Below are 56,155 nucleotides of genomic sequence, written 5' to 3' on the forward strand. Positions count from 1 at the left end.
TCTTGGCTTTGATTTGACGCAAGCCCCCCGCAAACCGCACACCCCATGCCGTACACCCCCCAAGCTTCAGCCCGGCACAAGGCCACGCACCGGCTCGCCGCTAGCGTTCCTCACTGTCTGACCGCAAGGCCGCCCCCAGCGTCTTGCCTGACCGCAGGCTGCCCCGGAACGCCGCGATCTCGCGGTCGATCTCCAGCACCCGGGCGATCTTCATCTGGGCATAGGTGGCGAGCACCCGGTTGATCCGCTCCTGGTAGCCCTTGCCCATCGCGCGGAAATACCTCGCCACACTGGCGTCGAGCCGCAAGGTGATCTTCACCCGGGGCTCCTCGACGTCGATATCCTGCTCCAGCGTCGCCCATGCGGCGGGCACTTCCTCGCGCAGGTCATACACCCAGATCGGCGTGTCATCGAGCGCGAGGCTGCGCTTGCCGAGCCGTTCGAGGGCGAGGCGTTCGGTTTTCGTCGGGCTGTGGCGGGCGGTCATGGCGTCTCCGGGCGGCTTCGGCGTCACCCTGCCCGACAGCGGTTAACGCCGCGAAAGCGCGCCGTGCGCCATACGTTTTGCCGACACCTTGCCGACGCGCCGCCGCCGCCGCTTCACCGGCCCCGGGGTGGCTCAGGTTTCGTCTTCGAGCCGCAGCTTGATTTCTACCAGCACCTGCTGAAGCGCGAGGGTTTCGCGCAGTAGTCGCTTGGCCTCGTTCGCGGTGATCACGCCGTCCTCGATCGACTGCTGGTATTCCGACATCAGCATGGCGAAGCGCTGCGACAGCGCGATCACCTGCGTGTTGACACCGCCCGGCGGCGCGTTGCGGCCATCGCTCCCGGAGTTGATCGTATGGCCCGCGATCTCGGCCAGCGCCGAGGTAACATGCGGATAGCGCGCCGCGGCCTCGAGCGCGGCGACAGTGTCGATCGGCATGAAGCGGTCGGCGTGTTCATCCGAGTCGGAATAATAGCGCCCGATCGTGGCCTTCGACTTGCCCGCCAGCGCGCAGGCGGCTTCGATCCCGACATCCTTCACCAAGGCTTCCGTGTGTTTCTTGAGATAGCTGCCAACCACGGCCATACCATTTCCTCGTTTTTTTCCCGTCCCGGCACATGTTTGCGGGGAAATCGCCGATCCTTTTCCCATTTATTCATCTCGATGTGAATGACTTTATGAATGTGACCGCCCAGACGGTTCTGTAACGCGTATCCGGTGCCACCAGCGCCGGAGTGGGTGGGGCCCGCCGATTGTTTCTCGGCGGGGTCGGTTCGCCTTGGCGGGCCGGCAGCGGCGATGTGGCGCTTAACGGTGCGAGAGGCTTGTTCCATCCCCAGGGCGGCAACGCCCGCAGCCTCTGGTTTTCTCTGCCACCGCCGTTCCCCGTTCCCCCTGTCACGCCCCGGGCACGCCCCGGGCTTGATCCCGGCGCGGCGTGGCGCTACGGGATGCCATGGCCAAGCTCCATTTCCATTTCTCGACGATGAACGCGGGCAAGTCGACGCTGTTGTTGCAAGCGGCCTACAACTACCGTGAACGCGGTATGGTGCCCTACCTGATCACCGCCAAGCTCGACGAACGTGCCGGTGCCGGCAAGATCGGCTCGCGGATCGGCATCGAGGCCGAGGCCGATACCTTCGAGGCCGATACCGACATGTTCGCCCGGGTCGAGGTACGGCTCGCCGCGGGGCCGGTGGCTTGCGTCTTCGTCGATGAAGCGCAGTTTCTGACCCCGGATCAGGTCTGGCAGCTTGCCCGGGTCGTCGATGATCTGCGCGTCCCGGTGATGGCCTACGGGCTGCGCGTGGATTTTCAGGGTCACCTGTTTCCCGGCTCCGCTGCCCTGCTGGCGCTGGCCGACGAAATGCGCGAGGTGCGCACGATCTGCCATTGCGGCAAGAAGGCCACGATGGTGGTGCGCACCGACGGCGCGGGCAAGGTGCTGACCGACGGCGACCAGGTGCAGATCGGCGGCAATGAAGCCTATGTCAGCCTGTGCCGCAAGCACTGGCGCGAGGCGGTGGGCGACCGCATGGATCAAGGCCACAAGGCCGCCGAGTGATCCGCCACAAACCTGCGCGCGTAGACGGTCCATGAAACACGTCGCCCTGAAAGCCATTGCCTTCGCCATGACCCTCTCCACCCTCCCCGCACATGCCAGCGAGATCGAGGATTTCTCCGGGGCACCTGCCCAGCGCTGGGATTTCTTCTCCGATCGCGTGATGGGGGGCGTTTCGTCCGGCGAGGCGGACTTCACCGGCAACGCCTTGCGGCTCACCGGAACCGTCTCCACCGCCAACAATGGCGGCTTCATTCAAGCCCGGCTGAAACTGCCCGACCGGCTGCCCGAGGAGGCAACCGCCCTCGTGCTGCGGGTGCGCGGCAATGGCGACCGGTATTTCGTGCACCTGCGCACCGGGGGCACGCTGCTGCCGTGGCACTTCTACCAGGCCGCTTTCGCCACCGGCCCCGAATGGGCGCTGGTCCGCATTCCGCTCGACGCGTTCAAGCCGTCCACGAGGATGGTCCGCGCCACCCCGTCGGCCGCCTCGGTGCGCTCGGTGGCGGTGGCCGCCTTCGGGCACGACCATGAAGCGGACGTTTCGGTGGACTGGATCGGCTGGGAGTGAGGTCGCATCACCCCGGCGCGGTGCGCGTTTCCAGGATCGCGCGCAGCCTCAAACCGGGCTGATCGGTGCCTCACCGGCCAGGAAGGACAGGATGTTGTCGGCGGCGAGCAACCCCATCGCGGCGCGCGTTTCCAGCGTGGCCGAACCGAGATGCGGCAGGAGGGTGACGTTTTCCATGAGCCGCAGCGCCTCCGGCACCTCCGGCTCATTCTCGTACACGTCGAGCCCCGCGCCGGCGATCTCGCCCGCCTTCAGGGCGGCGATCAGCGCGGCCTCGTCCACCACGTCGCCCCGCGCGATATTGACGAAGATGCCGGTCGGTTTCATCGCGGCGAAAACCTCTGCGCCGATCAGGTGGTGCGTCGCGGCCCCACCCGGCACCGCGACGACGAGAAAATCGACCTCGGCGGCCAGCGCGGTCAACGTTTCGATCTGCCTTGCGGGAAAATCGAGCGCCTTTGGCGAGCGGTTCGTATAGGCCACCTCCATGCCGAAGCCGTAATGGCCCCGCCGCGCGATCGCCTGCCCGATCCGGCCCATCCCGACGATACCGAGCCGCGTGCCGGTAACCTGCTGGCCGAGAAGTTGTGTCGGGTGCCAGCCATGCCAGCGCCCCGCACGCACCAGCCGTTCCCCCTCGCCTGCCCGGCGAGCGGTGGCAAGGATCAGCGTGAGCGCGAGATCGGCGGTGGCATCGGTGAGCACACCGGGGGTATTGGTCACCTCGACGCCATGCGCGCGCGCGGCGGTCACGTCGATATGGTTGTAACCCACGCCGAAATTGGCCAGCAGCCCCGCGCGGATCTCGCTTGCAGCGGCAAAGATCTCCGCCGAGAAGGCATCGCCGATGGTGGGCAGGATCGCATCGAACCGTTGCAGCGCGGCGATCATCTCGACACGGCTCATCGGGCCGGTGTCGTCGCGCACCGCCACCTTGTGCGCGGCCGAAAGTGCGCCGATCACCGCATCGGGCATCGGCCGGGTGACCAGAACCTTCTTCATCAATACATCCGCGCGCCGTTCGGCACGTCCTTGTCGGGGGTGATCAGAACCACCTCGCCCGCTTCGTCGGGCAGGCCCAGGACCAGCGCCTCCGACATGAACTTGCCGATCTGGCGCGGCGGGAAGTTGACCACGCCGAGCACCGGCTTGCCGATCAGGCTTTCCGGCTCGTAGTGCACGGTGATCTGGGCCGAGGATTTCTTCACCCCGATCTCGGGTCCGTAATCCACCCAGAGCTTGAGCGCCGGCTTGCGCGCTTCGGGATAGGGTTGGGCATCGACGATGGTGCCCTTGCGGATATCGACCTTCAGGAAATCGTCAAAGCTGATCTCGGGGGTCATTTGCCCAGCTCCCGGCTGCGGTCGGCGGCGGCTTTCACGGCCCGGCGCAGGAGCGCGGGGAAGCCATCGTCTTCGCTCATCAAGACCTCAAGCGCGGCTTGGGTGGTCCCACCCGGGGAGGTGACGTTGACGCGCAGTTGGGTTGGGCTTTCCTCAGCCGCTTCGGCCAGCGCCCCGGCGCCCGCGACGGTGGCCTTGGCCAGCGCCATGGCAAGATCGGGCGCGAGCCCCTCCGCCTCGCCCGCCGCAGCCAGCGTTTCGATCAGGTGGAACACGTAAGCCGGTCCGGAGCCCGAGACGGCGGTGACCGCGTCCATCTGATCTTCGTGTTCAAGCCGCACCACCTGCCCGACAGCCTTGAGGAGCGCCTCGGCAAGGTCGAGATCGCCGACGCTCGCATGGGCATTGCCGATGATCGCGGTGATGCCCCGGCCCACGGCAGCGGGGGTGTTGGGCATCGCGCGCACCACCGGGGTGCCGGCACCCAGCGCCGTCTCGAAAGCCAAGATCGGCGTGCCTGCGGCGATCGACACGAAAAGCGTGCCGCCGCCGCCGAAGCCTGCGAGCACCGGAAGTGCCTCGCCCATCATCTGCGGTTTGACCGCGACGAGCACGATGGCCGGGGCCGCGGGCAGATCGCCGTTGATGGTGACGCCGGTGGACTTGAGCCAGTCCGAGGGGTTCGGGTCGATCACCCGGACCGAGGACGGCGGCAAGCCATCGGCCAGCCAGCCTTCCAGCATCGCCGAGCCCATCTTGCCGCACCCCAGAAGCACCAGCCCGCGCGCTTTCAAATCATCCATCGACATCGCGTCCCCCATGTTTTGCGCGGCAGCCTAACCTGCGAGTGGCGCGGGGAAAAGCCACGCCAAAAAAGAAACGCCCTCCGCGAGGGAGGGCGCAAGTTCGCGGCGGTTTCACCCGCCGTCGCATGAAAATTCAGGCCCGGCCGTAAGCCTCGGCAATGGCGATCTGCATGGCATTTTCCACGTCGCGGTCGCCCCAGGTGACAAGCTGGAAAGCCGGATAAAAGCGCTCGGAGTTCGACACCGCCGCGCTGATCAGCCGGTTGATCTGTTCCGGTCCCGCCATCAACCCGCCGGTCAGCACCAGCCCGTAACGATACACCATCAGCCGCTGTTCGTGCCAATAGGTGAAGGCCCCGGCCCAGCACATGTCGTTGGTCCGGTTGAGCGCCTCGTAGAGCTTCGGCAGCTTGTCTTCGGGAGGTTCCATCTCGAAGGTGCTGATCAACCGGAGCGTTTCATCCACCGCGCTCCAGGCCAGGGTGATGGAATAGGTCCGCCATTGCCCCTCGACGGCCATCGCGATCTGGTCGTCGGCAACCCGGTCGAAATCCCACGCATGATGCTCGGCGAGATGTTCGACGATGTCGATCGGGTGCAAGTCGTCATGTTCGAGGTAGTGCTCGGTCGCCGCCATGGCTGTCCCCTTCTGCTCGCATGAGGCCCAGCTATGCAGATTCCGCTAGGACTCGGTGCCTCTACCGGGTTTGGCGTCTCTCGCGCCGCATCCCTACGAAATATGGTGTGATATTCATTGACTCCTGTAAAGCAGAAATCGGAAAATTCGCGATTTCCGCATGATTCGAGTCGGTTGACGACTCGCCGGTTGCACAAATCCTGCACAGCCCCGGCCGAACGGGTCACCCGGCACCCATTCTATTTGTTGCAAATGAAACGACACTTGACTCCGGCGACCCTCCTGCGCATCCCTTGGGGCGGAATCCACAAGCGCGACAGTGTAAGCTGCGCCAGCGGCCGATCGGGCCCGGCGCCGAATCAGGGAGAAACGACATGGCCAAGGCTTTCGCCTCGCAAGGCGACATGAGCGAAAAACAGATCAGCTTCACCGAGATCGGCAAGGGGCTCTGGGCTTTCACCGCCGAGGGCGATCCGAACTCGGGCGTGATCATCGGCGACGACAGCGTGATGATCGTCGAGGCCCAGGCCACGCCGCGGCTCGCCAACAAGGTGATCGAGAAGGTGCGCGAAGTGACCGACAAGCCGATCACCCACGTCGTGCTCACGCATTACCACGCGGTGCGCGTGCTCGGCGCATCGGCCTTCGGGGCACAGCAGATCGTCATGTCGGACAAGGCGCGCGGCATGGTGGTGGAACGCGGGCAGGAAGACTGGGACAGCGAGTTCCAGCGCTTCCCGCGGCTGTTCGAGGGTCACGAGAGCATTCCCGGCCTGACCTGGCCGACGACCACCTTCACCGACAGGATGACGGTCTATCTCGGCAACCGGCGGGTTGATTTGATGCACCTCGGGCGCGGCCACACGGCGGGCGACATCGTGGTGCACGTGCCCGACGAGAACGTGATGTTCACCGGCGACCTCGTCGAATACCATTCCGCCTGCTACTGCGGCGACGGCCATTTCGCCGATTGGCCGCAAACGCTTGAAAACATCCGCAGCGCCGATCTCGCCGCCATCGCGCCGGGCCGCGGCGACGCGCTGATGGGCTCCGAAATGGTCAACAAGGCCATCGACCTCACCCGCGATTTCCTCGAAAGCACCTATCGCCCCGCCGTGCAGGTCGCCGCGCGAGGTGGCACGCTGAAGGAAGCCTGGGACGCGATCCGCGCCGAGTGCGATCCGAAGTTCGCCGATTATGCCATCTACGAGCATTGCCTGCCCTTCAACGCCGCGCGTGCCTTCGATGAAGCGCGCGGCATCGAAACCCCCCGGATCTGGACCGCCCAGCGCGACATCGAGATGTGGGAGGCCCTTCAGGGCTGAGCCAAGGCAAGGGAGACCGCCATGAACAAGATTTTCGAAGTGCCCCTTTATCCCTACGAACGCGCGCCCGACCAGGACGCGACCGTGGCGGTGCGCCACCCGGTGGTGATCGTTGGCGCGGGGCCCATCGGGCTTGGCGCGGCGATCGACCTTGCCCAGAGCGGCGTGCCGGTGGTGGTGCTCGACGACAACGACAAGGTGTCTTTCGGCTCCCGCGCGATCTGCTTCGCCAAGCGCCCGCTGGAAATCCTCGACCGGCTCGGCTGCGGCGAACGGATGGTCGAGAAGGGTGTCGAGTGGGAGCTTGGCAAGGTGTTCTTCGACGAGCGCGAGATCTTCGATTTCAACCTCTTGCCGGAGAAGGGCCACCGCCGCCCGGCCTTCATCAACCTCCAGCAATACTACTTCGAGGAATACCTGATCGACCGCCTGCGCGAGCTTCAGGCCGAGGGTGCCCCGATCGAGCTTCGGGGCGGCAACAAGGTGTCGGCCATCGGCAATCACGCCGACCACGTGAAGATCGAGATCGACACGCCCGATGGCCCCTACGAGCTGGAAGCCGACTGGCTGATCGCCTGCGACGGCGCCGGCTCGCCGATCCGCCGGATGCTGGGGCTGGAGTTTGTCGGACAGGTGTTCGAAGACAATTTTCTCATTGCCGACGTGATCATGGAAGCCGATTTCCCGACCGAACGCTGGTTCTGGTTCGACCCGCCGTTCAACCGGGGCCAGTCGGCGCTTCTGCACAAGCAGCCCGACAACGTCTGGCGGATCGACTTCCAGATCGGCTGGGACATCGACCGCGAGGCGGAATTGAAGCCTGAGAATATCGACAAGCGGCTCAAGGCAATGCTCGGCGAGGATGTGACATACGAGCTGGAATGGTCGTCGATCTACACGTTCCAGTGCCGCCGGATGGAAAAGTTCCACGACGGCCGGGTGATCTTCGCGGGCGACGCGGCGCACCAGGTGTCGCCTTTCGGTGCCCGCGGGGCGAACTCGGGGCTTCAGGACACCGACAACCTCGCGTGGAAGCTCAAGCTGGTGATCGAGGGCAAGGCACCCGAAAGCCTGCTCGACAGCTACGATGCCGAGCGGATTCACGGTGCTGACGAGAACATCCTCAATTCCACCCGCTCGACCGATTTCATCACCCCGAAATCCGAGACCAGCCGGATCTTCCGCGATGCCGTGCTCGATCTGGCCGAGCAGCACGAGTTTGCCCGGCCCTTCGTGAACTCGGGGCGGCTTTCGGTGCCCTGCACCTACGATGGCTCGCCGCTCAACACGCCCGACGCCCTCGATGGCCCGGCGCGCACGCGCCCCGGCGCGCCCTGCCCCGATGCGCCCTTGGGCGAAGGCTACCTGCTCGACCGTCTGGGCGGAGGCTTCACGCTCCTGACCATCGACGCCGATGCGCCGGACGAGATCGAGGAAGACGGCATCGCCGCCACCCGTCTCGCGCTTTCGGCCAAGGACGATCCCACCGGCGCGCTCGCAGACCGCTACCTCGGCGCGGCGAAATCGGCGGTCTACCTGATCCGCCCCGATCAACACGTCGCCGCGCGGTTCCCCGAGTACGACGAGGCACAGATTCGCGCCGCGCTGCGCCGCGCCACCGGAAAGGAGTAACCCGATGGGCAAGCTCACCCTCTCCCCCAACATCGCCGGGGCCGACGATTTCTATGCCGATCTGATCGACGCCCACGAGGGCCTTTCAAAAGATGCCAGCGATGCGCTGAACGCGCGGCTGATCCTCATCCTCGCCAACCATATCGGCGATCGCGAGGTGCTTGCCGAGGCGCTGCGCAGCGCGAAGGCCGCAGGCAAGCGCTGATCCGGGCCAGTGCGGCGACAAACCGGGTGGCCGTGCCCCGGCCGCCTGCGTTAATGTCGTGTGAAATTTCCAACGCAGGAGCCACCCGATGAGCCAGCCGCTCTGGACCCCGTCCCAAGACCGTATCGACGCCAGCGAGATCGCACGGTTCAACGCCGCGTTGATGGCGCTGGAAGGCGAGGTGTTTGAAAGCGGGGCCGAGTTGCGCGACTGGGCCGGGGCGAACCGCGAGGCCTTCTGGTCGGCGATCTGGGATGTCTACGGCGTGATTGGCGACAAGGGCGAGGCACCCTTCATCTCCGGCGAGGGCATGCTGGGCGAGCGGTTCTTTCCCGGCGCGCGGCTCAACTTCGCCGAGAACCTCCTGCGGATGGGGAGCGACCGCGATCCGGAGGCCGAGGCGCTGGTGTTTCGCGGCGAGGACAAGGCCGAGGCCCGCTGGACATGGGGCGCGTTGGAAGCCCATGTCTCAAGGCTGCAACAGGCGCTTGCCGCCGCCGGCGTGAAACCCGGCGACCGGGTGGCGGGATTGCTGCCAAATCGTCCCGAAGCGATCGCAGCCATGCTCGCCGCCGTTTCGCTGGGGGCCACCTGGTCGTCCGCCTCGCCCGATTTCGGCACCCGCGCCGTGCTCGACCGTTTCGCGCAGATCGAACCGAAGATCCTCTTCACCACCGATGGCTACTGGTACAACGGCAAGCGGATCGAGATCGCCGACAAACTCGGTGAAATCCAGTCCGGCTTGCCCAGCGTCACGCGCACCGTGGTGATCGACTATCTCGGCGCGGCCGAGGCGGTGGCCGCCGGTCTTGAGAACGCGCAAAGCCTTGCTGCCTTCGAATCCCCCTTCGACCCTGCGCCCCTTACCTTCGAGCGGCTGCCCTTCGATCATCCGCTCTATATCCTGTTTTCCTCCGGCACCACCGGCGCCCCCAAGTGCATCGTGCACCGTGCCGGCGGCGTGCTGCTCCAGCATGTCAAGGAACTGGCCCTGCACGGCGACATCAAGCCCGGCGACCGGGTGTTCTACTTCACCACGCTGGGCTGGATGATGTGGAACTGGCTGGCCTCCGTGCTCGCCCGCGGGGCCACGGCCATGCTCTTCGACGGCTCGCCCTTCGCGCCGGGCCCACGGGTGTTGTGGGATTACGCCGAGGCCGAGCGCTTCACCCATTTCGGCACCTCCGCCAAGTATATCGACAGCTTGCGCAAGACCGGCCTCGAACCGATGCAGAGCCACGACCTTTCCGCCCTGCGCACGGTCTTTTCCACCGGCTCGCCACTGCTTGAGCAGGGCTTTGCCTATGTCTACGGATCGGTGAAGGCGGATGTGCATCTCGCCTCGATCTCGGGCGGCACCGATATCGTTTCGTGCTTCGTCGGCGGCGACCCGACCGCGCCGGTCTGGTCGGGCGAGATCCAGGGAGCCGGCTTCGCGATGGCGGCGGATGTCTGGACCGCCCCCGACACGCCCGCGGCCCCCGGCGAGAAGGGCGAGCTTGTCTGCACCGCGGCCTTCCCGTCGATGCCGCTGGGGTTTTGGGGCGACGACGACGGCAGCCGCTACCGGGCAGCCTATTTCGACCTGTTCCCCGGCGTCTGGTGCCAGGGCGACTACGCCGAGCGCACCGAAACCGGAGGGTTCATCATCCACGGCCGCTCCGACGCCACCCTCAACCCCGGCGGCGTGCGGATCGGCACGGCGGAAATCTACGCCGAGGTCGAGAAATTCGCCGAGGTGCGCGAGTCGGTGGTGATCGGCCACGACGCGGGCGGCGATCAGCGGGTTGTGCTCTTCGTGGTAATGGCTGAGGGGCAGGCCCTTACCGACGATCTCAAGGCCAGGATCAAGGCTGGAATCCGCGCCGGTTCCTCGCCACGCCACGTGCCCGCCGACATTCTCGAAGTGCCCGATATTCCGCGCACCAAGTCGGGCAAGATTTCCGAGCTTGCGGTGAAGGACGTGGTGCACGGGCGGCAGGTGAAGAACATGGGCGCTCTCGATAATCCCGAAGCCCTCGATGCCTTCCCGAACCTTTCCGACGATCCGACAGCATCATAACTTCGTGAAATCGTAACTATCACAAATTCTAACTTTTTCTAATGTTACCGATCTGCTAGCTTCAGATCATCGCAGTGGAGGATCAAGGCTGAAAATCGCAGGGGCCTGGTGTGTTCCACCCCGGCGAATCTGCCTGGCCATGTTATCCTCGCGGCATGAAACCTGACCATACGAGCGCCCCTTCGATGCTTTCAGGGGTGTCGTTCACGATTATCGACGAAAGGGAGATACAAATGGACGCTAGCAATCCAAAAGCCGGCGGCTGCCCGGTTGCCCACGGCACGACCAACTTCAGCCAACGCTCGAACCGCGACTGGTGGCCGAACCAGTTGAACCTGCGCGTGCTGCACCAGCACACGACGCGCGAAAACCCGCTCGGCGAAGACTTCGACTATGCCGAGGCCTTCAAGAAGCTCGACCTCGACGCGGTGAAAGCCGATCTCACCGCCCTGATGACCGAGAGCCAGGATTGGTGGCCGGCCGACTATGGCCACTACGGCGGGCTGTTCATTCGCATGGCGTGGCACGCCGCCGGCACCTACCGCACCGCCGACGGCCGTGGCGGTGCCTCCACCGGCAACCAGCGCTTCGCACCGCTGAACTCCTGGCCCGACAACGGCAACCTCGACAAGGCCCGCCGCCTGCTCTGGCCGATCAAGCAGAAATACGGCAACAGCCTGTCCTGGGCCGATCTCTACATCCTCGCCGGCAACGTCGCGATGGAATCGATGGGCTTCAAGACCTTCGGCTTCGCCGGTGGCCGCGAAGACATCTTCGCTCCGGAGGAAGACATCTACTGGGGTGCCGAAACCGAATGGCTCGCCACCTCCGACGCCGAGGGCACCCGCTACTCGGGCGAGCGCGAGCTCGAAAACCCGCTGGCCGCGGTGCAGATGGGCCTGATCTACGTCAACCCCGAAGGCCCCGACGGCAACCCCGATATCGAGGCCTCGGGCCGGGACGTGCGCGAGACCTTCGAGCGCATGGCGATGAACGATTACGAGACCGTTGCACTCACCGCCGGGGGCCATACCTTCGGCAAGATGCACGGCAACGGTCCCGCCGAGGCCGTCGGCCCCGAGCCGGAAGCCGCGCCGATCGAGGAAATGGGCCTGGGCTGGATCTCCACCCATGGCTCCGGCAAAGCCGGTGACGCCATCACCTCGGGCCTTGAAGGCGCGTGGAAGCCGAACCCGACGACCTGGGACATGGGCTACCTCAAGGTGCTGTTCAAATACGAGTACAAGCTCGGCAAGACCCCTGCCGGGGCGCAGATCTGGATCGCCCAGGATGTCGAGCCGGAAGACATGGTCGTCGACGCCTTCGATCCGGACAAGAAGCACCCGCCGGTGATGACCACCGCCGACATGTCGATGCGCTTCGATCCGATCTACGGCCCGATCGCAAAGCACTTCCTCGAAAACCCCGAGGAATTTGCCGATGCCTATGCCCGCGCCTGGTTCAAGCTGACCCACCGCGACATGGGTCCGAAATCGCGCTACCTCGGCAAGGAAGTGCCCGCCGAAGACCTGATCTGGCAAGACCCGATCCCCGCCGGCACGCCGTTGAGCGACGCCGACGTGGCCGACCTCAAGGCGAAGATCCTCGCCTCGGGCCTTTCGACCGAAGAACTGGTGCAGACGGCCTGGGCCTCGGCCGCGACCTTCCGCGGTTCCGACAAGCGCGGCGGTGCCAACGGGGCGCGTATCCGCCTTGCACCGCAGAAGGATTGGGAAGCCAACAACCCTGCGCAGCTTGCGAAGGTTCTCGGCGTGCTCGAAGGCATCCAGAAGGCGCATGGCAGCGTGTCGATGGCCGATCTGATCGTTCTGGGCGGTGCCGCCGCGGTGGAGAAAGCCGCGAAGGATGCGGGCTTCGACGTGACCGTGCCGGTCTCGACCGGTCGGGGCGACGCCACCGAGGAGCAGACCGATGCCGACAGCTTCGGCGCGCTGGAGCCGGAAGCGGATGGGTTCCGCAACTATGCCCGCACCGTGTTCACCATCCCGGCCGAGGAAATGCTCATCGACCGGGCCCAGCTTCTCGGCCTCTCCGCGCCGGAAATGACGGTTCTGGTGGGTGGCCTGCGGGTGCTTGGCAACAACCACAAGGGGGCCTCGCACGGTGTGTTCACCGACCGCGTGGGCACCCTCACCAACGACTTCTTCGTCAATCTCGTCGACATGGGCACCAAGTGGGTGCCGGTGAACGAGGACGCGCAGGAGTTCGAGGGACGTGACCGGGCGACCGGCGACGTGAAGTGGACCGCCAGCCGCGTCGACCTCGTGTTCGGCTCGAACTCGCAGCTTCGCGCACTGGCCGAAGTCTATGCCCAGGACGACGCGAAGGAGAAGTTCGTGAACGACTTCGTCGCCGCCTGGACCAAGGTGATGGACGCCGACCGCTTCGATCTCGCCTGATCGCAACCAAGGCCCCGGGCGCGCAATCGCCCGGGGCATCTTCCCGGCTCAGGCCGCGCCTTCCGCCGCCCGATCCATTGTCGCCAGCAGGGCGATTGCAACCAGCTTCAACACGATCGGCAAGACCGCGTAGAGCAGCGTCAACGCCGTCAGCGCGCTTTGCGGCACAACGGCACCCGCCTCCAGTCCGGCCAGATCGAGCAGCGGCAGCACCGTGGCCGCAGCCACCGCAAGCGTGAGTTTCGACACGAAGCTCCAAAGCCCGAAGGCCTGCGCCGGGTCTCGCGCGATGGTCTCGACCCGGCGGGCAAACAGGGCGGGCAACAGGGTCATGTCGGCCCCGAGCGCCGCGCCGGATGCGGCGCTGACCAGCGCGAAGGCGACGAGATCGCCCGCGCCAAGCGTTGTGGCGAAGCCGAATGCGAGGACCGACAGCACCATGCCCGCCAGCAGCACCCGGCGCGCACCATAGCGGCCCGCGAGCGCGCCCCATCCCGGCGCACTGATCGCGGCGGCAAGAAAGAACAGCACCAGCAGCGGCCCCTCGGCACCCGGCGCTTGCAGACGGTATTCCACGAAAAACAAGAACAGCGTGGAAGTCACCGCGACCGGCGCGGCGTTCACGAAGGCGATCAGCAGCAGGCGGCGGGCGTCGCGGTCCTGCAGGATCGCCGCCACCTCGAACCCGGCGGGAGGCCGTGCGCAAACCCATTCGCCCCGGATCAAGCCCGCCGCCAGCAGGGCCGCAACGGCGAAGCCGAAGGCGAACAGCGCAAAGGGTGACGGGCTGACCCCGGCAAGCGCCGTCGGCGCGATCGCGGCGAGGCAGACCCCGAAAAGCGCCCCGGTTTCGCGCCAGGCCGCGAGGCGGACGTGGCTCACCGCCCTTGCACGACCGACCTTTTCAACGCCGACGCCATAGAAAGTGATGTTGAGAAAGCTGAAGGCCGAGGACAGCAGCGCCAGCATCGCCGCGAACCAGATCAGCGGGGCGGTGGGCGGGGCGACGGCGAACAGCCCGATCATTGCGCCCGCCATCACCACCACGGCAAACGCCACGCCAAGCCCGCGCCACCGGCCGAGGCGGCCGGAAAGCCAGCCGAGCGCCGGATCCTGCACCACGTCGAGCAGGCGAAGGCCGAACAGCGCGGCCCCAAGCGCGCCCAGCCCGACGCCGTATTCATCGACGTAGAACTTCGGTGCGTGAATGTAGATCGGCAGGCCCGCCGCCGCGAGCACGGCGGCAAAAACGGAAAACCCCGCAAGGCCCTCGCGCCCGGCCCCGGTGCGATTTGGTTTGACCGATACCGCGCGCGCGTCGTGTGCTTCCATGCAAGGGCTACGCGCCGGGGCACGCTCCGGATCAGGCGTCGCCGCCGGTTGGCATCGCCGCGCCCGGTTTTCCTCTTAGGTTCGCAGGCCGAAACGGTGGCTCGACGCGGGTCGGTGCTGAAAATTCAGGCCGGATGCTTAATTCTTGATCGAAATTCGCCGCGCATTTGAGCCGATGCCTCAAGAATACACATGTCGTCATGGACAACCGCCGCTGTGCCCGGATGATGGTGACACGGTAACGGGTAGCGAGATGGAACAAGAACCGAGCTTCGACGAGATGTGGGGCGACGATGATCGCCTCCGCGAGCCCTACGCGCGGTTCCACCAATGGTTCCGCGATGAAGACCCGGCGCGCCTGCGCGCCAAGCAACGCGAAGCGGAAAACCTGTTTCGCCTGACCGGGATCACCTTCAACGTCTATGGGCGGAGCGAAGCGGAAGAACGCCTGATCCCGTTCGACATCATCCCGCGCATCATTTCCGGCCACGAGTGGCAAAAGCTCGCGCGCGGCATCGAGCAGCGCGTGCGCGCGATCAACGCCTTTATCCACGATATCTACCACAAGCAGGAGATCGTCCGCGCGGGGCGCATTCCCGAGGAGATGATCAGCCGCAACGACGCCTTCCTGCCGCACATGATCGGGGTCGAACCGCCCGGTGGCATCTATACCCACATCATCGGCATCGACATCGTGCGCACCGGGCCGGGCGAGTTCTTCGTGCTGGAGGACAATGCCCGCACCCCCTCCGGCGTCAGCTACATGCTGGAGAACCGCGAAACCATGTTGCAGATGTTTCCCGAGTTGTTCTCGCGCAACCGGGTGCGCCCGGTGCAGAACTACCCGACCGACCTGCGCCGCTCGCTCGCCGCCAGCGCCCCGACCATGGCCGACGGATCGCCCGTGGTCGCGGTGCTTACACCGGGGATCTACAACTCGGCCTATTTTGAACACGCCTTCCTGGCCGACCAGATGGGCGTGGAGCTTGTCGAGGGGCATGATCTGAAGGTGGTCGATGGCCGCGTGGCGATGCGCACCACACGCGGTTACAAGCCGATCGACGTGCTCTATCGGAGGGTGGACGACGATTTCCTCGATCCCTTGAACTTCAACCCTAAAAGCCAGCTCGGCGTGCCGGGGATCATGGATGTCTATCGTGCGGGCGGGATCACCATCGCCAACGCGCCGGGCACCGGCATTGCCGATGACAAGGCGATCTATTCCTACATGCCCGAGATCGTCGAATTCTACACCGGCGAGCGTCCGCTTCTGAAGAACGTGCCGACATGGCGCTGCTCGGAGCCCGAGGATCTTGCCCATGTGCTCGACAACCTCGCCGACCTCGTGGTGAAGGAGGTGCATGGCTCGGGCGGCTACGGCATGCTGATCGGCCCCACCGCCTCGAAAAAGGACATCTCGGCCTTCCGCGCCAAGCTAAAGGCCCGCCCCGGCAACTACATCGCCCAGCCCACGCTCAGCCTCTCGACTGTGCCGATCTTCTCGCGTCAGGGCCTCGCGCCGCGCCATGTCGACCTGCGGCCCTTCGTGCTGGCCAGCCCCAGGGGGATCAAGATCACCCCCGGCGGGCTCACGCGGGTGGCACTCAAGAAGGGATCTCTGGTGGTCAACTCGTCGCAAGGCGGAGGCACCAAGGACACCTGGGTGCTGGAGGACTGAACGACGATGCTGGGCAAGACCGCAAACGGGCTGTTCTGGATGTATCGCTACCTCGAGCGGGCGGAAAACACTGCCCGCCTGATCGAGACCGGCCAGCGCATCGCCCTGACCCGGCTTGACGGCAGCGAGGAGGAATGGACCTCGGTTCTGCAATCGGCGCGCGCGCTCGACGCGTTTCGCGAGCACAACGAAGACCTGACGAAAGACGCGGCAATCGACTGGCTCCTGCGCGCCAAGGCCAACCCTTCCTCGGTGCTCTGCTGCATCGAATCCGCCCGGCAGAACGCCCGCATGGTGCGCACCGCGCTCACCGGCGAAGTCTGGGAAGCGACGAACGCGGCCTACATGGAAACCACCAAGCTGCTCGCCCGCAAGGTCTCGGAGCGCGATCTGCCGCATGTGCTGCGCAGCATTCGCCAGCACACCGCTCTGGTGCGCGGGATGACCCACGGCACGATGCTGCGCAACGAGATCTACGATTTCGTGCGGCTCGGCACCTTTCTCGAACGGGCCGACAACACCGCCCGTATCCTCGACGTCAAGTATTACGTGCTGTTGCCCTCAGCGAGCGCGGTGGGCACCTCACTCGACAACGTGCAATGGGAAACGATCCTGCGCTCGCTCTCGGCGCGTGGCGGCTTTCGCATGGAACATGGTGCCGGCGGCGGACCGCTCGAAATCACCCATTTCCTGATCCTCGACCGGCGGATGCCCCGCAGCCTCGCGTTCTGCGTGCGCAAACTGCGTGAGAACCTGCGCTACCTCGATGACGACACGCCCGGGATGATGCCGTCGCTCAGGCAGCTCAACCACCTTGAAGGCACCTATCTGACCCACGATATCAACGCGATCTTCGACTATGGCCTGCACGAGTTCATCCAGAAGATCCTTCAACTCCTTGCCGAGATCTCGCACCAGATCGAGATCGACTTCCGGTTCTACGAGTGAGGTGGCGATGCGTCTGAAAATCCAGCATGTCACCCGCTACCGGTTCGAAACCCCCGTGAGCTACGGGCTTCAACAGTTGCGCAAGACGCCGAAGACCACGCCGCAGCAGCAGATCATCGCCTGGCAGACCCGGGTCGAGCATGGCCGCAAGGAGCTTGCGTTCGAGGATTACCATCACAATACCGTCGAGCTGATCAGCTTCTCGCGCGGCACAACCGAGCTTTCCGTGATCAGCGAAGGCGAGATGGAATTGACCGACACCGCCGGCATCGTCGGCCCGCACCGGGGGCCCGCGCCGCTCTGGCTCTACCGAAGGTCTACCGAGCTGACCCGACCACGGCCCCGGGTGCGCGAGCTCCTGCGCGGCAGCGAAGCCAGCCCCGATCTCGAAGGTCTGCACCGGCTGATGCGCGCGATCCGCGACGCGGTGAGCTACGAGACCGGCATTTCCCATGCCGGCTGGAGTGCGGAAGACGCGCTTGAGGCCGGGCGCGGCGTCTGCCAGGATCACACCCATATCTTTCTCGCCTGCGCGCGCGAGATGGGCCTGCCCGCGCGCTATGTTTCGGGCTACCTCATGCTCGACGACAGCACCTCGCAAGACGCCATGCACGCCTGGGCGGAGGCGCATATCGAGAACCTGGGCTGGGTCGGGTTCGACGTATCGAACGGCATATCGCCCGATGTGCGCTACGTGCGCGTCGCAACCGGGCTGGACTACGCCGAGGCCTCTCCGGTAACAGGGATGCAAACCGGCGGCACCGGCGAAGCGCTCGCGGTGCGGATCGACGTCGCGCAACAATAAGGGCGGGGCAATGACCTACTGCGTGGGAATGGTTCTTGAGAAGGGCCTCGTGTTCATGTCCGACACCAGGACGAACGCGGGCCTCGACAACATCTCGACCTACCGCAAGATGACGACATGGGAACACCCCGGCGAGCGCGTCATCACCCTGATGTCGGCGGGCAACCTCGCAACGACGCAGGCGGTGGTCAGCCTGCTCGATGAACGCAGCAAATCTCCCGGCGACCGGGCACCCTCGCTGCTGGCGGTGCCGTCGATGTTTCAGGCCGCACGGATGGTTGCCGACACGCTGCGTGAAGTGATCGACCACCAGGGCCACGGCGGTCAGCGCGCCGACAGCGCCTTCAACGCAAACCTGATCATCGGCGGCCAGATCGCCGGCAGCCCGCCCCGGCTGTTCCTGATCTATCCCGAGGGCAATTTCATCGAGGCCGGGGCGGATACACCGTTCTTCCAGATCGGCGAAACCAAGTATGGCCGCCCGATCCTGGTGCGGGCCTTCGATCCGAAGATGAGCTTCGAGGAGGCGATGAAGCTGCTCGTGGTCAGCTTCGATTCGACCCTGAAAGCCAATCTCTCGGTCGGCGCGCCGTTCGACTTCCACTTCTACGAGGCCGACAGCCTCGCACTGGGTCCGCATGGCCGGATCGAACAGGACGATCCCTATCTGCAAACCGTCTCCGAGGCCTGGGGCAACGCATTGAAGACCGCGCTCGAACAAATGCCGGGCTTCACCTTGCCGCCCCGAAGCGGCCCAACGGCGTAACCTTCTGAAAATGGATAGAACTTGCCAACCGAACCGATGAGGAAAGTCTGGGGGGGAATTGGTGGAGCCTAGGGGGATCGAACCCCTGACCTCTTGCATGCCATGCAAGCGCTCTCCCAGCTGAGCTAAGGCCCCATACGGCGAGGGCTGTGCCGCTCGCTGGCGGGTATTTAGGCGAGGGCGCGGGGCAGTGCAAGGGAAAAAGCCCTCGAAAAACCATGCCAGGGCGGCCAAAGATGGACATGGGCAATCCAGCCGCGTAGCTTGCGCGGAATATGCCCGGGCCTCGGCCCTCTGCCAGCCTGCCGAATGGGAAAGACCTGACATGGACGACAAGACACTCACTTGCGACGTGCTGATCGTGGGCGGCGGTCCCGCCGGTCTCTCCGTGGCATCGACCCTGCCTGACGATGTGAAAACCGTGATCGTCCACCAGGATCGCGAGATCGGCCTGCCGGTGCGCACCTCGGGTGGGTGCTGGATGGAAGACATCGAGCGGCTTGGCATCCCCGACGGGATGTACAACCGGCTGAACACCAACGAGGCCTTTGCCGACGCAGCCCACACGGTGATCCCGATGGGCGATGCCGTGCCCGTCATCCTCGATACACCGAAGGTCTACAAATGGCTCGCGGAACAATCCGATCACAAGGACCGCACGTTGCTCATGGAGACCAAGTTCCTCTCGACGCGCCTGCGAGATGACGGGTTTTACGAGAGCGAGATCCGGGCCCGCGACAATGGGGTTGAGCGGGTCGTCTCGAAATACATCGTCGACGGATCCGGCTGGCATTTCGCGGTGCTGGACGCCCTGGGGCTTGCAAAGAAACCCGAACGCCTCGCCGTGGGCACCGAATACGAATACCCATTGGGCGACAACCAACCGGATCGCGGGATCATTTTCCTCGGTAAAAAGGTGCCGGCTGGCTACGGATGGGCCTTTGGCACGGCACGCGGCACCCTGCGAGTCGGTGTCGGCGTGATCCAGCCCGACACCGACGAATCGCCTCGCAAACTTCTCGATTCCGTGATCGCGGACAAACCCTACCTCGACCGGCTGGGCCTGAAGCTGGAAGGCGACCCCGTCGTGCACAGCGGGATACTTCCCTCGGTCGCCTACGACGATCGCCTCGTGTTCGGCAATGTCATCCGGGTTGGCGATTCGGCCAATTTCGCAACGCCAACCGCCGGCGAGGGCATCAGGGTTTGCATCGAGCTCGGCAGACTGCTTGGCGTGCAGCTCGGCAAGGCGGTGAAGACGGGACGCCGGGGCCCGCTCAGGGCCTACGAGCGCCACTGCAGACGCAAACTCAAGCGGGACTACAAATGGGGGTTCCTGGTGAACAACCGGGCCGCCAGCTACACCCCGGACAACTGGAATGCATCGGTTCGGCGGATGTCGAAACTGGGGCCCGATGCGGTTGTCGCGACGCTGCGGGGCGAATTCCCGCTTCTCAAGGTCGCCAAGATTTCATGGTCGGTCCTGCGCACCCTGATCCGGTCGCGCCTGCACCGCCTCAAGTCGCGCCTCGGGCTGGCCTGATCCCGGTGTCGCATGAAAAAACGGGCTGACAGCGAGATGTCGCCGCAGCCCGTTCGGGTTCACGTTTTCTGAAAGCCCTCAGTCGTCGTCGGGCGCAGCCACGTCGGCGATATCGTCGAGCGAAACATCGTCGTCTTCATCATCTTCGAGCACATCGTCCTCGAGATCGACCTCGGTATCGTCTTCTTCAACGATATCTTCGGAATCGACGAGATCGTCGGATTCCAGATCCTTGGCTTTCGATGCCTTGTCGGCCTTGTCGGCCACCATGGTGCGCGAAGCCTTGCCGGTGTCGAGTTCGACCACCTTGCCGGTGTACGGGCTGATGATCGGATTGGCATTGAGGTCATAAAACCGCTTGCCGGTCTCCGGGCAAACACGCTTGGTGCCCCATTCTTCCTTGGGCATGGAATACCCCTTTCCGTCGTCAGATGGTTCTGAGAGATTTGGGGGCACTTGCCACAGTCGCGCGGGGCTGTCAAAGCCTTTTGCGCTTAAGGGGCGAGCCGTGCAATGGCTGGCTGGCAAGCAGGAGGTGCCGGGCGCGATCATGGGTGAACAGGTGTTGATTTCCGGCGATCCGCCAATCACGCTCGAGCTGAAGGCTTCCGCGCGGGCGCGGCGTTTTTCGCTCCGGGTTTCACGCCTCGACGGGCGCGTGACGCTGACCCTGCCGCGTGGAGCCTCGCGGCGACAAGCCCTTGCCTTCGCAGAGGAAAAGGCCGAGTGGATTCGGCGCCATATCGACCAGCACCCGGGCGAACTGCGGCCGATGCCGGGCGATGGCCTGCCGTTCAGGGGCACCGTCCTGCCGATTGTCGCAACCTCGGGCCGGGCGGTGCGCCTCGCCGAGACAGGCATCGAAGTGCCGGAACGCGATCCCCACCGCACGCCGGCACGCCTTTGCGCATTTCTCAAGCACCACGCGCGACTCGCCCTTGTCGAAGCCTCCGCACGCCACGCCGCGGCGCTTGGGCGGCCCCATGGCCGGGTCACCTTGCGCGATACCCGCTCGCGCTGGGGATCGTGCAGCGCCAACGGCGATCTGATGTATTCCTGGCGCCTGGTCATGGCCCCGCCGGAGGTGCTCGACTATGTCGCCGCCCACGAGGTTGCGCACCTCGCCGAGATGAACCATTCGCCAGCCTTCTGGGCACAGGTCGCGCGGCTCTATCCGCGCTACGACGCGCCGCGCCGCTGGCTGCGGGACAATGCCCAGACCCTGCACCGTTACCGCTTCAAGGATTGACGCCCCGCTCGTTTGTGATCACATTCCTGTCATGATCACACCGGATGCCACCCCCGCCACAACCCCGCCTTCGGGCAACGAGGCCGGGATCGCAGCGCATGAACGCGTCTTTCGCACCCTGCGAGGCCGGATCATGTATGGCGAGCTTGATCCCGGCGTGCCGCTCACGATCCGGGGTATCGCAGCCGAGTTCGGCGTGTCGATGACACCGGCGCGCGAAGCGGTGCGCAGACTTGCCGCCGAAGGCGCGCTTTCGCTCTCGTCATCGGGCCGGGTCACCACGCCAAACCTGAGCCCCGAGCGAATCGAGGAACTGGCGGCCCTGCGCGCCTTGCTCGAGCCGGAACTGGCCTCGCGCGCGTTGCCCCGTGCCCATATGGCGCTGATCGAACGCCTGCACACGATCAACGGCCGGATCGCCGAACACGTCGCCAAGAACGATATCGCCGCCTATATCCGCACGAACCTCGAATTTCACCGGACGATCTACCTGCGCGCCCAGGCCCCGGCGATGCTGGCGCTGGTCGAAACCGTGTGGTTGCAGCTCGGACCGACGATGCGGATGCTCTACATGACCCGCACCCGGACCGATCTGCAACGCCACCACCGGATGATCCTCGCTGCCCTTGCCGCCGGAGACGAACCCGGCCTGCGTCTAGCCCTGCGCGCCGATGTTACGCAGGGCCTGAAAATGCTGGTGGGTTGAACCTTTTCGCTCGGCTGTGCCGGACATGAAAAGGCCGGGGTTTTGCCCCGGCCTTCCTGATCGGATCGTCGAGGCGATCAGAACTTGATTTTCGGTGCCGCGCCGGACAGCGCCGTGCTGTTCCACAACCCGATCTCAAGCACCGAGTTTTCAAAGGTCACGGTCAAGACCTGCCCGCAATCGCGTGAAACGCTGTCGAGGCTCGCGGTGTCGAGGCGCGGTCCGCTGCCCTCGGCCCATGAGCCCGAACCGATGTCTGCAAGCCGCAACTCGCCGCATTGGGCGAGAATGCCCGCATCGTCACGCGCGGCGGCACGGGCATCGGCCCCGCCAATCCAGATATCGTCGTCGCCAAACCGCGCGTCGGCCCCGTATTTCTCAAGGATCCCCGGCATTACCTGCGCATCGAACATCGCCTGATCAACGCTTGCGGGCATCCGGATCGTCCGGAAGGCCGCGACCGCACCCAGATCGGGCCGGGCGCTGTCGAACAACGCCACGAATTGCTCGGCGGCATCGGCAGGCCAATTGGATTGTTGTCCGAGATAGGCGATATCAAGCCCCTCGGTGCCACCGAAACCGGCGGCATCTGTCTGATCGGTCACGAGATTTGCGCCGAACTCCTGCGAAAGACGGTTTGTCACCGCATCCGGCTTCATGCCGAGAGTCACGCCGAGCAGATCGAACACCAGGTCTTCGCCTTCGGGCGCGGCCGGGGCCGGGGTGTCGGCCTGTGGCTGCGCCACGTTCTGGGCGGTGTTTCCGCTGCTGCTGTCAACGTCGCCCCCCGACGACCCGGACGGCCTGAAAGCCACGAGGTGCGCGCCCGCCGGGACCGGGGCCGGCATGTCCAGCATATGGGCCAGCAGCCGGCGCGACGCGACCGGACCGCCCGGCAAGCCCTGGCTACCCTTGTAGGCGGCGATGGCATTGCGGGTCATCCCGCCCATCGCGCCATCGACCGGCCCGGCGTTGAACCCTCGCCGGTTCAACTCGGCCTGCAACTGGCGCACCTGGTCGCGCGAGAGATCATTGGCGAGATCGGCGTTGAACAGGTAAGGCGCGTCGTCCTCGTAGGAGATGAAATCCGGCGAGAGCGCCACGAGATCGTTGATCTGCTGCCCGGTCAGGCGTCCGGTCGCGTTGGCACCGATCGCCGCCTGGTATTGCCGGATCGACGACCGGGTGCCCGCGCCGATCGCGCCGTCGATCGCCCCGGAGTAGAATCCGAGATTGCGCAAACCGCCCTGCACCCACATCGCCTGGGTGCGGTTGAGCGCGGCGGCATCCACGGCACCGAGGTTTCCACTCGTGGTTCCGGTCCGGCTGCCGCCGCACCTGTGCGGGTTGGCGGCGCAATACACCGCGGTGCCAACGATCCCGAGAGCCACCGCCCCCGCGATCCCGTCTTGCGCCACCGCCGGTCGCGGCGTCGAAAACCCGAAGGCAACGGCGAGTGCGAGCAGGGTTGCAAACAGGGGTTTGAGGATCGGATCTGGGAAAAGAATAAAACGCATGACGTACCTCCTCGAAAATTCCGCCGACAACAGGCGGCTTCATATCGAGGGTGGCAGCGTGGCGCGCGCCTGTCAAATCCTGCGCGCGTCGCATTTGGTCACAGCCGGGCAGCGCAGCGAACCACGGCCCGGCAGAAGGTCAGCTATGGATCGGTCCATCGCCGCAGGCCAGGGCCGCTTCCCGCACCGCTTCCGAAAGCGTCGGGTGGGCGTGGCAGGTGCGCGCGAGGTCTTCCGCCGCCGCGCCAAACTCCATCGCCACGCAAACCTCGTGGATCAGTTCGCCGGCGTTGGGGCCAAGGATATGTGCGCCGAGAATGCGGTCGGTCTCCTTGTCGGCAAGGATCTTCACGAAGCCCTCGCCCGCGTGCATTGCCTTGGCGCGGCCGTTGCCCATGAAGGAGAACTTGCCGACCTTGTAGGCCCGGCCCTCGTCCTTCAACTCCTCCTCGGTCTTGCCAACGCTGGCAACCTCGGGGGTGGTGTAGATCACGCCCGGGATCACGCCGTAGTTCACATGCCCGGCCTGCCCGGCAATACGCTCGGCCACCGCCATGCCCTCGTCTTCGGCCTTGTGGGCCAGCATCGGCCCTTCGGTCACGTCGCCAATCGCCCAGATGCCTTCGACGGAGGTTTGCCCCTGATCGGTGGCGATCTGGCCGCGCTCGCTGCGCTTCACGCCCGCCGATTCCAGCCCGAGCCCGTCGGTATAGGGTTTGCGGCCCGTGGCCACCAATACCACGTCGGCGTCCAGCGTGTGGTCGCTCTCGTCCTTGCGCAACTGGTAATGCACGGTGGCCTTGGTCTTCTTCGCATCCACCTTCTGCACCGCGGCACCGAGCACGAACTCGAACCCCTGCTTCTTCAGTGTGCGCTGGAAGGTTTTCTGGATCTCGCCGTCCATCCCCGGGGTGACGTGATCGAGGTATTCCACCACCGTCACCTCGGTCCCGAGGCGGGCAAAAACCGACCCCATCTCCAGCCCGATCACGCCCGCACCGATCACCACCATCTTCTTGGGGATTTTCGGCAGGCTGAGCGCGCCGGTGGACGTGACCACCACCTTCTCGTCAATCTCGACGCCGGGCAGGCTCGCCGCTTCCGAGCCGGTGGCGATCACGATATGCTTGGCGCTGTGGGTCTCGTCGCCGACGATCACCTGGCCCTTGCCCGGCACCGAGGCCCAGCCCTTGATCCAGTCGATCTTGTTCTTCTTGAACAGGAACTCGATGCCCTTGGTGTTCTGGGCCACCACGTCGTCCTTGTAGGCCTGCATTTCCTTCCAGTCGACCGAGGGCGATTTACCCTTGAGGCCCATCTTGGCGAAGTTGTGCTCGGCCTCGTGCAACATGTGCGAAGCGTGCAGCAGCGCCTTGGAGGGGATGCAACCGATGTTGAGGCAAGTGCCTCCCAGCGTTTCCCGGCCCTCGACGCAGGCGGTTTTCAGGCCCAGTTGCGCGCAGCGGATCGCGCACACATAACCGCCCGGACCGCCGCCGATCACGATCACATCATACTCTGCCATGTCTCACTCCTTGCCCTGCCGGGCGTGTTTGTCGTTTCGGCTCTCAGGCGCCCTTGTCGCCGCCCGTGCCGGGGCGGGTGAGCAGGAAGGCGGTGGCGAGGGTCAGGGCCACGTAGGCCCAGGCTACCCAGACCAGCCAGGTCGGGCCGTTGAGGTAGACGATACCATAGGCGACCGCGACGACGATCACCGAGCGGATCGCCCAGCGCCGCAGGCGCTGCGCCCGGCTGCGCTCTCCCACTCCTGCAGCGACGGCTTCAAGGAAAGTGGGGGCTTTGTTCCCCTTGTTGTCATCAACCATGGTCTACAGATCCATCAACAAACGGCGCGGGTCTTCGAGCGCCTCTTTCACGCGGACAAGGAAGGTGACCGCCCCCTTGCCGTCGACGATACGGTGATCGTAGCTCAGCGCCAGATACATCATTGGCCGGATCACGATTTCGCCGTTCACCACCATCGGCCGCTCCTGGATCTTGTGCATGCCGAGAATGCCCGATTGCGGCGGGTTCAGGATCGGGCTCGACATCAGCGAGCCGTAAACCCCGCCGTTCGAGATCGTGAAGCTGCCGCCCTGCATCTCGGCCATGGTGAGCTTGCCGTCGCGCGCGCGCAGGCCGAGTTCGGCGATCTTCTGCTCGATCGCGTGGAAGCTCATCTGGTCGGCATCGCGCACCACCGGCACCACGAGCCCCTGCGGGGTGCCCACCGCCACACCCATGTGCACGTAGTTCTTGTAGACGACATGATCGCCATCAATCTCGGCGTTCACATCGGGCACTTCCTTCAGCGCGTGGATGCAGGCCTTCACGAAGAACGACATGAAGCCGAGCTTCACGCCATGCTTCTTGAAAAACAGGTCCTTGTACTCGTTGCGCAACTCCATCACCGCCGACATGTCGACTTCGTTGTAGGTGGTGAGGATCGCGGCGGTGTTCTGCGCGTCCTTGAGGCGGCGGGCGATGGTCTGGCGCAGGCGCGTCATCTTCACCCGCTCCTCGCGGGCGGCATCCTCGGCCGGTACGGCGGCGCGCGGCGTGGCGGAGGGAGCAGGCTTGGCGCTCGGGGCAGAGGTGGCGGCCACGGCGCGGGCGACGTCGTCTTTCATGATCCGCCCGTCACGGCCCGAGCCTTCGACCTTGTCGGGCGAAAGCCCGGCCTCGGCCATCGCCTTCTTGGCCGATGGCGCATGCTCGATGTCCTTGCCCGTTGCCTCCGGAGCGACCGGCTTGTCTTCCGTTTCGGCTTTCGGTGCCGGTTTCGCAGGCCCGCCCGAAGCACCCTCGGCGATCACCGCGAGCTTGCCGCCGGCCTCCACCGTGGACCCTTCTTCAAACAGAATCTCGCTCAGCACACCCGAAACCGGCGCGGGCACCTCGACGGATACCTTGTCGGTTTCCAGTTCGCAGAGCATCTCGTCGGCCTCGACGCTGTCGCCGGCCTTCTTGAACCAGGTTGATACCGTCGCCTCGCTGACGCTTTCGCCAAGCGCGGGCACCATCACGTCAACCGCTGCGCCGGACTTGGGCTCTGGCTCGGACTCGGCCTCCGGCTTTTTCGCTTTTTCGGATTTCTCGGCCTTGGCCGGGGCCTTTGCACCTTCACCCTCGGTGAGGGTGGCGAGTAGGGCATCGACACCCACGGTTTCGCCCTCGGCCGCGATGATGTCGCCCAGAACGCCCGCCGCGGGGGCGGGCACCTCGACCGTCACCTTGTCGGTTTCGAGCTCGCAGAGCATCTCGTCGACCTCCACGGCGTCGCCCGGCTTCTTGAACCAGGTCGCCACGGTGGCCTCGGTCACGCTTTCGCCCAAGGTGGGCACCCGAACTTCAATGCTCATGGGTCAGTTTCCTTCGATCGTCAGCGCGTCGTTCACGAGCGCCTCTTGTTGGGCTTTGTGCTGGCTCATCAGGCCGGTCGCGGGAGAGGCCGCTGCCGGACGCCCGACATACCGGGGGCGGGTATCGGTTTCGCGGATGCGGCCCAGAACCCATTCGATGTTCGGTTCCATGAAGCTCCAGCCGCCCTGGTTCTTGGGCTCTTCCTGGCACCAGACAACCTCGGCGTTGGGGAAACGTTCCAGTTCCTTGACCAGGCTCAGCGCCGGGAAAGGATAGAACTGCTCCACCCGCATGATGTAGACATCCTCGATCTCGCGCTCGTCGCGCGCTTCGAGCAGGTCGTAGTAGACCTTGCCCGAACACATCACCACACGCTTGATCTTGTCGTCGGCAACCAGCTTGCCGCTTGAACGCCCGGTGCGGTGTTGCGGATCGGCGTCGTCCCACAGCACGCGGTGGAACGACGAGCCCTCGATGAAGTCGGCGGCATCCGAGACCGCGAGCTTGTGGCGCAGCAGAGATTTGGGCGTCATCAGGATCAGCGGCTTGCGATAGGTCCGGTGCAACTGGCGGCGCAGGATATGGAAGTAGTTCGCCGGCGTGGTGCAGTTGGCCACGATCCAGTTGTCGCCGCCGCACATCTGCAGGAAGCGTTCGAGCCGTGCCGAGGAGTGCTCCGGCCCCTGCCCCTCGTAGCCATGCGGCAGGAGCACGGTAAGGCCCGACATCCTGAGCCACTTGGCCTCGCCCGAGGAAATGAACTGGTCGAACATGATCTGCGCACCGTTGGCGAAATCGCCGAACTGCGCCTCCCACATCGTCAGCGCGTTGGGCTCGGCGAGGCTGTAGCCGTATTCAAACCCGAGCACGGCGTATTCCGAGAGCATCGAGTCGATCACCTCGTAGCGGCCCTGCCCTTCGCGGATGTGATTGAGCGGGTAGTAACGTTCCTCGGTGCCCTGGTTGATCAGCGCGGAATGGCGATGCGAAAAGGTGCCGCGGGTGGAATCCTGCCCCGAGAGGCGCACCGGGTAGCCTTCCAGCATCAGCGAGCCGAAGGCCAGTGCCTCGCCGGTGGCCCAATCGAAGCCCGTGCCGGTCTCGAACATCTGGCGCTTGGCCTCGAGCATCCGGCCCACCGTCTTGTGCAGATCAAACCCCTCGGGCGCACGGGTGAGCGCGGCACCGATCTCGTGGAACGTGGCCTCCGGGATCGCGGTTTGGCCGCGCTGGTATTCCTCGCCCTGACGGTTGAGGTGCGACCAGCGGCCATCGAGCCAATCGGCCTTGTTGGGTTTGTAGTCCTTCGAGGCCTCGAACTCGCCGTTCAACTCGGCCTGGAACACGGTCTTCATGTCCTCGATCTCGCCCTCGGGGATCAGCCCGTCCCTGATGAGCCGCTCGGTATAGAGCTGAAGCGTGGTCTTGTGGGTCTTGATCGTCTTGTACATCAGAGGGTTGGTGAACATCGGTTCATCCCCCTCGTTGTGGCCGAAGCGCCGATAGCAGAACATGTCGATGACCACGTCCTTGTGGAACTTCTGGCGGAACTCGATCGCCACCCTGGCGGCATGGACAACCGCTTCCGGGTCGTCGCCGTTGACGTGGAAGATCGGCGCTTCCACCATCAGCGCGATATCGGTCGGGTAAGGCGAGGAGCGCGAGAAGCTCGGCGCGGTGGTAAACCCGATCTGGTTGTTGACGATGATGTGGATCGTGCCGCCGGTGCGGTGACCGACCAGGCCGGAAAGGCCGAAGCCTTCCGCCACCACGCCCTGCCCGGCAAAGGCCGCATCGCCGTGCAGCAGAACCGGCAGCACCTGCGTGCGCTCGGTATCGCCGAGTTGCGCCTGCTTGGCGCGCACCTTGCCAAGCACGACCGGGTTGACCGCTTCGAGGTGGCTGGGGTTGGCGGTGAGGCTGAGGTGCACCTTGTTGCCGTCGAACTCGCGGTCCGAGGAAGCGCCGAGGTGGTATTTCACGTCGCCCGACCCGTCCACGTCCTCGGGCTTGAAGCTGCCGCCCTGAAACTCGTTGAAGATCGCGCGGTAGGGCTTCGACATCACGTTGGCGAGCACCGAGAGACGGCCGCGGTGCGGCATCCCGATCACGATTTCCTTCAGGCCCAGTTGACCGCCGCGCTTGATGATCTGCTCCATCGCCGGCACCAGCGCCTCGGCGCCGTCGAGGCCGAAGCGCTTGGTGCCCATGAACTTGACGTGGCAGAACTTCTCGAAGCCCTCGGCCTCGACCAGCTTGTTCAGGATCGCCCGGCGGCCGCGCTTGGTGAACTGGATCTCCTTGCCGAACCCCTCGATCCGCTCCTTGAGCCAGCTCGATTGCTCGGGATCGGAAATATGCATGTATTGCAGCGCGAAGGTGCCGCAATAGGTCCGCCGCACGATGTCGAGGATCTGGCGCATGCTCGCGGTTTGCAGGCCCAGCACGTTGTCGAGGAAGATCGGCCGGTCCATGTCGGCCTCGGTGAAGCCGTAAGACGCCGGATCAAGCTCGGGGTGGGCGCTCTTTTCCTGCAGGCCAAGCGGGTCGAGTTCGGCGGCAAGGTGGCCGCGGATACGGTAGGCGCGGATGATCATCAGCGCGCGCACCGAATCGAGCACCGCGCGTTTCACCTGGTCTTCGGTTATGACGGCACCAACGTCGCGGGCCTTTTCCCTGACCTTCTCGGCCATTTTCTGGGGCTTGGCTTCCTCCGGCCATTGACCGTCGAGCGCGTGGACGAGATCGCCGCCCGGGGTGGGCGGCCAGTCGGCGCGCGCCCACGAGGGCCCTTGCGCCTCGGCGGTCACGTCGCTCTCGCCGTCGCCCAGTTCGGCAAAGAACGCCCGCCACGCTTCGTCCACTGCATCCGGGTCTTTCGCGTATTGGGCATAGAGCTGTTCAAGATAGGCCGCGTTGTGGCCTTGCATGAAACTGGAGGCCTTGAACTGGTCGTTGGGGGATTGGTCGGTCATGGTGTCACCTGACGAAATGGACCGCGTGCGCCCGTCGGAGGCGGGCGCACGCGAAAGGATTACTTGCCGATCGCTTCCAGCACGGCCTCGCCCAGCGTTGCCGGGCTGTCGGCCACCACGATGCCCGCGGCGCGCATCGCTTCGATCTTGTCCTCGGCGCCGCCCTGGCCGCCCGACACGATCGCGCCGGCATGGCCCATGCGGCGGCCCGGAGGCGCGGTGCGGCCCGCGATGAAGCCGGCAACCGGCTTCCAGCGGCCTTTTTTCTTCTGCTCCTTGAGGAACTCGGCCGCTTCTTCCTCGGCGGTGCCGCCAATCTCGCCGATCATGATGATGCTCTCGGTCTCGTCGTCGTCGAGGAACATGTCGAGCACGTCGATATGCTCGGTGCCCTTGATCGGGTCGCCGCCGATACCCACGGCGGTCGATTGGCCGAGGCCGATGTCGGAGGTCTGTTTCACCGCCTCATAGGTCAGCGTGCCCGACCGGCTGACGACACCCACGCTGCCGCGCTTGTGGATGTGGCCGGGCATGATGCCGATCTTGCAGGCATCGGGGGTGATCACGCCGGGGCAGTTCGGGCCGATCAACCGCGAGGCCGAGCCTTCGAGCGCGCGTTTGACCTTCATCATGTCGAGCACCGGGATGCCCTCGGTGATGCAGACGATCAGCTCCATCTCCGCGTCGATGGCTTCGAGGATCGAATCCGCCGCGAAGGGCGGCGGCACGTAGATCACGCTGGCATTCGCCTGCGTGACCGCCTTGGCCTCGTGCACCGAGTTGAAGACGGGGAGGTTGAGGTGGGTCTGCCCGCCCTTGCCGGGGGTCACGCCGCCGACCATCTTGGTGCCGTAGGCAATCGCCTGTTCGGAGTGGAAGGTGCCCTGCGAGCCGGTGAAGCCCTGGCAGATCACCTTGGTGTTTTCATCAATCAGAATTGCCATCTGCCTTACCCCTTCACCGCCTTGACGATCTTCTCGGCACCATCCGACAGGTTGTCGGCGGCGATCACGTCGAGACCGGAATTGTTGATCAGCGCCTTGCCCTCTTCCACGTTGGTGCCTTCGAGGCGCACCACCAGCGGCACCTTGAGGCCGACGTCCTTCACCGCCGCGATCACGCCTTCCGCGATCACGTCGCAGCGCATGATGCCGCCGAAGATGTTGACGAGGATGCCCTTCACCTGCGGGTCGGAGGTGATGATCTTGAAGGCTTCTGTCACCTTCTCCTTGGTCGCGCCGCCGCCCACGTCGAGGAAGTTGGCAGGCTCGGCACCGTAGAGCTTGATGATGTCCATCGTCGCCATGGCGAGGCCCGCGCCGTTCACCATGCAGCCGATCTCGCCATCGAGCGCGATGTAGTTGAGATCGTATTTCGAGGCTTCCAGCTCTTTCGGGTCTTCCTCCGAGGTGTCGCGCAGTTCGGCGATGTCGGGGTGGCGGTAGACCGCGTTGCCGTCGAAGCCGAACTTGGCGTCGAGCACCTTGAGATCGCCGGTATCGGTCACAATCAGCGGGTTGATCTCGAGCATCTCCATGTCTTTCTCGGTGAAGACCTTGTAGAGCGTGCCCATCAGCGCGACGCATTGCTTGACCTGAGCGCCTTCGAGGCCGAGCGCGAAAGCAATGCGCCGACCGTGGAAACCCTGGTAGCCGGTGGCCGGATCGACGCTGAACGACAGGATCTTCTCGGGCGTCTTCGCCGCCACTTCCTCGATGTCCATGCCACCCTCGGTGGAGCAGACGAAGGAGATCCGGCTGGTTTTGCGATCGACCAGCAGGGCGAGGTAAAGCTCGCGCTCGATGCCGGAGCCGTCCTCGATGTAGATGCGGTTGACCTGCTTGCCCGCCGGGCCGGTCTGGTGCGTCACCAGCGTGCGGCCGAGCATCTTCTTGGCTTCCTCGGCGGCCTCCTCGACCGATTTGGCAAGGCGAACGCCGCCCTTCTCGCCCGCACCGGCTTCCTTGAAGTGGCCTTTGCCACGACCACCGGCGTGAATTTGCGCCTTCACCACCCAGAGCGGCCCGTCGAGCTCACCTGCCTTGGTTTTGGCTTCGTCGGCCTTGAGAACGACCCGGCCGTCGGAAACCGGTGCGCCGTAGCTGCGAAGAAGCGCCTTCGCCTGGTATTCATGGATGTTCATGAACCTATCCCGTTTGCTTGCGATTGCTGCGCACATTGCACAGCACACGGGGGTGAAGAAACGGTTTTTTACCAAGCGGGCACCTTTCGGCCCCGATTTTCCTTATTCGTGATCACATTTTTCCGACGCGTGATCACAAATGAGGATTGCGACAGGCTGTCGCAGCCGGCGATCCCGGCGAGTCACCCCTTCAACGCAGAAGGCCGGGCACAGGGCCCGGCCTTCGCGTTCGCATTCCACAGGTCTCAGGCAAGCGTTTCGTCGATCCCCTTGCAGGCTTCCACCAGCCCTTTGACCGCATCGACCGATTTGTCGAACATCTCCTGCTCGTCCTTGGCGAGCTTGATATCGACGATCCGCTCGATGCCGCCAGCGCCGATGATCGTCGGCACGCCGACATACATGCCGTCGAGTCCGAGAGCGCCGTCGACGTAAGCCGCGCAGGGCAGCAGGCGCTTCTGGTCCTTCAGATAGGCTTCCGCCATTTCCACGGCGGAGGCGGCCGGGGCGTAGAAGGCCGAGCCGGTTTTCAGCAGGCCGACGATCTCGGCACCGCCGTCGCGGGTGCGCTGCACGATCGCGTCCAGCTTCTCCTGGGTGGTCCAGCCCATCTCCACGAGATCGGGCAGCGGGATGCCGGCAACCGTCGAGTAACGGGTGAGCGGCACCATGGTGTCGCCGTGACCACCGAGCACGAAGGCGGTGACATCCTTCATCGACACCTCGAATTCGACCGAGAGGAAATGACGGAAGCGCGCCGCGTCGAGCACGCCCGCCATGCCGACCACCTTCTCGGCGGGCAAGCCGGAATACTGCTGCAGCGCCCAGACCATCGCATCGAGCGGGTTGGTGATGCAGATCACGAAGGCGTTGGGGGCGTTGGCCTTGATCCCTTCGCCCACCGCCTTCATCACCTTGAGGTTGATGCCGAGCAGGTCGTCGCGGCTCATGCCGGGTTTGCGCGGCACACCGGCGGTGACGATGCAGACGTCGGCACCCGCGATATCGGCGTAATCCGTCGTGCCCTTCAGCGCCGCGTCGAAGCCTTCGACCGGGCCCGATTCCGCGATGTCCAGCGCCTTGCCCTGGGGCGTGCCGTCGGCGATGTCGAAGAGAACCACGTCACCGAGTTCCTTGAGCGCGACGAGATGGGCGAGCGTGCCGCCGATCTGGCCTGCGCCGATGAGGGCAATCTTGGGTCGAGCCATGAAATGATCTCCGATCAGGTTTGTTTGGTGCCGGTTGCCTACCCCCGGTTACGCTGCCACGCAAGCCCGCCACGCCGCAGCGCGGGCGATACCCCGCCTCTTGCGCCGCCGATTGATACCGCTAAACCTGTTCAGAATGAGGGGCTTCCGGGAAACGCACGCGTGGAACTCGACCTGACATTCTTCCTCGTCGCGATCCCGGCAGTGATCTTCGCGGGCGTCTCGAAGGGTGGCTTCGGCTCCGGCGCTGCCTTCGCAGCCACACCGCTTCTGGCGCTGATTCTGGAGCCCGGCCAGGCGATCGGGCTGATGCTGCCGCTGCTCATGCTGATGGATGTGACCGCGCTCAAACCCTACTGGAAAACCTGGGACACTCCCTCGGCGCTGGCGCTGATCGTCGGCGCGGTACCCGGCATTGTGCTCGGGGCCGCGCTCTATTCGGTGAGCAATCCCGACCTGTTTCGCTTCCTGATCGGCGCGGTGGCGCTGGCCTTCGTCGGCTGGCAGGCGGCGAAGCGGCTCGGGCTCTACCGACCGGGCACGCGGCCGATGTCGCTTTGGGGCGGGCGGATCGCCGGAGCGGTGACCGGGTTCACCAGCTTCATCAGCCATGCCGGCGGGCCGCCGTCGGCAGTGTTCCTGCTCACCCGCGGTTTTGACAAGACCACCTACCAGGGCACCACCGTGCTGGTGTTCTGGGCGGTGAACCTGCTGAAGTTCCTGCCTTATCTCTTCCTCGGCATCTTCACCTGGGAAACCGCTCGCGCCGATCTCATCCTCGTGCCCTTCGCCGTGCTCGGGGTCTGGCTGGGCGTCTTGGCGCACCGGAAGTTGACCGACCGGTGGTTCTTCACCCTCACGTACGTCTTTCTAACGCTCACCGGCCTCAAGCTGATCTGGGACGCGCTCACCTGATCCTCACGCGGGCTCGCCCGGCGCAACCGGATCGAACCGGCGAAACCGCGCACCCGCCGCCACGAGGCAGGCGATCCCGTCCGGCGCGGTGAGCAGGATCGTCCAGCTTCCGGTTTCGTCGGACGCGAAGAGCTCCAGCACCTGGCGGCCACCGACCACCCCGAGCGACTGGCGGCTTTCGCCATAGTCGCGCGCCAGCCGCTCTACGATCATCGCGCGTTCGCCGCAGCTGGTTTCCTGCGCGCGAAGCGCCTGCGTCGCGAGCAGGATGGCACCGAGACCAAGGCCGAGGGTGAGGATTTCGCGGGTCATCGCCTGTCCTTTCCGTGCGTGAATGGCCCGGGAAGGCTGGCGCTCAGCGGCAAAGGCCGGGTTAACCCCGCGTACGCCCAGATTTCGCTGCATTGCGGCAAATTGGGTCTTGCGGATTCCTGCGCCGATGTGGTCGGTTGCGCAACAAAATTGCCGGATGGAGAGAATCATGACCCAGTCGATGCGCCCCTATCGCTCGGTGCTGTATATTCCGGGCTCGAACGCGCGTGCGCTCGACAAGGCCCGTGGGCTTGCCGCCGACGCGATTATCTTCGACCTCGAAGATGCCGTGGCCCCCGACGCCAAGGATGCGGCCCGCACCACCCTGCGCACTGAACTCGACGAGGGCGGCTACGGCAACCGGGCCAAGCTCGTGCGGATCAACGGCTTCGAAAGTCGCTGGGGCAATGCCGATATCCAGGCCTTCCGAAACGCCGAGATCGACGGCATCCTGCTGCCCAAGGTCAATTCCGCCTACGATATCGAAACTCTGGCCGAGATGATGTCGGACGTGCCGATCTGGGCGATGATGGAAACCGCCTCCGGCGTGCTCAATGCCAAGGAAATCGCCGCCCACCCGCGTCTCGCCGGGATCGTGATGGGCACCAACGATCTGGTGAAGGAACTTGGCGCCCGCCCCGGACCCGACCGCGCCGAGATCATGACCGCGCTGCAGATCAGCCTGATCGCTGCCCGCGCCGATGGCGTGCCGATCGTCGACGGCGTGTACAACGCCTTCAAGGACGAGGAGGGGCTGAGGCGCGAATGCGAGCAGGGGCGCGATCTCGGCTTCGACGGCAAAACCCTGATCCACCCCGCCCAGATCGCCATCGCCAACGAGGTCTTTGCGCCCTCCGCGGCCGATCTCGAGCTCGCCCGCCGCCAGATCGCCGCCTTCGAGGAAGCCGAAGCCGCCGGGCAGGGCGTGGCGGTTGTCGATGGAAAGATCGTCGAGAATCTGCATATTGTGACGGCGAAGGCCTTGATCGCCAAGGCCGATGCCATTGCAGACCTCGAAGGATAACCCATGCCCCTGCTCATTCTCGGCCTCATCTTGTGGGTGCTCTCCCACACCTTCAAACGGATCGCCCCCGGCCTGCGCGCCAGCCTTGGGGAAGACCGCGGCAAAGGACTCGTCGCGCTGGTGGCGCTGGCCGGCATCGTGTTGATGGTAATCGGCTACCGCGCCGCCGACGGGGCCATGTTCTGGGGCCGCCACCCGGCCACCGTGGGGATCAACAACCTGTTGAACCTTCTCGCGGTCTATCTTTTTGCCGCCTCGGGCATGAAAACCTGGATCACCTCGAAAATCCGCCATCCGCAGTTGACGGCGGTCAAGGCATGGGCGCTGGCGCATATTCTCGTGAACGGCGACATTCCCTCTTTCGTGCTTTTCGGCGGACTTCTCGCCTGGGCCGTGGCCTCGGTGATCCTGATCAACCGGCAAACCGACGATGTGCGCCCCGCCGGCCCCTTCACCGCGAAGAAGGAAACCATGGCCGTGGTCGGCACGCTCGTCGTCTACGGGCTGATCTCCTGGGCCCACTACCTGCTCGGCTACCCCGCATTCGGATAAGGAGCGCACGATGAAGCTCTACCGCCTTCTCACCGGCGACGACACGCCGGAGTTCAGCCACAAGGTCACCGCCGCGCTGAACGCGGGCTGGGTGCTGCATGGCGGCCCGGCCTACAGCTTCGACGGTGCAAACGGCGTCATGCGCTGTGCACAGGCCGTGGTGAAGGACGTGCCCGGCAAGGAGTATCAGCCCGACATGAAGCTGGGTGAGCAGTGATGGCCAAGACCAACCCGGGCCGGTTCTTCGAGGATTACCGCATCGGCGAGGTGATCGCCCATGCCGTGCCGCGCACCGTGTCGGGCGGCGAACGCGCGCTCTATCACGCGCTCTATCCCGCACGCCACGCACTCTATTCCTCCGACGAGTTCGCCCGCACCTGTGGCCTCGACCAATCGCCGCTCGACGATCTCGCCGCTTTCCACATCGTCTTCGGCAAGACCGTGCCCGATATCTCGCTGAACGCGGTGGCCAACCTTGGCTACGCCGAAGGCCGCTGGCTGAAGCCGGTCTGGCCCGGCGACACGCTGCGCGCGGAAAGCCAAGTGATCGGGATCAAGCAGAATTCCAACGGCAAGTCGGGCGTGGTCTGGGTGCGGACCCGCGGGCTCGACCAGAACGACGAGCCGGTGCTCGACTACATCCGCTGGGTCATGGTGCGCAAACGCGACCCGGAAGCCGATGCCCCCGACACGCTGGTGCCCGAACTCAAACCCGCACTTGCACCAGAACACCTCGCGATCCCCGACGGGCTCGATTTTGCGCGCTACGATTTCACCCTCGCGGGCGAGCGGCACCGGATGGCAGATTACGCAATCGGCGAGAAGATCGACCACGTCGACGGCGTGACCATCGAGGAAGCCGAGCACATGATCGCCACGCGGCTGTGGCAGAACACCGCCAAGGTGCATTTCGACGCCACCAACCGCGACGACGGCAAGCGGCTGATCTATGGCGGCCACGTCATCAGCCTGGCCCGCGCGCTCAGCTTCAACGGACTCGCGAACGCGCAGATGATCGTCGGCCTGAACGCCGGGACCCATGCCAATCCCTGCTTTGCGGGCGATACCCTGCGGGCCTGGTCGGAGGTGCTCGACAAGGCCGAGACAACCCATCCCGGCGTTGGCGCGGTGCGGCTGCGGCTGGTCGCGGTGAAACACGGTGCCCCGGCCTTCGCGCTCAGGGGCGAGGATGGCAAATACCTCCCCGAAGTGCTTCTCGATCTCGACTACTGGGCGTTGATGCCGACCTGACGCATACCTGAGAATATGCCGGAAACGTGCCAGGCTGCCCGCATAGGGAGGTCTTTGGTCATGGTTCTTTCTGTCGTTCTGTTCTGCCTCGCGGGCCTCGGGGCCCTCGTGATGGGATTGAAATACAGCTTCTCGCCGGTGCCGATGGGCTGTCATGCCGAGATGCTCGGCTCCGAAGCGGATCCGCCGTCCGACGGCTTGCAAAACGTGCTCACCGGCCTTTACCGCGCATTTGGCGGCGCGCTGTCGGGCCTCTCACTGGCGATCATCATCCTCGCACTCTGGCGCATCGCCGCGGGACTCGAGGTGGTGCTCGTAGCGGCGCTGATTGCCTTTCTTTTGTGAGACTCCACGCCGCGCGCCGCCGCGCAAAACATTCAAATATCGGGTTTTCGATATTCCTGGCCTTCCGGCGAACGCGATTCTCCTGCCTGCCGGTTGCGAGGCCTCCAAAATAGTGATCACAATATTTAACCTTGTGATCACGAATGCCGAAAACCTTTCACGTTTCCGCTCTCATGCGACATTTCCGCGCCCTCCGGGCGTGACAGGCGGATGAAATTGATTATGCATGTGCAGAACCGCCAACAGCTTCGAAAGGGCATGTCATGGCTGACGTGGACCGGGGAAACCGCCCCCTCTCGCCGCATCTGCAAGTCTACAAATGGCCGCTCAACATGGCGATGTCGATCCTGCACAGGATGACCGGCGTCGCCCTTGGCGTGGTCACCGCGCTGATCGCCATATGGTTCTTCGCGCTGGCGTGGTCGCCTTCGGCGTTCGAGACGGTCAACGGGTTGATGACCTCGTGGCTCGGCTGGCTCGTCCTGCTCGGCGGGGTCGTTTCCGCGTGGTTCCATTTCGTCAACGGCATTCGCCACCTGGTCTGGGACACCGGCTCGCATTTCGGGCAGAAGCGCGTCAACCGCACCGCCGTCGTCGGCCTCGTGGCCACGGCCCTTCTCACCATCGCGACCATCTGGGTCGCCCTCGCGGTGTAAGGAGAACCCGATGCGCTACATGACCGATCGCAAACGCGCCACCGGCCTCGGCTCGGCCCGCTCGGGCACCGGCCATTTTTGGGAGCAGCGGGTGAGTTCCATCGCCTTGCTGATCCTGACGCCGCTTTTCCTTTTCCCGCTCGCCTACAACATGGGCGATGGCTACGAATCGGTGCGCGCCGCCTATGGCCACCCGATCAACGCCACCGTCGCCGTGGCTTTCATGCTCACCGCCTTCCTGCACTTCTTCCAGGGTATCCAGGTGGTGATCGAGGATTACATCCACGGCCGCTTGGAACTGGTACTGATCATCACCATGCGCCTGATGAGCGCCTCCTTTGCCCTGATCGGCACCATCGCGATCCTGAAAATCTTCTTCGGCGCCTGAGGACACACACATGGCAGCTTACGAATACGAAACCCACGAATATGACGTGGTCGTGGTCGGTGCCGGCGGCGCTGGCCTGCGCGCCACCCTCGGCATGGCCGAACAGGGCCTGCGCACGGCAAACGTGACCAAGGTGTTCCCCACCCGCTCTCACACCGTTGCCGCCCAGGGCGGCATCGCCGCAAGCCTCGGCAACATGGGCCCCGACAGCTGGCAATGGCACATGTACGACACCGTGAAGGGCTCCGACTGGCTCGGCGACACCGACGCGATGGAATACCTCGCCCGCGAAGCGCCCGCCGCGGTCTACGAACTGGAGCACTACGGGGTGCCGTTCAGCCGCACCGAGGAAGGCAAGATCTACCAGCGTCCCTTCGGCGGCCACACCACCGAATTTGGCGATGGCCCGCCGGTGCAGCGCACCTGTGCCGCTGCCGACCGCACCGGCCACGCGATCCTGCACACGCTCTACGGCCAGTCGCTCAAGCACAACGCCGAGTTCTACATCGAGTATTTCGCCATCGACCTGATCATGGGCGACGATGGCGCGGTGCAGGGTGTTCTGTGCTGGAAGCTCGACGACGGCACCTTCCACCTGTTTTCCGCCAAGATGGTGGTGCTCGCCACCGGCGGCTATGGCCGCGCCTATTTTTCGGCCACCTCGGCCCATACCTGCACCGGCGACGGCGGCGGCATGGTGGCGCGCGCGGGCCTGCCGCTGCAAGACATGGAGTTCGTGCAATTCCACCCCACCGGCATCTACGGCGCGGGCTGCCTGATCACCGAGGGCGCGCGGGGCGAGGGTGGCTACCTCACCAACTCCGAAGGCGAGCGTTTCATGGAACGCTACGCCCCCAACTACAAGGATCTCGCCCCGCGCGACTACGTTTCGCGCTGCATGACGATGGAGATCCGGGAGGGTCGGGGTGTCGGTGCCGGGGGTGATCACATCCACCTCAACCTCTCGCACCTGCCGCCGGAAGCGCTGGCCGAGCGCCTGCCCGGCATTTCCGAAAGTGCGGCGATCTTCGCCGGTGTCGATGTCACCAAGGAGCCGATCCCGGTTCTGCCGACGGTACATTACAACATGGGCGGCATCCCGACCAACTACTGGGGCGAGGCGCTGAACCCGACGGCCGACAACCCCAACGCCACCGTGCCCGGCCTGATGGCCGTGGGCGAGGCCTCCTGCGCCAGCGTTCACGGTGCCAACCGTCTCGGCTCCAACTCGTTGATCGACCTCGTGGTGTTCGGTCGCGCCGCCGCGATCCGCGCGGGCCAGATCATCGCGCCGGGCAAGCCCAACGCCCCCGTGAACAAGGCTTCGCTCGACAAGGCGTTCGATCGTTTCGACGGGCTGCGCCACGCGACCGGAAGCGTGCCCACCGCCGACCTCAGGCTGGAGATGCAAAAGACGATGCAGGGCCACGCCGCGGTGTTCCGCACCTCGGACGTGCTGAAGGAAGGCGTCGAACTGATGACCGGCGTCGCCGCCAAGCTCGACGATCTCCGGGTCACCGACCGGTCGTTGATCTGGAACTCCGACCTGATGGAAACGCTGGAGCTGACCAACCTCATGCCGAACGCGCTCGCGACGATTGTTGGCGCCGAGGCGCGGCACGAAAGCCGGGGTGCCCATGCGCACGAGGATTTCCCCACCCGCGACGACGAGAACTGGCGGGTGCACACGATCAGCCGGATCGAGGGCAACAAGGTCGATCTCAGCCATCGCCCTGTCGTGCTCGATCCGCTCACCACCGAGGCGGAAGGCGGCATCAGCCTCGACAAGATCGCGCCCAGAGCGCGGACCTTCTGAGCCCGCCATGGCCGAATACCGGGGCATAGGCGCGCGGGCGGTCACTCTGCACATCGGGGTGCAGAAAACCGCCTCAACCGCGCTGCATCACCTGCTACGCCGCAATGCCGATGCGCTTGCGGCGCAGCTCGTGGTGCGGATGCCGGTGCAGGGCACCCCGGCCCAGCGCATGGGCCGCGCCGCGGTGGATTTCAGCCTCGACCCAAGCCCCGAACGCGAGGCGCACCTCGTGGCCCAGATCGAGGCGGTGCGTGACGAGATCACAGCGGGCGAATTGCCCGCCCTCATCAGCCACGAGAACCTGCCCGGCGCGATGCTGGGCAACCCCGGGGTCACAACGCTCTACCCGATGCTGGAACGCCTCGTGGCGCTCTACGAGCGTCACCTCGCGCCTCTCGTGCCGCGCTATGCCTTCTACACCCGCGACATGGCGGCGTGGAAACGAAGCGTGCACAACCAGGCGGTCAAGACCGATGGCTACTCCGGCACCTTCGACGACTTCACCGCCGAAACCGCCGATTGCGGCACGTGGGACAGACTTGCCTCCCGGCTCCGCAGCGCCGTGGGCGACGACCGCGTTGCCGTCTTCGCGCTGGAGGACGAACCAGACCCGAAGCGGCCCGGCCAGCAGCTTTTGCGCTTTGCCGGGCTCTCCGAGGCGCAGATCGCCGCGCTCTCCCCGCTCGCATGGCAGCCAAACCAGAGCCTCAACCCCGGTGCGCTGGAATTCATGCGGCAGGCCAACGCCGCCAACCTTGGGCCGCAGGCGCGCAACAAGGTCATGCAGATCGTCATCGACAACCAGGCGCTCTTCGCGCCCGATGTGCCCGGGCAAGGCCCACGGGCATGACACAGACAGGAACCCCGGGCGGTCTTCCCGCCCTCGCCTTGGATCGAAAGGTAGCGACATGGTGCAACTGACCCTTCCGAAAAACTCGAAGATCCGCACAGGAAAAACCTGGCCCAAGCCCGACGGTGCCAAGCGGCTCAAGAAGTTCATGATCTATCGCTACAACCCGGACGATGGCGAGAATCCCCGGGTCGATACCTATTTCGTCGATCTCGACACCTGCGGCCCGATGGTTCTGGACGCGCTGATCAAGATCAAGAACGAGATCGACCCGACGCTCACCTTCCGCCGCTCCTGCCGCGAGGGCATCTGTGGCTCCTGCGCCATGAACATCGACGGCCAGAACCACCTCGCCTGCATCTTCGGGATCGACGAGGTGAAGGGCGACGTGAAGATCTACCCCCTGCCGCACATGGCCGTGGTCAAGGACCTGATCCCGGACCTGACCCATTTCTACGCCCAGCATGCCTCGATCAAGCCCTGGCTCGAAACCAGATCCGCCCCGCCCGCGAAGGAGTGGAAACAGTCGATCGAAGATCGCAAGAAGCTCGACGGGCTCTATGAATGCGTGATGTGCGCCTGCTGCTCGACCTCCTGCCCGAGCTACTGGTGGAACGAAGATCGCTACCTCGGCCCGGCCACGCTGCTCCACGCCTATCGCTGGATCATCGACAGCCGCGACGAGGCCACCGGCGAACGGCTCGACAACCTTGAAGACCCGTTCAAGCTCTACCGCTGCCACACGATCATGAACTGCGCCCAGACCTGCCCGAAAGGTCTGAACCCGGCGAAAGCGATCGCCGAGATCAAGAAGTTGCAGGTCGAACGGCAGGTGTGAACGCAACGGCAGGGGCAACGGCTTTCAAGACCCGTTGCCCTACTCCCGTGCCCGCAGAACCTGCGCCGGGCTGGCCGAGAGCGGGCGCCAGGCGAACCCGAGGCCGGCAAGCAGCGTCACCGCGATGCCGCCGGTGACGATCACCAGTGCCGAGCCCGGATCGAAGACGAAATCGGTCTCCATCACGAAGCGCGATACCGCCCAGCCCGCAAGGCCGCCCGCGAAGACCGCGACCAACCCGGCCGCCGCCCCCAGGATAGCCGAGCGCAGCGCGAAATTGGCCAGCACCCGACCGCGCGGCGCGCCGAGCGTCTTGAGCACCGCCGCTTCGTAGGTGCGCGCCCGCTCACCCGCTGCGGCAGCCCCGATCAGCACCACCGCGCCCGTGGCCAGCGTCACCAATGCGCCATAGGTGATCGCCGCCGCGATCTGCCCCATCAGCCCGGTTACCTGCGCAATCGCATCGCGCACCGAGATCACCGTGATATTGGGCCAGGTCCGTGACAGATCGCGCATCAGCCCGGCCTCCGCAGCCTGATCGGCGTAGATCGTGGCAATCCAGCTGTGCGGCGCACCGGCGAGCGCGGAAGGGTTCAGCGTAACCGTGAACCCCATGCCGCCGGTTGAAAAATCGACGTCGCGGAAACTGGCAACCGTGCCGGTGATTTCGCGCCCGAGGATATTGAGGCTCATGCTGTCACCGAGGGTGAGGCCGATCTCCTCCGCCTCGGTGGCCGAAAAGCTGATCAGCGGATCGCCGGAATAATCTTCGGGCCACCATTCCCCGGCCACCAGCCGGGTGGTCTCCGGCAATTCGGCACTGTAGCTCACACCGCGATCGCCGCGCACCACCCAATGATCGCCCGCGACCTCTTCCGCTGGTCGATCGTTGATCCTGGTGATCCGCCCGCGCAGCATCGGGGCGCGTTCCATCTCGCGCACGCCCGGATCGCCCGTCACCCGCTCGCTGAGCGCCTCGATCTGGTCGGGCTGGATATCGACGACGAAGAAACTCGGCGCGACGCCAGGCAATTCTCGCGAGATCGCGCCGCGCAGATTGTTGTCGATCTGGCCCACGGCAGCGAGCACCGAGAGACCGAGACCGAGCGAAAGCACGACCGACGCCGCCTCGTTGCCGGGCCCGCCAACCGAGGCTAAGGCCATGCGCAGCGTCGGTCGTCCGCGCAGCGCCTTGCGCCCGGCAAGCCAGCGCGCCACCCGTCGCACCGCGATCCCGGCGAGAACCAGGAGCAGGAAGGCCGCGAACACGCCCGCCGCCGCCCAGAGCGTGAGCTTGGCAATGCCCGAGAACCACGCCGCGACGGCCACCAGCCCGGCCAGCAGCACCAGGGTGAGCGCCAGGAACACCGGGCGCGGCCATTGTCCCGCCCCTGCGGCGGCGTCGCGGTAGAGCGCGGCGGCACGAACGTTTTCCGTGCGCGCCAAGGGCCAGAGCGTGAACAGCGCCGCCGCGAGCAACCCGTAGAGCGCGGCCTCCGCCAATGGCTTGGACGCAATCCCCACCTCGACGGGCACCGGCAGCGCGCCGGTGATCAGCGGGGCAAAGGCCAGCGGCAAACCGGCCCCCAGCACCAGGCCAATGGCGATGCCAACCAGCGCAAGCGCGCCGATCTGCAACGCGTAGATCGCGAAGATCGTGCGCCGATCGGCGCCAAGCACCTTCAACGTGGCGATGGTTTCGGTCTTCTCATCGAGATAGGCCCGCACGGCGGCGGATATGCCCACACCGCCCACGGCGAGCCCGGCAAGCCCCACCAACACGAGAAAACTGCCCAGCCGCTCGACCGCGTGGCGCACCTGTGGTGTACCGTTTCGGGCATCGCGCCAGCGCGGAGCAGACTCCGCCAGGGCGGCCTCGACCTGCGCGCGCGTTTCGTCAAGATCGGCCCCCGGTGGCAGGCGAAGGCGGTATTGCGCGTCGAACAGGGTGCCCTCGCGGATCAACCCTGCGCTTTCCATATCGTCGATCCGCGCCAGCGTGGGCGGGCCGAAGCCGAAGCCTGCGGTGGCGTTGTCAGGCACCTCGGTGAGCGCGGCCATCAGCAAGAACGTGCCGTCGCCAAGCTGCACCGGATCGCCGACCTCAAGTTCGAGCCGGTCGATCAGGAGCGGGTCCATCGCCACCCCGGGCTGCCCGTCGCGCCCGGCGAAAACCTCGTCCAGCGACATCTCGGGTGTGAGCCCGGCCGCACCGTAGAGCGGCCATGCCGAGTCCACCGCCTTGACCTGCGTGAGCGCGCGATCCGATCCGTCGGGAAGCTGCGCCATCGAGCGGAAATCGACAACCTCCGATACCGCCTCGGATATGCCCTCAAGCACCGCGCGTTCCGCGTCGCTTGCCCGCCGATAGGTGAGTTCCACCATCGCGTCGCCGCCGAGCAGCACCGCGCCCTCGCGCGCGAGGCCCGCCTCGATCGAGGCGCGCACGCTGCCAACGGCCGCAATCGCCGCAACACCGAGCGCAAGACAGGCAAGGAAGATCCGAAAGCCTTTCAGCCCGCCGCTCAGTTCCCGGCGGGCGATCCTCGTGGCGACCGCAAAGCTCATTGCTCAAGCCGCCCGTCGACGAGTTGCACGATGCGGTCGCAACGTTCCGCCAGTTCCGGCGCGTGGGTGACGAGCACCAGCGTGGCCCCGTGGCGGTCGCGCAGGCCGAACAACAGGTCCATGATCGCCGCGCCGGTGCTGCCATCGAGGTTGCCGGTCGGCTCATCGGCCAGCAGGATCGCCGGCCGCACGACGGCGGCACGGGCGAGCGCCACGCGCTGCTGCTCGCCGCCCGACAACTGCGCCGGGTAATGGTCGATCCGTCCACCGAGGCCGACCGCCTCCAGTTCCTCCGCCGCACGCGGGAAGGCATCGCTGGCCCCGGCCAGTTCCAGCGGGGTGGCCACGTTTTCCAGCGCCGTCATCGTCGGGATCAGGTGGAAAGACTGAAACACCACCCCCATATGATCCCTGCGAAACCGCGCGAGCGCGTCTTCGCCCATCGCGCCAAGGTCTTGCCCGAGGGCCTCCACCTTGCCGCCGGTAGCGCGCTCGAGCCCGCCCATGAGCATGAGGAGTGACGATTTGCCCGAGCCCGATGGCCCCGTGAGCCCCAGCGTTTCCCCCCGCGTCACGCCAAGCGTGATCCCTTTCAGGATCTCCACCGGCCCGGCGTTGCCCATGAGCTTCAGCCGCGCGTCGCTGAGGGTGAGGATCGTATCGGCCATCAAGGCGTCCTTCCGTTTTATCTCAATGGCATATGGGCGCGGCGGGCTGCTATCCAAGGCCCTCCTGCCAATACCGTTTCTCGCACTGCCCGCGATGGCCGAGCCGGTCACCCTGCTCGCCTTCGGCGACAGTCTCACCCAAGGTTACGGTCTGGCGGACCGGGACGGATTTGTTCCCACCCTCGAAGCCTGGCTGCAAGCCGAAGGCGCTGACGTGATCGTGATCAATGGCGGCGTTTCCGGCGACACCACCGCGGGGGGTGCCGCGCGCATCGCATGGTCGCTCACCCCCGAGGTGGACGCTGTGCTCGTCGCGCTCGGCGGCAACGACCTGCTGCGCGGGGTCGACCCGGCCGACACCCGAGAAAACCTCGACGCGATCCTCACCGAGATCGGCGCGCGCAACCTTCCCGCGCTTCTGGTGGGCATGGAAGCAACCGGCAACTACGGCGACGGCTTCAAGGCCGATTTCGACGCGATCTACCCAGACCTCGCCGAAAAGCATGACGTGCCCTTGTTCGGCCAGTTCCTGCAGGGTCTCGTCGAGCTGGAAGACCGGCAGGCAGCGTTGCGCGACTATTTTCAGGCGGATGCGACTCACCCGAATGCGAAGGGCGTGGAGATGATCGTGGAGCGCATGGGCCCCGCCGTGCTCGACCTCGTGCGCGGAATTCCGGACGATTGAATCGGCTTTTCTCCGGCGAAATTTGCATTTCGCGAAGTATTCATATAATAACTTATTGGAATGCAATGATGCTTTCACTCCCGTCTTGATTGCGGCGCGGCACCCTATCCCTATTGATAGGTGTAATTCGAGGGGTCGCCATGCGAAAAAAGACAGAACGCCGGCTTACAAGACCGGCTTTCGAATGAAGGGACAGTTCGTGCAAGTGTTGGTCGCCTTAGGGCCCGGATCGACCAATGGCATTTCGGAACTCCCGGTAGCCCGGGGGGCTGCCCCGGTTGAAAAAGGGCTGGCCGCCTACATCATCGAAACCGATCCTGACCGCGTGATCGCGCGTTTCAACGGTCACGACGCACCCGACGTCTTGTTGCTCGATTTCGATTTCCCGGGAATGGAGGGGCTCGGCGGCATTCGCTCCGCCCTGGACCTTGTCGCCGAACGTCCGATCGCTGTTCTGGTCTCCCCGGCGACACACAATGTTGCAGACCTTGCGTTGGCTGCAGGTGCCAATGCCGTGCTACCCCTTGATATGCCGCCTGATGCCTTCCACGCCGCCGTATTGCTGCTTCAGGCAGGCGTTTCCTTTGCCATTTTCGACCGTGAACATGTCCTCGCCCAGATGCGCGACATAGGTACGCTCTCCGACCGCGAAGTTCAGGTTCTTGCCGGTATTTGCAAGGGGCTGCAGAACAAGGAAATCGCCCATGCCTTCCAGATCCAGGAAGTGACGGTGAAGATGCATGTGCGCTCGATCATTCGCAAACTCGGCGCGCGCAACCGCACCCACGCGGCGATGATCGCACGCGATTTCGCGATCGTCTGAGGCAGCCTCAGTCTTTTGGCGGCGCGTCATCCCATTCGTCGCGCAAGATCCGATGCGCATCGCCCTCGGGGTCATCGTATTGCTGGGTCTTCAGGGTCCAGAAAAACGCCGCCAGACCGAAACCACCCAGCAGGATCGAGATCGGGATCAGGTAGACGAGGACGTTCACGGCGTGCCTTTCAGTCGCAGGGCATTCAGCGACACCGTAATCGAAGAGAGCGACATCGCCAAGGCCGCGGCCAGCGGCGTGGCAAGGCCGACCAGCGCGATCGGCACGGCGATCAGGTTGTAGCCGGCCGAGATTCCGAAGTTCTCGCGAATCCGTTTCGTGGCCGAGCGCGACAGCGCCACAGATCCACCGATCGGCTCAAGCGAGCGGCCAAGCAACACGATATCGGACACAACGCGGGTAGCCTCCAGCGCCGTGGCGGGCGAGATCGACACATGCGCGGCGGCGAGCGCGGCGGTGTCGTTGAGCCCGTCGCCCACCATCAACACGTGGCGACCCTCGGCCCGGAACGCCTCGACGGCGGCAACCTTGTCGTCCGGCAGCATCGACGCGCGGTAATCCTCGATGCCAAGCCGGAAGGCCACATCCTGCACCGCAGCGGGCGCATCGCCCGAAATCAGTGTGACCTTCATGCCCTGTTTCTTCAGCGAGGCCACCGCTTCCGCAGCACCTTCGCGCAGGTTGTCGGTGAATGTGAAGGCCACGGCGGGGCGCTTGCCGATCTTGAGATAGGTGGCGGTGCGGTCGATGCCCTTGGCACCGAGCCACTCGGCGCGGCCAAGCCGCACCGTCTGGCCCGACCAGATCGCCTCGATCCCGTGGCCGGGCACTTCCTTCGCATCGGATACCCGCGCCGCCCGGATGCCCTCGTCCTGCGCGGCGTTCACGATCGCCTGCGCCAGCGGGTGCGAAGAGCCCTGCGCCAGCGCCAGTGCTACGGCGAGATCCTCGGGCGTATGATCGCCGTAATTGTCGAGCCGCGGTTTGCCCTCGGTGAGTGTCCCGGTCTTGTCGAACACCACGTGATCGACCTGCGCGAGACGCTCCGTCGCGGTGGCGGACTTCAGCAGCATCCCCTGCCGGAACATCTTGCCTGAGACCGCCGTCGTCACCGCGGGCACCGCGAGGCCAAGCGCACAGGGGCAGGTGATGATCAGGGTAGCCACCGCGATGTTGATCGAAAGCCGCACATCGCCCGCCGAGATCCAGAGCCAGGCGAGAAAGGCGGACAGCGCCAACACATGCACCAGGGGCGAATAGAGCTTGGCTGCCTGATCGGCCAGAGAGGTATAGCGGTTGCGCGAGGTTTCCGCCATCGCCACGAGATCGGCCATACGATGCAGCGAGGTATCCTTGCCGGCTGCCGCCACGCGGATGAGGAGCGGCCCGGTCAGGTTCACCTCGCCCGCGCTCAGCATTTCGCCGGGTCCGGCAAACACCGGCAGGCTTTCGCCGGTGAGCAGCGAGCGGTCAACCTCGCTTTCGCCCTCCTCGACCATGCCATCGACCGGCACCCGCGCGCCGGGCACCACCCGCACAAGGTCTCCCACCGCGATTTCGTTGACCGAAACCACTTCCTCCTTGCCATCGGCAAGCACGCGATGCGCGCGCGGCACTTCGAGCGCGGCAAGTTCCTCCGCCGCCGAGCGCGCCACTGCGCGGGTGCGGTGATCGAGATAGCGGCCCGCGAGCAGGAAGAAGGTGAGCATGATCGCCGCATCGAAGTAGGCATGATGTCCGCTGTTGGCGGTCTCGTAGATCGAGATCGACGACGCGAGGATCAGCGCGAGCGAGATCGGCACATCCATGTTGAGCCGTCTGGCCCGCAGCGAGGTAAAGGCGCTCTTGAAGAAGGGCTGGCCCGAGAAGGCGACGATGGGCAGCGAGATCGCCGCCGAGACCCAGTGGAACAGGTCGCGGGTCGCGTCGGTTGCACCCGCCCAGACCGCGACCGACAGGAGCATGACATTCATCATCCCGAACCCGGCCACGCCCATCCGCATCAGCAGGTCGCGGGATGATTTTTCCGTTGCCGTGGTAGAGAGAACGCCGGGGTCCAACTCGTAGGCTTCGTAGCCGATGGATGTGAGGAAATCCGCCAGTTCCTGCGGTTCCACGTCGTGATCGGCTTCGATGGTGGCACGCTTGAGCGTCAAGTTCACCCGCGCCGAGCGCACCCCCGGCAACTGCTGCAAGCTGCCCTCGACGCCGACGATACAGGCCGCGCAATAGGCCGTGGGCAGCGAAAGCATGATCCGCTGCGCCTCCTGACCATTGCCGCGATACCCCTTGCCCGCCGTGTCCTCGGCGATATGGGCGGCATCGCAGGCCGGGCAGGCCGATATGGGCGCGGCCAAGGTTCAGTTCCCGGACACGTAGAGCGCGATACGCTGGCGGAACGGCACGCCGTTTGCGGCGGTGGCAAGGAGGCGAAGCTCCCACTTGCCCGGGGCAAGCTCGCCCACGGGTGCCACGTGCGCGCCGTCAAGGTCTTGGATAAAGGCGAGATCCTGATCGTCGGTGCGTTGCGTCGCGCGCCCCAGCGTTGCGTTGATCTCCTCGACGCGTGCGGCCATTCCGTTCGGACCGATGATGTCGAGGACGAGATCGGTGTTGTCGAAGCGCGCTTCGACCTCCCAGCCAAGCGCCTCCTGGGCCTTGCGCTCGTCGTCAAAGGTCTGGCTGGCGACATAGGAGTTTTTGACTTCTAGACCGGGGAAGGTGCCGATGGCAGAGTAGGCCATGAACAGGTTGACCCCGATGATGATGGCGAATGCGCCCGCGAAGATGATGAACACCTTGCGGCCGGTAATTTCCCTACCCTTCGCATTGTCGTTGTTAGCCATTGCGTTCATTGCCCCGTTCCGTTGAAAACCGTGTCGCGCGAGGTTCGGTCTCCGCTTTCCCCATCGGTCACCCAGATCCGGATCGGCGTCCGGTCGGTGCCTGCTTCCGGCGAACCCGCCGGCGCGGTCACGTAGACACGCACCTTGGTTTCCTCGTCCGCAGGTGCTTCTACCACAGTTCCCTCGGTTCCCTGAACCTCGATATCGAGCGTGCTGTTTTCGCCGAGTGAAACGTAGAACGGCCGCATTTCGCCATGCATGTTGCGGATACCCAGTTCATAGGTGTTCCGGATCGATCCATCCGATTCCATCACGTAAACCGGATTGCGCTCCGGCCTCAGCGTGATCTGCATGTCCGAGCGCACGAAAAGCGCCACGACCAGCGCCACGCCGACGGCGGCCCAGAGCACGAAATAGAGGATCGTGCGCGGCCGGAAGACATGTTTGGCCACGTGGTGAACCGGCTTGCCGGCAACCCGCTCTTCGGCTTCGTCCTTCAGCGCGAGATAGTCGATCAATCCGCGCGGTTTGCCGACTTTGTCCATCATGTCGTCGCAGGCGTCGATGCACAAACCACAGGTGATGCAGGCCAGTTGCTGCCCGTCGCGAATGTCGATCCCCATCGGGCAGACGTTGAAGCAGGCGTTGCAGTCGATGCAGTCGCCCAGGCCCTCGCGTTCCTTGCCCTTGCCACGCGGCTCGCCGCGCCATTCGCGGTAACCGATTGTGATGGTGTCTTCGTCCATCATCGCGGCCTGGATGCGCGGCCAGGGGCAGGCATAGATGCACATCTGTTCGCGCGCGAAACCGCCGAATGCGAAGGTGGTCAGCGTCAGCACCAGCACCGTGCCATAGGCAACAGACGGGGCGGTGAAGGTCAGCAACCCGTGAAGCAGCGTCGGCGCGTCGGCGAAATAGAACACCCAGGCACCGCCAGTTGCCAGCGCGATCAGGAACCACACGACCCACTTGAAGGCGTATTTGCGGATCTTCTCGGCGTTCCACTTTTGCTTCCAAAGCCGCACACGGGCGTTGCGGTCGCCCTCGATCCAGCGTTCGACGAGCACGAAGAGGTCGGTCCAGACGGTTTGCGGGCAGGCGTAGCCACACCAGACCCGGCCCAGCGCCGAGGTGAACAGGAACAGGCCGAGCCCCGCCATGATCAGCAGGCCCGCGACGAAATAGAACTCGTGCGGCCAGATCTCGATCCAGAAGAAGAAGAAGCGCCGCCCGGCCATGTCGATCAGCACGGCCTGGTCGGGAAGATTGGGCCCCCGGTCCCAGCGGATCCAGGGCGTCAGATAGTAGATGCCCAGCGTGATCCCCATGATCCACCACTTGAGCGACCGGAAAAACCCGTTCACGCGACGGGGAAACACCGGCTCCCGCGCAGAGTAGAGTTGGTCCGGAGTATCGGGAGTATCACTTGCCATGGCGGAAAAATACCTGCTGAGCGTGTTGAGCTTGGTTGTATTGAGCGGTACCGGATATCACTTTGATATGGATCAACCGTTTCCGGGCCAGCTGCGGCATGCGCAAATGCCTTGTCCCTAAGGCAATCCGCGCAAAATCGTGCCTCGTCTGAAAAACCTCAATCTTAGATATAACTTAAAATTGATGGCCCGCCACCCGTTCCGGGGGCTTGCGCCTGCGACATTCTGCCCCGACACTCCGCGACGCGATCCCGGAGAAACGCGCTGAACCGGATCCGTCCCTCCTTGTAACGAGTGGGCCGCGCCTCGCCTCACGGCGGGGCGCGGCGGTCCGATCGGAAGCGGCAAAGGGCCGAGGCTATGCCCCGGCCCTCGCTATTGGTGGCACCGACCCCGGAGAAACGCGCGAACAGGATCTGGGGCCGGTGCCTTTTCCGAGGTTTTCACGCCCCGGAACTCTTTTTCTGGCCGGCGTTACTCGCCGCCGCCCAGTTGGTGAACGTATGCGGCAACGCCGTGGATCTGGGCGTCGTCGAGGCCAACACCCTCTTCACCCCAGGCCGGCATCACGCCGAACGGCCCGACGCGAACCGAGTGCTCGACCTCGGCGAAGGATGACCCGTAGAGCCAGATCGCGTCGGTGAGATTCGGCGCACCTTGCATCCGGTCGCCGGTGCCGTCTTCCATGTGGCAGCTGGCGCAGTTGTCGAGGTAGACTTCCTCGCCCGCCGACACCTCGCCCATTTCGCTTTCGAGACCCGAAAGCGACAGGACATAGGCCACCACGTTGGTGATTTCCTCGTCGGAGAGGTAATCATCGCCGAACGCGGGCATTTCGGAATAGCGGGCGTCATAGTCCTCTTCGTTCCGAATGCCGTGCCGGATGGTATAGGCGATTTCCTCGATGTCGCCGCCCCACATCCAGTCGTTGTCGAGCAGGTTCGGGTAGCCCTTGGCCCCCGCCGCGCCCGAGCCATGGCATTGCGAGCAGAAGGTCGCGAATGTCGCGCTGCCCGACTGGATCGCGTAGGAATACAGATCCGCGTTGTCGGCGAGCGTGGCCAGATCCGCACTTGCGAGTTCCGCCTTGACCTCGGCGTTCATGCTCTCGAACCGCTCGATCTCGGACTGCACGTTGGCGCGGGTCGAGAAACCCAGCAGACCGGGCGTGGCTTCCTTCACCAGCGGCCAGGCCGGATAGGCGATGGTGTAACCGATGCCCCAGATGATCGTTGCGTAGAAAATCCACACCCACCAGCGCGGCAATGGATTGTTGTACTCTTCGATGCCATCCCACTCGTGACCAGTGGTATTGACCTTGTTTTTGTCGTCTTTACTCAAAGCCGGTCCTCCTTCAATGAGCGCCGGGGGAATCCCCGTCACCGGCAGGTTTGTCTTCGTGACGGAAAGGGATATTCGCCGTGTCCTTGTAGATCCGGCTGCTGCCTGGGCGAAATGCCCAGACAACGACACCGATGAAGAACAGGAACATGGCGAGGAGCACCCAGCTATCCGCGAAGGCGCGGAAGACGGTGTATGTGTCCTGACCTTCCATCATACGTCTCCCTTAACGGTTTGCGACAGGTTCGAAGGTCGAGAAATCGACCATCGTGCCCAGCACCTGAAGATAGGCGATCATCGCGTCCATCTCGGTCACCTCGGGCTGCCCATCGAAGTTGCGCGTCTGCGCACCCGGGTAGCGCTCAAGCAGGGCGTCCGGGTCGGCGTCTTCGAAGATGCTCCCGTCAGGATCGACCTGGCTCCAGAAGTCGGCCACAGCCATTTCCATCTGCTCGTCGCCATAGGGCACACCCACGAAACGGTGCGTGGCCATCAGGTCTTCGATGTAGATGCTCTCGGGCGAGATCACGTTGTTCATCAGGAAGGCATACTTCGGCATGACCGATTCCGGCACGACCGATTGCGGATCGATCATGTGGTCGACGTGCCATTCGTCCGAGTAGCGGCCGCCGACGCGGGCGAGGTCGGGCCCCGTCCGCTTCGAGCCCCACTGGAACGGGTGGTCGTATTTCGACTCCGCTGCCAGTGAGTAATGGCCGTATCGCTCCACTTCGTCCCGCATCGGGCGGATCATCTGGCTATGGCAGACGTAGCAACCCTCACGGATGTAGATGTCCCGCCCCGCGAGCTCGAGCGGGGAGTAGGGGCGCACGCCCTCTACATCCTCGATCGTGTTCTCGAGATAGAACAGCGGCGCGATCTCGACGATACCGCCGACGGTCACAACCAGGAGCGAGAAGATGAGCAGAAGCGTTGCGTTCTTCTCGATGATGACGTGTTTGTCAATAAGTGCCATCTGTCCGGCCCTCCTTATTCAGCCGGCGCCGCGGCGGTGGCCTCCCGTGCAAGGGGAGCCCTCCTTACGGTCATCCAGAGGTTGTAGGCCATGATGATCGCGCCGGTGAGGTACAGAACACCACCAACACCACGCACCACGTACATCGGGAACTTGGCGGCCACCGTGTCGGCAAACGAGTTCACCAGGAAGCCCTGCGCATCAACTTCGCGCCACATCAGGCCTTCCATGATCCCGGTCACCCACATCGACGAGGCATAGAGAACGATGCCGATGGTCGCGAGCCAGAAGTGCCACGACACCATCCGCAGCGAGTAGAGCCCGGTCTTGTTCCACAGGCGCGGGAACAGGAAGTAGAGCGCGCCGAAGGTGATCATGCCGTTCCAGCCAAGCGCGCCGGAGTGCACGTGGCCGATCGTCCAGTCGGTGTAGTGGCTGAGCGAGTTGACCGCCTTGATCGACATCATCGGGCCTTCGAAGGTCGACATGCCGTAGAAGCCGATCGACACCACCATCATCCGGATCACCGGGTCGGTGCGCAGCTTGTCCCATGCGCCCGAGAGCGTCATCAGGCCGTTGATCATGCCGCCCCACGAGGGCATCCACAGGATCACCGAGAACACCATGCCGAGCGTCGAGGCCCAATCGGGCAACGCGGTGTAGTGCAGGTGGTGCGGACCGGCCCAGATGTAGAGGAAGATCAGCGCCCAGAAGTGGATGATCGACAGCTTGTAGGAAAACACCGGGCGTTCCGCCTGCTTCGGCACGAAGTAATACATCATGCCGAGGAAGCCCGCGGTCAGGAAGAAGCCCACCGCGTTGTGGCCATACCACCACTGCGTCATCGCATCCTGCACACCGGCGAAGACCTGAACCGACTTGGAGCCGAACAGCGAGACCGGGATCGACAGGTTGTTGACCACGTGCAGCATCGCGATGGTGACGATGAACGACAGGTAGAACCAGTTCGCCACGTAGATGTGCGGTTCCTTGCGCTTCATCAGCGTGCCGAGGAAGAGCAGCAAATAGCCGACCCATACGATGGTGAGCCACCAGTCCACATACCATTCGAACTCGGCATATTCCTTGCCCTGGGTCGCCCCGAGCAGGTAGCCCGTCGCCGCCAGAAGGATCGTGATCTGGTAGCCCCAGAAGACGAACCAGGCGAGCTGGTCATTCCAGAGCCGCGCGCCGGAGGTGCGTTGAACCACGTAGAACGAGGTTGTCAGCAGGCCGGTGCCACCGAAGGCGAAGATCACCGCCGAGGTGTGCAGCGGACGCAGACGCCCGAAGTTCATGTAGCCTTCGGCCCAAGCGAAGTTGAGCTGCGGAAAGGCCAGTTGGAAGGCGATCCATGTGCCGACCAGAAAACCGACCACGCCCCAGAACGCCGTCAGGATCACGCCGATCCTGATCGGTGCGTCCATGTATCCGGTCTTGGGCGTCGGATCGCCGCCCATGTGCCGAAGCGTAAAGATGAACGCCACCACGGCGCTCAGAAACCCGATGAGAGCCGCGACCAGATAGGCCAGGTCTCGGGCTTCACTCGCAAGGTACATGGTCAGCACAGCGAGCAGACCAAATACCACAAGTTTGAGGTAATCCCACATTTCACGTCCCTTCGTCTTTGTAAGGCCCCCTCCCTTGCGGATACACCACACCTGTGGGGACGCTTGTCGACTTTCGCGGGTTTGGACGGTAACCCCCACGCCCGCTTTGATCCATGTCAATTCGATACCATCGCCCGCGCCTTGTCGCCGCACCCTCTTGAACGCCAAGACCTCCGGTTCCGGCCTGCGCGCCCCGGGATTGACCCATATCAAGGAAAACGCGACACCTGAGGTGCACCCTGCCCGGCAGAAGCCAGGCAAACTTGGCATGACTGCTTTCAAGAAGAGAGGCGCGCTATGGCCTACCGGACGATTACCACGGTTTTGACCGACCCCGACCTGAACGCCTCGGCCCTCAAGGCCGCTATGGATATGGCCCGCCGTGAGCAGGCGCATCTTGACGTGCTCTGCCTCGGTCTCGACCGGACCCAGCCCGGCTTCTACTACGCCGGCGCCAACGCAATGGTCGTACAAGACAACCTCACCCAGGCCCGCGAAGACTCGGCGCGGCTTGAGGAATATGCCCGCGACATGTTGAAAGGCGTTGATTTCAACTGGTCCGCAACGGGTATCTCGGCGCAGATGGTCGCTTTGACCGGGCTCATCGCTCACCGCACCCGATTTTCCGATCTCGTGATTCTCCCCCGTCCCTACGGCACCGGGCGCGGCCATGATTGCGAGGCGATCACCGAGGCGGCGATGTTCGACGGTGATGTTCCGGTGCTGATCCAGCCCGATGGTGTGGATCTGCCGGAACGAATCAACACCGTGCTTCTGGCATGGAACGAAAGCACCGAGGCGATGCGCGCGGTGCGGGCGGCCCTGCCACTGCTGCAACAAGCCGAAACCGTGAACATCGCCATCGTCGATCCGCCGCAGCACGGCCCCGAGCGCTCGGATCCGGGTGGATCGTTGAGCCAGATGCTGAGTCGGCACGGGGTGCGCCCCGAAGTGTCGGTCTTGTCG

Annotated in this window: 55 protein-coding genes and 1 tRNA gene (1 of these 56 running past the window's edge); 28 read left to right on the forward strand and 28 right to left on the reverse strand. The window is 64.7% G+C overall.

The features are described 5' to 3' along the window. Positions 1-100: 100 nt before the first annotated feature. Both B9Y97_RS05375 and B9Y97_RS05380 read right to left on the reverse strand, forming a co-directional pair. Positions 101-487: a BrnA antitoxin family protein gene (locus tag B9Y97_RS05375; protein ID WP_085528117.1), complete on the reverse strand. Its 387-nt coding sequence runs from the start codon at positions 485-487 to the stop codon at positions 101-103. A 132-nt stretch (positions 488-619) separates the two neighbouring features. Then, positions 620-1,072: a hypothetical protein gene (locus B9Y97_RS05380; RefSeq protein WP_085525780.1), complete on the reverse strand. Its 453-nt coding sequence runs from the start codon at positions 1,070-1,072 to the stop codon at positions 620-622. Between the two features lie 370 nt (positions 1,073-1,442). Here B9Y97_RS05380 and B9Y97_RS05385 point away from each other — a divergent pair, with 370 nt between their 5' ends. Further along, positions 1,443-2,051 carry a thymidine kinase gene (locus tag B9Y97_RS05385; RefSeq protein ID WP_085525781.1) on the forward strand — a complete coding sequence of 203 codons (609 nt, stop codon included), beginning with the start codon at positions 1,443-1,445 and terminating at the stop codon, positions 2,049-2,051. A gap of 31 nt (positions 2,052-2,082) precedes the next feature. Beyond that, complete coding sequence (locus B9Y97_RS05390; protein ID WP_085525782.1) at positions 2,083-2,619, forward strand: CIA30 family protein; 537 nt, start codon at positions 2,083-2,085, stop codon at positions 2,617-2,619. A gap of 48 nt (positions 2,620-2,667) precedes the next feature. On the opposite strand, the gene B9Y97_RS05395 is transcribed toward B9Y97_RS05390, so the two are convergent. The 4 genes from B9Y97_RS05395 to B9Y97_RS05410 form a co-directional block, all read right to left on the reverse strand. Beyond that, positions 2,668-3,621, reverse strand: coding sequence for a 2-hydroxyacid dehydrogenase (locus B9Y97_RS05395; protein ID WP_085525783.1), 954 nt, complete (start codon positions 3,619-3,621; stop codon positions 2,668-2,670). Then, positions 3,621-3,962: a tRNA-binding protein gene (locus B9Y97_RS05400; protein WP_085525784.1), complete on the reverse strand. Its 342-nt coding sequence runs from the start codon at positions 3,960-3,962 to the stop codon at positions 3,621-3,623. The genes B9Y97_RS05395 and B9Y97_RS05400 overlap by 1 nt, the downstream gene beginning before the upstream one ends. Next, entirely contained in the window at positions 3,959-4,771 is an 813-nt protein-coding gene (proC, locus tag B9Y97_RS05405) for a pyrroline-5-carboxylate reductase (RefSeq protein ID WP_085525785.1), read from the reverse strand. Before proC ends, B9Y97_RS05400 begins: the two co-directional genes overlap by 4 nt. Positions 4,772-4,901: 130 nt before the next feature. Then, positions 4,902-5,405, reverse strand: coding sequence for a type III secretion system chaperone family protein (locus tag B9Y97_RS05410; protein ID WP_085525786.1), 504 nt, complete (start codon positions 5,403-5,405; stop codon positions 4,902-4,904). 374 nt (positions 5,406-5,779) lie between these two features. Here B9Y97_RS05410 and B9Y97_RS05415 point away from each other — a divergent pair, with 374 nt between their 5' ends. The 5 genes from B9Y97_RS05415 (at position 5,780) to katG (ending at position 13,049) form a co-directional block, all read left to right on the forward strand. After that, entirely contained in the window at positions 5,780-6,730 is a 951-nt protein-coding gene (locus B9Y97_RS05415) for an MBL fold metallo-hydrolase (protein ID WP_085525787.1), read from the forward strand. 21 nt (positions 6,731-6,751) lie between these two features. Continuing rightward, complete coding sequence (locus tag B9Y97_RS05420; RefSeq protein ID WP_085525788.1) at positions 6,752-8,362, forward strand: FAD-dependent oxidoreductase; 1,611 nt, start codon at positions 6,752-6,754, stop codon at positions 8,360-8,362. A 4-nt stretch (positions 8,363-8,366) separates the two neighbouring features. Continuing rightward, positions 8,367-8,567, forward strand: coding sequence for a DUF2783 domain-containing protein (locus B9Y97_RS05425; RefSeq protein ID WP_085525789.1), 201 nt, complete (start codon positions 8,367-8,369; stop codon positions 8,565-8,567). An 88-nt stretch (positions 8,568-8,655) separates the two neighbouring features. Further along, entirely contained in the window at positions 8,656-10,629 is a 1,974-nt protein-coding gene (locus B9Y97_RS05430; RefSeq protein WP_085525790.1) for an acetoacetate--CoA ligase, read from the forward strand. A gap of 233 nt (positions 10,630-10,862) precedes the next feature. After that, a complete protein-coding gene (gene katG, locus B9Y97_RS05435) occupies positions 10,863-13,049 on the forward strand; it encodes a catalase/peroxidase HPI (protein ID WP_085525791.1) in 2,187 nt (728 codons plus the stop codon). Positions 13,050-13,097: 48 nt separating this feature from the next. Here katG and B9Y97_RS05440 read toward each other — a convergent pair whose 3' ends face one another. After that, positions 13,098-14,381: an MFS transporter gene (locus B9Y97_RS05440; protein ID WP_085525792.1), complete on the reverse strand. Its 1,284-nt coding sequence runs from the start codon at positions 14,379-14,381 to the stop codon at positions 13,098-13,100. 253 nt (positions 14,382-14,634) lie between these two features. On the opposite strand from B9Y97_RS05440, the gene B9Y97_RS05445 reads away from it, so the two are divergent. From B9Y97_RS05445 to B9Y97_RS05460, 4 genes are read left to right on the forward strand one after another with little or no spacing between them, the layout of a single operon-like run. Next, complete coding sequence (locus B9Y97_RS05445) at positions 14,635-16,059, forward strand: circularly permuted type 2 ATP-grasp protein (RefSeq protein WP_085525793.1); 1,425 nt, start codon at positions 14,635-14,637, stop codon at positions 16,057-16,059. 6 nt (positions 16,060-16,065) lie between these two features. Continuing rightward, positions 16,066-17,007 (forward strand): alpha-E domain-containing protein, encoded by a 942-nt coding sequence (locus B9Y97_RS05450; RefSeq protein ID WP_085525794.1) that lies wholly within the window; start codon positions 16,066-16,068, stop codon positions 17,005-17,007. Between the two features lie 7 nt (positions 17,008-17,014). Further along, positions 17,015-17,812 carry a transglutaminase family protein gene (locus B9Y97_RS05455; RefSeq protein ID WP_085528118.1) on the forward strand — a complete coding sequence of 266 codons (798 nt, stop codon included), beginning with the start codon at positions 17,015-17,017 and terminating at the stop codon, positions 17,810-17,812. A 10-nt stretch (positions 17,813-17,822) separates the two neighbouring features. Beyond that, the gene (locus tag B9Y97_RS05460) at positions 17,823-18,578 is read left to right on the forward strand and encodes a proteasome-type protease (protein ID WP_176224310.1); all 756 of its coding nucleotides are present in this window, start codon (positions 17,823-17,825) and stop codon (positions 18,576-18,578) included. A gap of 59 nt (positions 18,579-18,637) precedes the next feature. On the opposite strand, the gene B9Y97_RS05465 is transcribed toward B9Y97_RS05460, so the two are convergent. After that, a tRNA-Ala gene (locus tag B9Y97_RS05465) sits at positions 18,638-18,713 on the reverse strand. 190 nt (positions 18,714-18,903) lie between these two features. Between B9Y97_RS05465 and B9Y97_RS05470 the strand changes: the two genes are divergently transcribed. Next, complete coding sequence (locus tag B9Y97_RS05470; RefSeq protein WP_085525796.1) at positions 18,904-20,121, forward strand: FAD-dependent monooxygenase; 1,218 nt, start codon at positions 18,904-18,906, stop codon at positions 20,119-20,121. A 78-nt stretch (positions 20,122-20,199) separates the two neighbouring features. Here B9Y97_RS05470 and B9Y97_RS05475 read toward each other — a convergent pair whose 3' ends face one another. Continuing rightward, the gene (locus B9Y97_RS05475) at positions 20,200-20,529 is read right to left on the reverse strand and encodes a TIGR02300 family protein (protein ID WP_085525797.1); all 330 of its coding nucleotides are present in this window, start codon (positions 20,527-20,529) and stop codon (positions 20,200-20,202) included. 100 nt (positions 20,530-20,629) lie between these two features. Between B9Y97_RS05475 and B9Y97_RS05480 the strand changes: the two genes are divergently transcribed. Then, positions 20,630-21,370, forward strand: a complete 741-nt coding sequence (locus tag B9Y97_RS05480) for a M48 family metallopeptidase (RefSeq protein WP_369596649.1) — start codon at positions 20,630-20,632, stop codon at positions 21,368-21,370. A gap of 31 nt (positions 21,371-21,401) precedes the next feature. After that, a complete protein-coding gene (locus B9Y97_RS05485) occupies positions 21,402-22,076 on the forward strand; it encodes a GntR family transcriptional regulator (protein WP_139828235.1) in 675 nt (224 codons plus the stop codon). Positions 22,077-22,153: 77 nt separating this feature from the next. Here the strand turns inward: B9Y97_RS05485 and B9Y97_RS05490 are convergent, their stop codons facing one another. From B9Y97_RS05490 to mdh, 8 genes are all read right to left on the reverse strand, one after another. Continuing rightward, positions 22,154-23,593, reverse strand: a complete 1,440-nt coding sequence (locus tag B9Y97_RS05490) for a peptidoglycan-binding domain-containing protein (protein WP_085525799.1) — start codon at positions 23,591-23,593, stop codon at positions 22,154-22,156. A 139-nt stretch (positions 23,594-23,732) separates the two neighbouring features. Next, complete coding sequence (lpdA, locus tag B9Y97_RS05495; RefSeq protein ID WP_085525800.1) at positions 23,733-25,118, reverse strand: dihydrolipoyl dehydrogenase; 1,386 nt, start codon at positions 25,116-25,118, stop codon at positions 23,733-23,735. A 43-nt stretch (positions 25,119-25,161) separates the two neighbouring features. Then, a complete protein-coding gene (locus tag B9Y97_RS05500) occupies positions 25,162-25,359 on the reverse strand; it encodes a hypothetical protein (protein ID WP_139828236.1) in 198 nt (65 codons plus the stop codon). Between the two features lie 63 nt (positions 25,360-25,422). Next, on the reverse strand, positions 25,423-26,955 hold the full coding sequence (gene odhB, locus B9Y97_RS05505) for a 2-oxoglutarate dehydrogenase complex dihydrolipoyllysine-residue succinyltransferase (protein WP_085525802.1): 1,533 nt from the start codon (positions 26,953-26,955) through the stop codon (positions 25,423-25,425). A 3-nt stretch (positions 26,956-26,958) separates the two neighbouring features. Next, positions 26,959-29,931, reverse strand: a complete 2,973-nt coding sequence (locus B9Y97_RS05510; protein ID WP_085525803.1) for a 2-oxoglutarate dehydrogenase E1 component — start codon at positions 29,929-29,931, stop codon at positions 26,959-26,961. Between the two features lie 59 nt (positions 29,932-29,990). Beyond that, positions 29,991-30,875: a succinate--CoA ligase subunit alpha gene (sucD, locus tag B9Y97_RS05515; protein ID WP_085525804.1), complete on the reverse strand. Its 885-nt coding sequence runs from the start codon at positions 30,873-30,875 to the stop codon at positions 29,991-29,993. A 5-nt stretch (positions 30,876-30,880) separates the two neighbouring features. Continuing rightward, complete coding sequence (gene sucC, locus B9Y97_RS05520; protein ID WP_085525805.1) at positions 30,881-32,074, reverse strand: ADP-forming succinate--CoA ligase subunit beta; 1,194 nt, start codon at positions 32,072-32,074, stop codon at positions 30,881-30,883. Positions 32,075-32,319: 245 nt separating this feature from the next. Next, positions 32,320-33,282 carry a malate dehydrogenase gene (gene mdh / locus B9Y97_RS05525; protein WP_085525806.1) on the reverse strand — a complete coding sequence of 321 codons (963 nt, stop codon included), beginning with the start codon at positions 33,280-33,282 and terminating at the stop codon, positions 32,320-32,322. 162 nt (positions 33,283-33,444) lie between these two features. Here mdh and B9Y97_RS05530 point away from each other — a divergent pair, with 162 nt between their 5' ends. Continuing rightward, positions 33,445-34,197, forward strand: coding sequence for a sulfite exporter TauE/SafE family protein (locus B9Y97_RS05530; RefSeq protein ID WP_254900857.1), 753 nt, complete (start codon positions 33,445-33,447; stop codon positions 34,195-34,197). 3 nt (positions 34,198-34,200) lie between these two features. Here the strand turns inward: B9Y97_RS05530 and B9Y97_RS05535 are convergent, their stop codons facing one another. Then, positions 34,201-34,509, reverse strand: coding sequence for a hypothetical protein (locus tag B9Y97_RS05535; RefSeq protein ID WP_085525808.1), 309 nt, complete (start codon positions 34,507-34,509; stop codon positions 34,201-34,203). Positions 34,510-34,678: 169 nt separating this feature from the next. Here B9Y97_RS05535 and B9Y97_RS05540 point away from each other — a divergent pair, with 169 nt between their 5' ends. The 10 genes from B9Y97_RS05540 to B9Y97_RS05585 all read left to right on the forward strand — a co-directional run bounded on the left by B9Y97_RS05540 (position 34,679) and on the right by B9Y97_RS05585 (position 42,229). Then, positions 34,679-35,533: an HpcH/HpaI aldolase/citrate lyase family protein gene (locus B9Y97_RS05540; RefSeq protein ID WP_085525809.1), complete on the forward strand. Its 855-nt coding sequence runs from the start codon at positions 34,679-34,681 to the stop codon at positions 35,531-35,533. Between the two features lie 3 nt (positions 35,534-35,536). Further along, complete coding sequence (locus B9Y97_RS05545) at positions 35,537-36,085, forward strand: NnrU family protein (RefSeq protein WP_085525810.1); 549 nt, start codon at positions 35,537-35,539, stop codon at positions 36,083-36,085. A gap of 10 nt (positions 36,086-36,095) precedes the next feature. After that, entirely contained in the window at positions 36,096-36,302 is a 207-nt protein-coding gene (locus B9Y97_RS05550) for a DUF1737 domain-containing protein (RefSeq protein ID WP_085525811.1), read from the forward strand. Continuing rightward, the gene (locus B9Y97_RS05555) at positions 36,302-37,336 is read left to right on the forward strand and encodes a MaoC family dehydratase (protein WP_085525812.1); all 1,035 of its coding nucleotides are present in this window, start codon (positions 36,302-36,304) and stop codon (positions 37,334-37,336) included. The genes B9Y97_RS05550 and B9Y97_RS05555 overlap by 1 nt, the downstream gene beginning before the upstream one ends. Positions 37,337-37,396: 60 nt before the next feature. Continuing rightward, on the forward strand, positions 37,397-37,681 hold the full coding sequence (locus tag B9Y97_RS05560; protein ID WP_085525813.1) for a hypothetical protein: 285 nt from the start codon (positions 37,397-37,399) through the stop codon (positions 37,679-37,681). Positions 37,682-37,944: 263 nt separating this feature from the next. Beyond that, positions 37,945-38,337 carry a succinate dehydrogenase, cytochrome b556 subunit gene (sdhC, locus tag B9Y97_RS05565; protein WP_085525814.1) on the forward strand — a complete coding sequence of 131 codons (393 nt, stop codon included), beginning with the start codon at positions 37,945-37,947 and terminating at the stop codon, positions 38,335-38,337. Positions 38,338-38,347: 10 nt separating this feature from the next. Then, positions 38,348-38,725 (forward strand): succinate dehydrogenase, hydrophobic membrane anchor protein, encoded by a 378-nt coding sequence (gene sdhD, locus B9Y97_RS05570; protein WP_085525815.1) that lies wholly within the window; start codon positions 38,348-38,350, stop codon positions 38,723-38,725. Positions 38,726-38,735: 10 nt separating this feature from the next. After that, the gene (sdhA, locus tag B9Y97_RS05575; protein ID WP_085525816.1) at positions 38,736-40,541 is read left to right on the forward strand and encodes a succinate dehydrogenase flavoprotein subunit; all 1,806 of its coding nucleotides are present in this window, start codon (positions 38,736-38,738) and stop codon (positions 40,539-40,541) included. Positions 40,542-40,548: 7 nt separating this feature from the next. Next, the gene (locus tag B9Y97_RS05580) at positions 40,549-41,391 is read left to right on the forward strand and encodes a hypothetical protein (protein WP_085525817.1); all 843 of its coding nucleotides are present in this window, start codon (positions 40,549-40,551) and stop codon (positions 41,389-41,391) included. A 58-nt stretch (positions 41,392-41,449) separates the two neighbouring features. Then, on the forward strand, positions 41,450-42,229 hold the full coding sequence (locus tag B9Y97_RS05585) for a succinate dehydrogenase iron-sulfur subunit (protein WP_085525818.1): 780 nt from the start codon (positions 41,450-41,452) through the stop codon (positions 42,227-42,229). A 39-nt stretch (positions 42,230-42,268) separates the two neighbouring features. Here B9Y97_RS05585 and B9Y97_RS05590 read toward each other — a convergent pair whose 3' ends face one another. Both B9Y97_RS05590 and B9Y97_RS05595 read right to left on the reverse strand, forming a co-directional pair. Then, a complete protein-coding gene (locus B9Y97_RS05590) occupies positions 42,269-44,797 on the reverse strand; it encodes an ABC transporter permease (protein ID WP_085525819.1) in 2,529 nt (842 codons plus the stop codon). Further along, entirely contained in the window at positions 44,794-45,465 is a 672-nt protein-coding gene (locus tag B9Y97_RS05595; RefSeq protein WP_085525820.1) for an ABC transporter ATP-binding protein, read from the reverse strand. The genes B9Y97_RS05590 and B9Y97_RS05595 overlap by 4 nt, the downstream gene beginning before the upstream one ends. A gap of 25 nt (positions 45,466-45,490) precedes the next feature. Here B9Y97_RS05595 and B9Y97_RS05600 point away from each other — a divergent pair, with 25 nt between their 5' ends. Then, positions 45,491-46,150 carry an arylesterase gene (locus B9Y97_RS05600; protein ID WP_085525821.1) on the forward strand — a complete coding sequence of 220 codons (660 nt, stop codon included), beginning with the start codon at positions 45,491-45,493 and terminating at the stop codon, positions 46,148-46,150. A 184-nt stretch (positions 46,151-46,334) separates the two neighbouring features. Then, positions 46,335-46,973 (forward strand): LuxR C-terminal-related transcriptional regulator, encoded by a 639-nt coding sequence (locus B9Y97_RS05605; RefSeq protein ID WP_085525822.1) that lies wholly within the window; start codon positions 46,335-46,337, stop codon positions 46,971-46,973. A 7-nt stretch (positions 46,974-46,980) separates the two neighbouring features. On the opposite strand, the gene ccoS is transcribed toward B9Y97_RS05605, so the two are convergent. The 8 genes from ccoS to ccoN form a co-directional block, all read right to left on the reverse strand. Further along, the gene (gene ccoS / locus B9Y97_RS05610) at positions 46,981-47,142 is read right to left on the reverse strand and encodes a cbb3-type cytochrome oxidase assembly protein CcoS (protein WP_085525823.1); all 162 of its coding nucleotides are present in this window, start codon (positions 47,140-47,142) and stop codon (positions 46,981-46,983) included. After that, complete coding sequence (locus tag B9Y97_RS05615) at positions 47,139-49,295, reverse strand: heavy metal translocating P-type ATPase (RefSeq protein WP_254900967.1); 2,157 nt, start codon at positions 49,293-49,295, stop codon at positions 47,139-47,141. The genes ccoS and B9Y97_RS05615 overlap by 4 nt, the downstream gene beginning before the upstream one ends. Before the next feature lie 48 nt (positions 49,296-49,343). Beyond that, positions 49,344-49,838, reverse strand: coding sequence for a FixH family protein (locus B9Y97_RS05620; RefSeq protein ID WP_254900858.1), 495 nt, complete (start codon positions 49,836-49,838; stop codon positions 49,344-49,346). Further along, positions 49,835-51,262, reverse strand: coding sequence for a cytochrome c oxidase accessory protein CcoG (ccoG, locus tag B9Y97_RS05625; RefSeq protein WP_085525825.1), 1,428 nt, complete (start codon positions 51,260-51,262; stop codon positions 49,835-49,837). Before ccoG ends, B9Y97_RS05620 begins: the two co-directional genes overlap by 4 nt. 474 nt (positions 51,263-51,736) lie before the next feature. Next, a complete protein-coding gene (gene ccoP, locus B9Y97_RS05630; RefSeq protein WP_085525826.1) occupies positions 51,737-52,603 on the reverse strand; it encodes a cytochrome-c oxidase, cbb3-type subunit III in 867 nt (288 codons plus the stop codon). Between the two features lie 13 nt (positions 52,604-52,616). Then, positions 52,617-52,817, reverse strand: coding sequence for a cbb3-type cytochrome c oxidase subunit 3 (locus B9Y97_RS05635; RefSeq protein WP_085528121.1), 201 nt, complete (start codon positions 52,815-52,817; stop codon positions 52,617-52,619). Positions 52,818-52,829: 12 nt separating this feature from the next. Beyond that, positions 52,830-53,579: a cytochrome-c oxidase, cbb3-type subunit II gene (ccoO, locus tag B9Y97_RS05640; RefSeq protein WP_085525827.1), complete on the reverse strand. Its 750-nt coding sequence runs from the start codon at positions 53,577-53,579 to the stop codon at positions 52,830-52,832. Positions 53,580-53,593: 14 nt separating this feature from the next. Then, positions 53,594-55,189: a cytochrome-c oxidase, cbb3-type subunit I gene (ccoN, locus tag B9Y97_RS05645; RefSeq protein ID WP_085525828.1), complete on the reverse strand. Its 1,596-nt coding sequence runs from the start codon at positions 55,187-55,189 to the stop codon at positions 53,594-53,596. Between the two features lie 297 nt (positions 55,190-55,486). Between ccoN and B9Y97_RS05650 the strand changes: the two genes are divergently transcribed. Further along, positions 55,487-56,155: the 5' portion of a universal stress protein gene (locus B9Y97_RS05650; protein WP_085525829.1), read on the forward strand. It continues 171 nt past the right edge of the window; 669 of the gene's 840 nt are visible here — the first part of the coding sequence; its start codon is at positions 55,487-55,489; its stop codon lies beyond the right edge, outside the window.

The sequence above is a fragment of the Maritimibacter sp. HL-12 genome (assembly GCF_900177545.1).
Taxonomy (GTDB): domain Bacteria; phylum Pseudomonadota; class Alphaproteobacteria; order Rhodobacterales; family Rhodobacteraceae; genus Sinisalibacter.

Excerpts from the sequence above, each read along its gene's own strand:
- B9Y97_RS05375 (WP_085528117.1), bottom strand. The coding sequence starts at position 487 with ATGACCGCCCGCCACAGCCCGACGAAAACCGAACGCCTCGCCCTCGAA.
- B9Y97_RS05380 (WP_085525780.1), bottom strand. The coding sequence starts at position 1,072 with ATGGCCGTGGTTGGCAGCTATCTCAAGAAACACACGGAAGCCTTGGTG.
- B9Y97_RS05385 (WP_085525781.1), top strand. The coding sequence starts at position 1,443 with ATGGCCAAGCTCCATTTCCATTTCTCGACGATGAACGCGGGCAAGTCG.
- B9Y97_RS05390 (WP_085525782.1), top strand. The coding sequence starts at position 2,083 with ATGAAACACGTCGCCCTGAAAGCCATTGCCTTCGCCATGACCCTCTCC.
- B9Y97_RS05395 (WP_085525783.1), bottom strand. The coding sequence starts at position 3,621 with ATGAAGAAGGTTCTGGTCACCCGGCCGATGCCCGATGCGGTGATCGGC.
- B9Y97_RS05400 (WP_085525784.1), bottom strand. The coding sequence starts at position 3,962 with ATGACCCCCGAGATCAGCTTTGACGATTTCCTGAAGGTCGATATCCGC.
- proC (WP_085525785.1), bottom strand. The coding sequence starts at position 4,771 with ATGTCGATGGATGATTTGAAAGCGCGCGGGCTGGTGCTTCTGGGGTGC.
- B9Y97_RS05410 (WP_085525786.1), bottom strand. The coding sequence starts at position 5,405 with ATGGCGGCGACCGAGCACTACCTCGAACATGACGACTTGCACCCGATC.
- B9Y97_RS05415 (WP_085525787.1), top strand. The coding sequence starts at position 5,780 with ATGGCCAAGGCTTTCGCCTCGCAAGGCGACATGAGCGAAAAACAGATC.
- B9Y97_RS05420 (WP_085525788.1), top strand. The coding sequence starts at position 6,752 with ATGAACAAGATTTTCGAAGTGCCCCTTTATCCCTACGAACGCGCGCCC.
- B9Y97_RS05425 (WP_085525789.1), top strand. The coding sequence starts at position 8,367 with ATGGGCAAGCTCACCCTCTCCCCCAACATCGCCGGGGCCGACGATTTC.
- B9Y97_RS05430 (WP_085525790.1), top strand. The coding sequence starts at position 8,656 with ATGAGCCAGCCGCTCTGGACCCCGTCCCAAGACCGTATCGACGCCAGC.
- katG (WP_085525791.1), top strand. The coding sequence starts at position 10,863 with ATGGACGCTAGCAATCCAAAAGCCGGCGGCTGCCCGGTTGCCCACGGC.
- B9Y97_RS05440 (WP_085525792.1), bottom strand. The coding sequence starts at position 14,381 with ATGGAAGCACACGACGCGCGCGCGGTATCGGTCAAACCAAATCGCACC.
- B9Y97_RS05445 (WP_085525793.1), top strand. The coding sequence starts at position 14,635 with ATGGAACAAGAACCGAGCTTCGACGAGATGTGGGGCGACGATGATCGC.
- B9Y97_RS05450 (WP_085525794.1), top strand. The coding sequence starts at position 16,066 with ATGCTGGGCAAGACCGCAAACGGGCTGTTCTGGATGTATCGCTACCTC.
- B9Y97_RS05455 (WP_085528118.1), top strand. The coding sequence starts at position 17,015 with ATGCGTCTGAAAATCCAGCATGTCACCCGCTACCGGTTCGAAACCCCC.
- B9Y97_RS05460 (WP_176224310.1), top strand. The coding sequence starts at position 17,823 with ATGACCTACTGCGTGGGAATGGTTCTTGAGAAGGGCCTCGTGTTCATG.
- B9Y97_RS05470 (WP_085525796.1), top strand. The coding sequence starts at position 18,904 with ATGGACGACAAGACACTCACTTGCGACGTGCTGATCGTGGGCGGCGGT.
- B9Y97_RS05475 (WP_085525797.1), bottom strand. The coding sequence starts at position 20,529 with ATGCCCAAGGAAGAATGGGGCACCAAGCGTGTTTGCCCGGAGACCGGC.
- B9Y97_RS05485 (WP_139828235.1), top strand. The coding sequence starts at position 21,402 with ATGATCACACCGGATGCCACCCCCGCCACAACCCCGCCTTCGGGCAAC.
- B9Y97_RS05490 (WP_085525799.1), bottom strand. The coding sequence starts at position 23,593 with ATGCGTTTTATTCTTTTCCCAGATCCGATCCTCAAACCCCTGTTTGCA.
- lpdA (WP_085525800.1), bottom strand. The coding sequence starts at position 25,118 with ATGGCAGAGTATGATGTGATCGTGATCGGCGGCGGTCCGGGCGGTTAT.
- odhB (WP_085525802.1), bottom strand. The coding sequence starts at position 26,955 with ATGAGCATTGAAGTTCGGGTGCCCACCTTGGGCGAAAGCGTGACCGAG.
- B9Y97_RS05510 (WP_085525803.1), bottom strand. The coding sequence starts at position 29,931 with ATGACCGACCAATCCCCCAACGACCAGTTCAAGGCCTCCAGTTTCATG.
- sucD (WP_085525804.1), bottom strand. The coding sequence starts at position 30,875 with ATGGCAATTCTGATTGATGAAAACACCAAGGTGATCTGCCAGGGCTTC.
- sucC (WP_085525805.1), bottom strand. The coding sequence starts at position 32,074 with ATGAACATCCATGAATACCAGGCGAAGGCGCTTCTTCGCAGCTACGGC.
- mdh (WP_085525806.1), bottom strand. The coding sequence starts at position 33,282 with ATGGCTCGACCCAAGATTGCCCTCATCGGCGCAGGCCAGATCGGCGGC.
- B9Y97_RS05535 (WP_085525808.1), bottom strand. The coding sequence starts at position 34,509 with ATGACCCGCGAAATCCTCACCCTCGGCCTTGGTCTCGGTGCCATCCTG.
- B9Y97_RS05540 (WP_085525809.1), top strand. The coding sequence starts at position 34,679 with ATGACCCAGTCGATGCGCCCCTATCGCTCGGTGCTGTATATTCCGGGC.
- B9Y97_RS05545 (WP_085525810.1), top strand. The coding sequence starts at position 35,537 with ATGCCCCTGCTCATTCTCGGCCTCATCTTGTGGGTGCTCTCCCACACC.
- B9Y97_RS05550 (WP_085525811.1), top strand. The coding sequence starts at position 36,096 with ATGAAGCTCTACCGCCTTCTCACCGGCGACGACACGCCGGAGTTCAGC.
- B9Y97_RS05555 (WP_085525812.1), top strand. The coding sequence starts at position 36,302 with ATGGCCAAGACCAACCCGGGCCGGTTCTTCGAGGATTACCGCATCGGC.
- B9Y97_RS05560 (WP_085525813.1), top strand. The coding sequence starts at position 37,397 with ATGGTTCTTTCTGTCGTTCTGTTCTGCCTCGCGGGCCTCGGGGCCCTC.
- sdhC (WP_085525814.1), top strand. The coding sequence starts at position 37,945 with ATGGCTGACGTGGACCGGGGAAACCGCCCCCTCTCGCCGCATCTGCAA.
- sdhD (WP_085525815.1), top strand. The coding sequence starts at position 38,348 with ATGCGCTACATGACCGATCGCAAACGCGCCACCGGCCTCGGCTCGGCC.
- sdhA (WP_085525816.1), top strand. The coding sequence starts at position 38,736 with ATGGCAGCTTACGAATACGAAACCCACGAATATGACGTGGTCGTGGTC.
- B9Y97_RS05580 (WP_085525817.1), top strand. The coding sequence starts at position 40,549 with ATGGCCGAATACCGGGGCATAGGCGCGCGGGCGGTCACTCTGCACATC.
- B9Y97_RS05585 (WP_085525818.1), top strand. The coding sequence starts at position 41,450 with ATGGTGCAACTGACCCTTCCGAAAAACTCGAAGATCCGCACAGGAAAA.
- B9Y97_RS05590 (WP_085525819.1), bottom strand. The coding sequence starts at position 44,797 with ATGAGCTTTGCGGTCGCCACGAGGATCGCCCGCCGGGAACTGAGCGGC.
- B9Y97_RS05595 (WP_085525820.1), bottom strand. The coding sequence starts at position 45,465 with ATGGCCGATACGATCCTCACCCTCAGCGACGCGCGGCTGAAGCTCATG.
- B9Y97_RS05600 (WP_085525821.1), top strand. The coding sequence starts at position 45,491 with ATGGCATATGGGCGCGGCGGGCTGCTATCCAAGGCCCTCCTGCCAATA.
- B9Y97_RS05605 (WP_085525822.1), top strand. The coding sequence starts at position 46,335 with ATGAAGGGACAGTTCGTGCAAGTGTTGGTCGCCTTAGGGCCCGGATCG.
- B9Y97_RS05620 (WP_254900858.1), bottom strand. The coding sequence starts at position 49,838 with ATGAACGCAATGGCTAACAACGACAATGCGAAGGGTAGGGAAATTACC.
- ccoG (WP_085525825.1), bottom strand. The coding sequence starts at position 51,262 with ATGGCAAGTGATACTCCCGATACTCCGGACCAACTCTACTCTGCGCGG.
- B9Y97_RS05635 (WP_085528121.1), bottom strand. The coding sequence starts at position 52,817 with ATGGAAGGTCAGGACACATACACCGTCTTCCGCGCCTTCGCGGATAGC.
- ccoO (WP_085525827.1), bottom strand. The coding sequence starts at position 53,579 with ATGGCACTTATTGACAAACACGTCATCATCGAGAAGAACGCAACGCTT.
- ccoN (WP_085525828.1), bottom strand. The coding sequence starts at position 55,189 with ATGTGGGATTACCTCAAACTTGTGGTATTTGGTCTGCTCGCTGTGCTG.